Source organism: Stenotrophomonas sp., from assembly GCF_031995405.1.
In the GTDB taxonomy this organism is placed as follows: domain Bacteria; phylum Pseudomonadota; class Gammaproteobacteria; order Xanthomonadales; family Xanthomonadaceae; genus Stenotrophomonas.
The window spans coordinates 1-57,671 of record NZ_DAMAGC010000010.1; the positions used below are offsets into that span (position 1 = coordinate 1).

The 57,671-nt window shown below is 63.9% G+C and carries 39 protein-coding genes (1 of these 39 running past the window's edge); 14 read left to right on the forward strand and 25 right to left on the reverse strand.

Annotated features, from left to right (window positions below):
• The 4 genes from RTO53_RS03020 to RTO53_RS03035 all read right to left on the reverse strand — a co-directional run.
• Positions 1–354, reverse strand: a 354-nt coding sequence (locus tag RTO53_RS03020) for a type II 3-dehydroquinate dehydratase (protein WP_312236404.1), incomplete at its 3' end; no start/stop codon positions are given.
• A 443-nt stretch (positions 355–797) separates the two neighbouring features.
• On the reverse strand, positions 798–2,966 hold the full coding sequence (locus RTO53_RS03025) for a phage infection protein (RefSeq protein WP_312236405.1): 2,169 nt from the start codon (positions 2,964–2,966) through the stop codon (positions 798–800).
• 376 nt (positions 2,967–3,342) lie between these two features.
• Positions 3,343–3,804: a helix-turn-helix transcriptional regulator gene (locus tag RTO53_RS03030; protein ID WP_312236442.1), complete on the reverse strand. Its 462-nt coding sequence runs from the start codon at positions 3,802–3,804 to the stop codon at positions 3,343–3,345.
• 9 nt (positions 3,805–3,813) lie between these two features.
• Positions 3,814–4,731 (reverse strand): LysR substrate-binding domain-containing protein, encoded by a 918-nt coding sequence (locus RTO53_RS03035; protein ID WP_312236406.1) that lies wholly within the window; start codon positions 4,729–4,731, stop codon positions 3,814–3,816.
• 127 nt (positions 4,732–4,858) lie between these two features.
• Between RTO53_RS03035 and RTO53_RS03040 the strand changes: the two genes are divergently transcribed.
• The 5 genes from RTO53_RS03040 to RTO53_RS03060 all read left to right on the forward strand — a co-directional run bounded on the left by RTO53_RS03040 (position 4,859) and on the right by RTO53_RS03060 (position 10,720).
• On the forward strand, positions 4,859–5,419 hold the full coding sequence (locus RTO53_RS03040) for a hypothetical protein (protein WP_312236407.1): 561 nt from the start codon (positions 4,859–4,861) through the stop codon (positions 5,417–5,419).
• A complete protein-coding gene (locus tag RTO53_RS03045; RefSeq protein WP_312236408.1) occupies positions 5,412–5,738 on the forward strand; it encodes a hypothetical protein in 327 nt (108 codons plus the stop codon). The genes RTO53_RS03040 and RTO53_RS03045 overlap by 8 nt, the downstream gene beginning before the upstream one ends.
• Before the next feature lie 9 nt (positions 5,739–5,747).
• A complete protein-coding gene (locus RTO53_RS03050) occupies positions 5,748–6,599 on the forward strand; it encodes an MBL fold metallo-hydrolase (protein ID WP_312236409.1) in 852 nt (283 codons plus the stop codon).
• 340 nt (positions 6,600–6,939) lie between these two features.
• Positions 6,940–7,734 carry a Hachiman antiphage defense system protein HamA gene (locus RTO53_RS03055; RefSeq protein WP_312236410.1) on the forward strand — a complete coding sequence of 265 codons (795 nt, stop codon included), beginning with the start codon at positions 6,940–6,942 and terminating at the stop codon, positions 7,732–7,734.
• A 1-nt stretch (position 7,735) separates the two neighbouring features.
• Positions 7,736–10,720, forward strand: coding sequence for a DEAD/DEAH box helicase (locus RTO53_RS03060; RefSeq protein ID WP_312236411.1), 2,985 nt, complete (start codon positions 7,736–7,738; stop codon positions 10,718–10,720).
• Positions 10,721–11,003: 283 nt separating this feature from the next.
• Here RTO53_RS03060 and RTO53_RS03065 read toward each other — a convergent pair whose 3' ends face one another.
• Positions 11,004–16,919 carry an ATP-binding protein gene (locus RTO53_RS03065; protein WP_312236412.1) on the reverse strand — a complete coding sequence of 1,972 codons (5,916 nt, stop codon included), beginning with the start codon at positions 16,917–16,919 and terminating at the stop codon, positions 11,004–11,006.
• A 1,264-nt stretch (positions 16,920–18,183) separates the two neighbouring features.
• Between RTO53_RS03065 and RTO53_RS03070 the strand changes: the two genes are divergently transcribed.
• On the forward strand, positions 18,184–18,954 hold the full coding sequence (locus tag RTO53_RS03070) for a hypothetical protein (protein ID WP_312236413.1): 771 nt from the start codon (positions 18,184–18,186) through the stop codon (positions 18,952–18,954).
• 1,460 nt (positions 18,955–20,414) lie between these two features.
• Here RTO53_RS03070 and RTO53_RS03075 read toward each other — a convergent pair.
• The 6 genes from RTO53_RS03075 to RTO53_RS03100 all read right to left on the reverse strand — a co-directional run bounded on the left by RTO53_RS03075 (position 20,415) and on the right by RTO53_RS03100 (position 28,883).
• On the reverse strand, positions 20,415–21,455 hold the full coding sequence (locus RTO53_RS03075; protein WP_312236414.1) for an ATP-binding protein: 1,041 nt from the start codon (positions 21,453–21,455) through the stop codon (positions 20,415–20,417).
• The gene (locus RTO53_RS03080; RefSeq protein WP_312236415.1) at positions 21,455–23,842 is read right to left on the reverse strand and encodes a DDE-type integrase/transposase/recombinase; all 2,388 of its coding nucleotides are present in this window, start codon (positions 23,840–23,842) and stop codon (positions 21,455–21,457) included. The genes RTO53_RS03075 and RTO53_RS03080 overlap by 1 nt, the downstream gene beginning before the upstream one ends.
• A gap of 844 nt (positions 23,843–24,686) precedes the next feature.
• On the reverse strand, positions 24,687–26,012 hold the full coding sequence (locus RTO53_RS03085) for an XVIPCD domain-containing protein (protein ID WP_312236416.1): 1,326 nt from the start codon (positions 26,010–26,012) through the stop codon (positions 24,687–24,689).
• A 25-nt stretch (positions 26,013–26,037) separates the two neighbouring features.
• Positions 26,038–26,901, reverse strand: coding sequence for a hypothetical protein (locus tag RTO53_RS03090; RefSeq protein ID WP_312236443.1), 864 nt, complete (start codon positions 26,899–26,901; stop codon positions 26,038–26,040).
• A 127-nt stretch (positions 26,902–27,028) separates the two neighbouring features.
• Positions 27,029–27,892, reverse strand: a complete 864-nt coding sequence (locus RTO53_RS03095) for a hypothetical protein (RefSeq protein ID WP_312236417.1) — start codon at positions 27,890–27,892, stop codon at positions 27,029–27,031.
• 127 nt (positions 27,893–28,019) lie between these two features.
• Positions 28,020–28,883: a hypothetical protein gene (locus tag RTO53_RS03100; RefSeq protein ID WP_312236418.1), complete on the reverse strand. Its 864-nt coding sequence runs from the start codon at positions 28,881–28,883 to the stop codon at positions 28,020–28,022.
• Between the two features lie 165 nt (positions 28,884–29,048).
• Between RTO53_RS03100 and RTO53_RS03105 the strand changes: the two genes are divergently transcribed.
• A complete protein-coding gene (locus RTO53_RS03105) occupies positions 29,049–29,534 on the forward strand; it encodes a nuclear transport factor 2 family protein (protein WP_312236419.1) in 486 nt (161 codons plus the stop codon).
• A 24-nt stretch (positions 29,535–29,558) separates the two neighbouring features.
• Here the strand turns inward: RTO53_RS03105 and RTO53_RS03110 are convergent, their stop codons facing one another.
• Complete coding sequence (locus tag RTO53_RS03110; protein ID WP_312236420.1) at positions 29,559–30,434, reverse strand: aldo/keto reductase family oxidoreductase; 876 nt, start codon at positions 30,432–30,434, stop codon at positions 29,559–29,561.
• 117 nt (positions 30,435–30,551) lie between these two features.
• Between RTO53_RS03110 and RTO53_RS03115 the strand changes: the two genes are divergently transcribed.
• The 4 genes from RTO53_RS03115 to RTO53_RS03130 all read left to right on the forward strand — a co-directional run bounded on the left by RTO53_RS03115 (position 30,552) and on the right by RTO53_RS03130 (position 34,225).
• The gene (locus RTO53_RS03115; protein ID WP_312236444.1) at positions 30,552–31,433 is read left to right on the forward strand and encodes a LysR substrate-binding domain-containing protein; all 882 of its coding nucleotides are present in this window, start codon (positions 30,552–30,554) and stop codon (positions 31,431–31,433) included.
• 132 nt (positions 31,434–31,565) lie between these two features.
• A complete protein-coding gene (locus RTO53_RS03120; RefSeq protein ID WP_312236421.1) occupies positions 31,566–32,654 on the forward strand; it encodes a DUF5694 domain-containing protein in 1,089 nt (362 codons plus the stop codon).
• A 103-nt stretch (positions 32,655–32,757) separates the two neighbouring features.
• A complete protein-coding gene (locus tag RTO53_RS03125) occupies positions 32,758–33,276 on the forward strand; it encodes a nuclear transport factor 2 family protein (RefSeq protein WP_312236422.1) in 519 nt (172 codons plus the stop codon).
• 145 nt (positions 33,277–33,421) lie between these two features.
• Positions 33,422–34,225: a trypsin-like serine protease gene (locus RTO53_RS03130; protein ID WP_312236423.1), complete on the forward strand. Its 804-nt coding sequence runs from the start codon at positions 33,422–33,424 to the stop codon at positions 34,223–34,225.
• Positions 34,226–34,555: 330 nt separating this feature from the next.
• Here the strand turns inward: RTO53_RS03130 and RTO53_RS03135 are convergent, their stop codons facing one another.
• The 6 genes from RTO53_RS03135 to RTO53_RS03160 all read right to left on the reverse strand — a co-directional run bounded on the left by RTO53_RS03135 (position 34,556) and on the right by RTO53_RS03160 (position 40,841).
• Positions 34,556–36,976, reverse strand: a complete 2,421-nt coding sequence (locus RTO53_RS03135) for a PAS domain-containing protein (protein ID WP_312236424.1) — start codon at positions 36,974–36,976, stop codon at positions 34,556–34,558.
• A complete protein-coding gene (locus RTO53_RS03140) occupies positions 36,969–37,442 on the reverse strand; it encodes a response regulator (protein WP_312236425.1) in 474 nt (157 codons plus the stop codon). The genes RTO53_RS03135 and RTO53_RS03140 overlap by 8 nt, the downstream gene beginning before the upstream one ends.
• Complete coding sequence (locus tag RTO53_RS03145; RefSeq protein WP_312236426.1) at positions 37,439–39,673, reverse strand: ATP-binding protein; 2,235 nt, start codon at positions 39,671–39,673, stop codon at positions 37,439–37,441. Before RTO53_RS03145 ends, RTO53_RS03140 begins: the two co-directional genes overlap by 4 nt.
• A 189-nt stretch (positions 39,674–39,862) precedes the next feature.
• A complete protein-coding gene (locus RTO53_RS03150; RefSeq protein WP_312236427.1) occupies positions 39,863–40,453 on the reverse strand; it encodes a biliverdin-producing heme oxygenase in 591 nt (196 codons plus the stop codon).
• A 68-nt stretch (positions 40,454–40,521) separates the two neighbouring features.
• Positions 40,522–40,701, reverse strand: a complete 180-nt coding sequence (locus RTO53_RS03155; protein WP_312236428.1) for a hypothetical protein — start codon at positions 40,699–40,701, stop codon at positions 40,522–40,524.
• The gene (locus RTO53_RS03160) at positions 40,698–40,841 is read right to left on the reverse strand and encodes a hypothetical protein (RefSeq protein ID WP_312236429.1); all 144 of its coding nucleotides are present in this window, start codon (positions 40,839–40,841) and stop codon (positions 40,698–40,700) included. Before RTO53_RS03160 ends, RTO53_RS03155 begins: the two co-directional genes overlap by 4 nt.
• A gap of 280 nt (positions 40,842–41,121) precedes the next feature.
• Here RTO53_RS03160 and RTO53_RS03165 point away from each other — a divergent pair, with 280 nt between their 5' ends.
• Positions 41,122–41,745: a M23 family metallopeptidase gene (locus RTO53_RS03165; RefSeq protein WP_312236430.1), complete on the forward strand. Its 624-nt coding sequence runs from the start codon at positions 41,122–41,124 to the stop codon at positions 41,743–41,745.
• 34 nt (positions 41,746–41,779) lie between these two features.
• Here RTO53_RS03165 and RTO53_RS03170 read toward each other — a convergent pair whose 3' ends face one another.
• The 3 genes from RTO53_RS03170 to RTO53_RS03180 all read right to left on the reverse strand — a co-directional run bounded on the left by RTO53_RS03170 (position 41,780) and on the right by RTO53_RS03180 (position 44,697).
• Complete coding sequence (locus RTO53_RS03170; RefSeq protein ID WP_312236431.1) at positions 41,780–42,886, reverse strand: hypothetical protein; 1,107 nt, start codon at positions 42,884–42,886, stop codon at positions 41,780–41,782.
• On the reverse strand, positions 42,877–43,725 hold the full coding sequence (locus tag RTO53_RS03175; protein ID WP_312236432.1) for an AraC family transcriptional regulator: 849 nt from the start codon (positions 43,723–43,725) through the stop codon (positions 42,877–42,879). The genes RTO53_RS03170 and RTO53_RS03175 overlap by 10 nt, the downstream gene beginning before the upstream one ends.
• 150 nt (positions 43,726–43,875) lie before the next feature.
• Positions 43,876–44,697, reverse strand: a complete 822-nt coding sequence (locus tag RTO53_RS03180) for an arylamine N-acetyltransferase (RefSeq protein ID WP_312236433.1) — start codon at positions 44,695–44,697, stop codon at positions 43,876–43,878.
• Between the two features lie 213 nt (positions 44,698–44,910).
• On the opposite strand from RTO53_RS03180, the gene RTO53_RS03185 reads away from it, so the two are divergent.
• The gene (locus RTO53_RS03185) at positions 44,911–47,472 is read left to right on the forward strand and encodes a methyl-accepting chemotaxis protein (RefSeq protein ID WP_312236434.1); all 2,562 of its coding nucleotides are present in this window, start codon (positions 44,911–44,913) and stop codon (positions 47,470–47,472) included.
• Positions 47,473–47,533: 61 nt separating this feature from the next.
• Positions 47,534–50,167 (forward strand): excinuclease ABC subunit UvrA, encoded by a 2,634-nt coding sequence (locus RTO53_RS03190; RefSeq protein WP_312236435.1) that lies wholly within the window; start codon positions 47,534–47,536, stop codon positions 50,165–50,167.
• A 228-nt stretch (positions 50,168–50,395) separates the two neighbouring features.
• On the opposite strand, the gene RTO53_RS03195 is transcribed toward RTO53_RS03190, so the two are convergent.
• The 4 genes from RTO53_RS03195 to RTO53_RS03210 all read right to left on the reverse strand — a co-directional run.
• The gene (locus RTO53_RS03195) at positions 50,396–52,906 is read right to left on the reverse strand and encodes a sulfite reductase flavoprotein subunit alpha (RefSeq protein WP_312236436.1); all 2,511 of its coding nucleotides are present in this window, start codon (positions 52,904–52,906) and stop codon (positions 50,396–50,398) included.
• A 15-nt stretch (positions 52,907–52,921) separates the two neighbouring features.
• Complete coding sequence (locus tag RTO53_RS03200; protein ID WP_312236437.1) at positions 52,922–55,024, reverse strand: TonB-dependent receptor; 2,103 nt, start codon at positions 55,022–55,024, stop codon at positions 52,922–52,924.
• A 163-nt stretch (positions 55,025–55,187) separates the two neighbouring features.
• Positions 55,188–55,745 carry a TlpA disulfide reductase family protein gene (locus RTO53_RS03205; protein WP_312236438.1) on the reverse strand — a complete coding sequence of 186 codons (558 nt, stop codon included), beginning with the start codon at positions 55,743–55,745 and terminating at the stop codon, positions 55,188–55,190.
• A protein-coding gene (locus tag RTO53_RS03210) for a protein-disulfide reductase DsbD (RefSeq protein WP_312236439.1) crosses the window boundary here: on the reverse strand, positions 55,742–57,671 show its 3' portion. It continues 437 nt past the right edge of the window; only the last 1,930 of its 2,367 coding nucleotides appear in the window; its start codon lies off the right edge, out of view; its stop codon occupies positions 55,742–55,744. The genes RTO53_RS03205 and RTO53_RS03210 overlap by 4 nt, the downstream gene beginning before the upstream one ends.

Genomic DNA, 57,671 nt, shown 5'->3' on the forward strand with positions numbered 1-57,671 from the left:
GCTGAAATAGCTGTGCTGGCGGAACGGCTCGCGCGCATGCGGGTTGGACAGGTGGATCTCGATGAACGGCACGTCCACCGCAGCCAGCGCATCGCGCAGGGCCACGGAGGTGTGGGTGAACGCGGCCGGGTTGATCAGGATGAAGGCGGTGCCGTCTTCACGGGCGGCCTGCACCCGGTCCACCAGGATGTGCTCGGCGTTGGACTGCAGGCTCTCCACCGCGTGCCCGGCGGCCTGCGCCTGGGCCAGCAGGGCCTGGTCGATCTGCGCCAGCGTGGTGTGCCCATAGACCCCAGGCTCGCGGGTGCCGAGCAGGTTGAGGTTGGGGCCATGCAGGACCAGCAGTTTCGCCATGGGTGCCACGAAGCGGGAAAGGGCGAAGTCTGGCGGAACCGGCTGATCGTGTCCAGTTCGGCGAAGTTACGCGTGTTTCAATCGAACGTTTGAATTTTGCGCGGGAGGCTTGGGGCGGCGGCGTGTTGACCGGTGTGCGGCTCGGCATAGTTGGTGGGAATTCCCACCAACTATGACGCGCGCTCACCATAGTTAGTGGAGATAGGGCCGCTAGTAGCCGATAGCGGACATCCAGTGAGTATGGTGCCTGTTTACTTAAGCCTGGGCGATTCAGGCCGCCGAAGTGAGTGGAACAAAGAGAACAACTATCTAACTCTCCGCCCAGATGTGGGGATCGAGTCCTTACGTCGCTTTGCGAAGCCAGGGCCAACGTAGCGAACTGAAGCAATCCGGCCCCTGTCAGCTACAACGTAATCTATGCGTGTCGAAGCGGTTCTTCTCCGTTAGACCAATGCGGCGACTTCCGTGTAGACGCGGCGAAGGTGCTGATCGGACATGTCCAAGATCGGCTCATACATGAAAGAGTTCAGGTGAATGTTCTCCGGCGTCATGAGTAGGACGCGCTGAATGACGCCAATGTTGGAAAGTTCGGCAGGAAAGTCGTTCCGATAGCGCTTGAGTAGCTTAGGGGTCTGGTTGGTTGTGATCCCAGCTAGCCAAGCTGCGTCGTTGATCCTCGCCGCCATAAATCGCTCTGCTCGCAGGCGCGTAGCAATCGCCAGCACAACCTTATTCTCGAAGTTGATGCCATCCGGAGCCTGCAGACAAGTAGCAACTTCAACGTCTAAGATATCAACGAGTCGCTCTGCAGGGTTACCAGACTGTCCGTTGATGCCAAAGAGCCTGGAGTGGATGACATCAAGATCAGCCACGGTGATCTGATCTGTACCGGCCTTCCAGTGGAGCAGAGACGTGAGGAGCAGATAGTCCGGATCTTGGTCATCCTTCATGTACTCAATCAGGTTGCGCATGAAGGGAACGCAGCAGATTTTCTTGCGGTTATCAGTGAAGAATGCGGGTTTCCACACGTTGATGAAGACGTTACGCACGCCCTGAGCAGCCTCTAGAGTTATCCCAGCAGCCGTCTTTGACACCATGAAGCAGTTCTTCCGCTGAACGAGACGGCGGCTCTCGATGGTCCGGTAGAAATCAAAGTTGTGGGTCAGGATGAGCAGCTTGAAATTCTGGCCTTCAGCCAAGTCGGAAAGGTACTGGATGATGGCGTACTTGTTCTTGTAGTCAAAAGAGTCGGCGATGTCGTCAACAACAAGGAGTGTCTGCTTGCCGGCCGAGCTACGCACCTCAATGTCAAACAACATGGTCAATACGTGAAACGCTCTTCGTTCTCCGGTACTTAGCGTCTGTAGAAGCGCGTCTCGTTCAACTTGTGCTTGATCACCCCCATCCTTGAAGACAAAGCCTAGGCGCGGCGCCGTGTCCGTGCCCAAAACAACTTGAACCTTGTTGGCCACCTCGAGATGGAACGGGACGATGAAGCGGCTATTGAAGATGTCAATCACGCCCTGCCATTGCGTATGCTCCTGGCCGGCCTGCGCCTCGATCTCGGCTGATCGAACCGCAGCCTGCTCGATCTTGTTGATGAGGTCAGTGTATAGGTCTAGATTTACCTTCAGATAGGACAACCAGAGCTTCTTGTTCAGGGCCGCCGGATCGGCCAGCTCGGGCAGCAGCTCTTCATGCCCCTGCATGTACGCCTCAAACTCGCGAACCTGCGCGTTCTTCTGGATCTGCTTTTCAAGCTCCTCGTACTTCTTCCGAAGCGCAGCATCCTCCGAGATTCTTGCGCGCTCAGCATCAACAAGAGCTTGGAGCTCTGTCTCGGATTTGATCTCCTTCTCCTCGTCGCCGTTGAGTCGAACGGTATGATTAGCCTTGAAGAAGCCACTGGTCTTCAGCTCCTTGGCGACGTTGGTCGCCGCGTAATAGTTGAAGCCTCCCTTCTTGAAATACTTCGACGCGGCGAGCAACTCGTTGTACTTCTTCGTGTACTCGTTGATCGCGGTGCGGAAATCACCTTGACCCAAGAATGCCACGACTCTCTCATCGTTTAGGACGTCGTAGGGAACATCCTTTAAGTCTGGCTCCAAGTCCTTTGAAAATTCCTCCTTAAGCGCGGCCAACGCAGTGTTGAAATCCCCGTCTGCAGGTGCAAACGTTGACACAACCTCACGCTCCACTGAACGTCTGGTTTTCGAGGTGGTCTTGATAGCCGTGACAAGAGCTGCTCGCGCAGCGGTGATTCCAGTGTGCAGCGTTTCATACTCCTCACGAAGTGTGGCATTCACCAAGAGGGTTGCGGTGGCGCTTCCATTGCTGGCGAAATCCTCAAATGGCCTGAGCACGAGTACATCGCTAGCAACGAGGTCGGTATTGTTCTCATCGCTGACCACGCGGACGGTCGCGCGGTTCGGGAAAATCCTGTCGCGCGATGGCTTGTCATCGGCGATGTCCTGAAGGGTGGATGCCAAAGAGCTCTTCATCGAGCCGTTTGGTGCGTAGATGGCGATAGCTGCCGTGCCGGCGAAGTCCAGCACGACGTCCAGCTTGCGGATTCCGTAGCAGTTCTCCAGTTGGAGCTTGAGCCTTTCCATTCTCTCTCTCCCGATTTGTAGTTCGAGCTTCCTAGGTCATCATTTACGGTTCGAAGCCAGACCTCCTGGAGTCAGAGCGGCAAGATCCAAGACCTCCCCCGGGGCACATTGCGGAATACCAGTTTGGTCCACGAGATGCCAGCGTATCCTGTAATGAGGCGGAGCAGGCCGGCGTGGGGCTGGCCCCGCCTGTCGGGTTCGGCCAGATCGGTCAGAGCCAACCAGCTGTCACATTGCACAGGGTCTACGGATGGCTCAGAAGTCTGAGGCGGTCACTCAGGCGTGGACTTCCAGTAGGGTGCTTCTGACAAGTCGCCACCCTTCCCCGATGGAATCTCGCTGGCGTCCCTCAACCTACACTAGGCGTAGAGGTGCACTAGGCGGAGGAGCCCCCCTGACAGGTGCGGGAGAGACCTGTAACACCGTCGGTATCAGCCCTGCCTTGAGCTAAGCCCCGGTAGCAGGGGCACGCGTGTAACCCGGTACCGACCACCGCGCCCCCACGGGTGTTAGAGGGCTCAGGAAGCTGCCGTTGCTTTTGCCCCGAAGTACCTTCCACCGTGAAGGATGCCGACACCCGCTTGTAGGCCCGACTGAAAGCTGCCTGCGACGCGTAGCCGAGACGCTCTGCCACTGCTTCGATGGATAGGCTCTGGTGGATCAACCATTGACTTGCCAATTGCATTCGCAGCTCAGTCACGTACCGCAGGGGTGCGGTTCCGACGACGGTCTGGAACCGGTCTGCAAAGACAGAGCGCGAGATGTTGGATTCTGCGGCTAGCGCTTCAACGGTCCAGTCACGCCCGGGGTCTCTGTATAGGGCTTCCGTGCATGCCAGCGCGAGTCCTCACGGCGTGGTCATCAAGTCAGTCTCCATCCGAGCCGCGCGGGCCTCGTCCTGCAGCCAGTGTGCAAACGCTTGCACTGGACCGGCAGTCAAACCGATCGGTTCGGACAGCACCAGGCAGAACGTCTTGGACACCGCCTCGCCTTGCGGCCATGGCGCCACCAGCCGACCTTGCTCCAGCTCTGTCTCCACGTAGAGGCGTGGCACCAAGGCGATCCCGAGGCCTGCAAGCGCTGCTTCAATCAACATCGCATGAAGATCGTAGCGTGCCCCCACCGCTGGGTTGGTGAGGGGTATGCCTGAGTCCCTGGCGTAGCGCTGCCAAGCATCGGGGCTTTGTCGTCGGTGTAGCCGCGGCAGTTGGTCCAGCGAGACGCGAGCCTTTGCGCCCTTGATGAGCGCGGGGTGGCACACCGGCACCAGCACTTCCTGCAGCAGCGGGTAGGTGCGCATACCTGCCCATGCTGGGTGCTCGAAGTGCACGGCGGCGTCGAATCCACTGCCGACAAGCGCGAACGGGTCAGTGCGTTCGGAAAGGTGCACGGTGATGTTCGGATGCGCGCGGCTAAACGCGGGCAGGCGAGGGATGAGCCATCGCAACGCGAAGGTGGGCGTCACGGCAATGTCCAGGCTTGCAGCGTTCTTCGGTTGGCCCATCAGGTATTGGCTGTCCCGGTCCAAGCGGTCCAGCGACTCGCGAACCTGGGCGGCGTATCGCTCGCCATTGGGCAGCAGGCGGACGCGATTGCCGACCCGCTCAAATAGGGGGACCCCCAGGAAGGACTCCAGCCTGCCGATCTGGCGGCTGATGGCCCCCTCGGTGAGGGAAAGCTCTTCCGCTGCCCGCGCAAAGCTGCCGTGGCGGGCGGCGGCCTCGAAGGCGGTCAGGGCGGTGCTGCTGGGAATCTTCCTACGCATGGGGATTCAGCATGATCTTTTATCACTGAAGCATACCGAAACATCGATTTGATGCGAGCTAGTGCAGGCCTAGCATGATGGGACATCAACAAGGGGCGCGCGCGCAAGCCGGCGCAGGAGTGTTCCCATGATCTACACCGTCGAATGCAGTTATTCCGATTCCGCCAGCGAGGGGGAATGGAACGACTTCTACAGCCTGCACAAACTACCTGCGCTCATTTCCGTGCGGGGGTTCCACACCTCGCAGCGCTTCAGGGCATGTGGTGCCGGGTGCCCGACCTACCTTGCCCTTCACTCGATAGACGGCCTGGAGGTCCTGCAGGGGGACGAGTATGCCCGGAAGGGAGGGGGCAACTTTGCGCGCTGGCAGCAGCACATCACGGACTGGCATCGGAACCTATACGGTGGCTTGGATCGGGCCCCCGCCGTCGAACAGGGCGATTGCCTGCTGGTGAGTCGCGTCGGCCCTGAGCCGATCATTGTGATGGGGATTGCCCCCGAGCCCTTGCATGCGGTTGCGCTGGATCACGCGCCGGCAGCGCTCTGGCTTGCGCGCCTTCCGGCCGGGACGGTTCCAGCCATGGAGTCCTTTCCCAGTGGGGTGCATGCGTATGCGCCAATGACCGCACAACTCAAGAGCGTGTCCGATGCAGGCCGGTCAGGGGTGGAGACGCACCCAGATGCCTAGGCTCTCGATCTACTTCACCGAGGAGCGGATGCCAGCGAAGGACAATCTCGACGCGCTCACTGAGCGATGCGCGGTGCTGTGTACGGACGTGCTTGGTGCTGCGTTGGACAACGTCCACATCCTTTACGTGGCTGCGCGTCAGGGGCGGGGCCATCCGGCGTCTGCGGAGCTGGCCTACCGACTGGGTCTGGAGAGGACGCCCGAGCTCATGGACGAATTCATGCGGCAGCTCGATCTGGCCATCCAAGACCATGCGGGGCTGACGGCGCGAATCCGTTGCTTTGGCTACGCCAATGATTCCCTCCACGCACGAAACTGACAAGCGGCCATGAACGCATCCATCGTTGAACGGGCTCTGCCCACCCTCCAGATCGGTGGCTTCCTGATCCAAGCGATCAGTGATGGTCATCTGACCGCCAGTTTGGATCTGCTCTCCCACATTGATCCGGCCGAGGCCGCGCAGCTACAGCTGAAGGCAGGGGTCAGCGACCCGTCCTCGATCCACATCAACACCTACCTGGTGCGGGGGAAGGACCGCACGATCCTCATCGACGCCGGTGCCGGGGGGATCAAGGGCTGGGGAGGGGAGTTGAGGGGCAATCTATTGCGAGCCGGTGTGCAGCCCACGGATGTGGATACGATCTTGCTCACGCATGCGCATCCTGATCATGTTGGCGGTCTGCTCAATGCTCAAGGTCACCCCGTCTTCCCCAATGCGGAGCTGCTCATACACCCACGCGAGCTGTCCTTCTGGGAGGACGACGGCAACCTTGCCCGCAGCAATGATCGTGCCCGGGGCAACTTCCTGCTCGCACGGCAGGTATTCGCCGGATATCGCCGCAACTTGCGCTTGTTGGCCGAGGGCGATGTTTTGCCCGGTATCAGCATGTTGCCGCTGCCGGGCCATACGCCAGGTCACACCGGCTATCGAGTCGATTCGGAGGGCCAGACTGCCTTGATCTGGGGCGATATCGTCCATTTTCCGCATATCCAGATTGCTCGTCCCGACGTATCTATCGCATTCGACCAAGATCCGCAGCGGGCCGCGGCGGCCCGTTCAGCGCTTTTGGATATGGTCAGTGCAGATCAGTTGATGGCGGCCGGCATGCACGTGGGTCAGCTCGGGTTTGTTCGCATCCAGCGCATTGGAAGAGGTTATTCCTTCACATACGCCGGATGAAGAAGGACTGGTTGTTGTAAAGGCTGCGTCTGCTCTTGGCCGGAAGCAGACATCAGCACTGCCTCGGCGCTTGGTCCGGTGCTATTCTCCGCTTTCGACCCAAGGCGGACATATTATTTCTATAGAGCAGTGGATTTTTCAGCTAACATGAACTGCTGCCGAAGATGGAGTGATTGCGCGAACAGGACGGGATATTTGCTCCTGCCGTGCAAAGGTCGCTCAGAAGTCCTCCGTCTTGTTGCTGACTGTCGGCATTGCTACTTGGATCATTGCAGATCAAAGAAATAGGGCCGATTGCTTAGACTTTCCAAAGAGGTTCTATCAAGGATGACTATCGCTCATGGATGATCTTGATTTCGATTTCGGTAGCGCTGTGCCATGGTTCTCGCACGAGCAGGAGCAGCCGTATGTGCTGGTTAGGATGACAGCCCAGCAAGTGGCGCTTTTGGAGGCGGCAATGGCGGAGCCATTGCGTCGCTGCTACATAACCGATGGAGCGCTTCACGCCGCCGCGAACCGCCACGGGCTCGCGCTATCAGAGGTCCTTGCGAGCAAGCTTCCAGACCCCGGCTCGACTATGGCGGGAGATTTCGGCGAGGTGCTTGGTTACCTCTACCAGGCCGCAATGGAGCACCCTGGTGACGCTATCGGCCCGAAGAAGTGGCGGCTTAAGCAAGACAGGACAAAGCCGGCACCAAAGTCGGATGTCATTCACTTCATCATGCCCGAACGCCCCGCAGCCAGCGCTAATGACCAAGTGCTTTGCGCTGAGGTGAAGGTCAAGTCCACTACTGCATCCTCAGACCCTATTGGCTCTGCTATCAAAGACTGCGCAAAAGATCGCACCAGCAGGCTCGCCAGCACATTAGTTTGGCTCCGTGAGCGTGCCATGACTGAGGATCTCGGGGATGTCGACATTCCGCTTCTAAACCGCTTTATCAACGCGGTTGACTATCCGCCGGCTGCTCAGCGATACAGGGCCGTCGCCGTTATCTGCGAGAGCTTTGTCACCGCCGAACTCAGCAATGCACCCTCCACGGCCAGTGATGAGTTCACGCTCGTGGTGATCTCAGTACCCAATCTGCATGCCACCTACAACTCAGCTTTTGCTGCTGCGCGGGCTACGGTAAGTTGACATGCGAGCCTCCCTCCAGACCTGGATCAACGATGCAGACATGGCCCGGCACCTGGGTCAGCTCTCCGTAGTCGCACTGCCTATTGAGCTCGCTCAAATTGGGAATCGCCTTGCCGACTTTTACATCTCGCTTGTGGGCGAGTTGTTCGACAGTATTCACTCCACGAATACTCCAAGCGACGACTGGGCGCAGCTAGGGAATGCCTTCCTCCAATTTTCGAAAGAAATTCCGGCGGAGCACGTTGAAGCACTGGGGATTTCGAAGGATGAAGCGGCACTATTTGCCGCAGCATCGTTCTACTTTGGTAGCTATCCAGCATCGGCCTGCCTGGCGATGCGTCAGTCGACTCGACCCACTGATCCACAAAGCCCATGGGCTGCGTGTTATGACTTCCTCGCCCGCCCAGGCAGCTTGGGATCTCGGACTGCCATCGAGGCACGGGAGCACCTGCGCAGCGGTGACCTATCCGGTATAAACGACAATGTAAGAATGAGCGCCAATGAGGCACAACGCGCGTTGGCGGACGGGCCGGATACTTGGGTGGCAATGACCCTGCTCAGTCAACTGATGGCTCGTTTTGAGGTGTCGAATGTCCGGGCTGTGCTGCCAGACGGGGTGAATGAATTTTGGACGCCTCTCGTCAATTCTTTCATCGATCGCAAGCCATCAAGCTGGGAGTTCTTTCCTTCCCAGATACAGGCAATCGAGAAGGGGCTGCTCGGTAACGCCGAAAGCTACTCCTTGCAGATGCCGACGGGAGCAGGCAAGACCACGCTATGCGAGACGTTGCTGTATTGGCACCTGAAGCGCAATCCGACACACGTCGCGATCATGATCGTGCCATATCGATCGCTGGCTTCTGAGCTTCGCCATTCTCTGGTGCGTCAGCTAAACAGCCTAGGGATCGCGGCGCGTTGCGCGTATGGCGGGACAATTCCTTCCGGAGACGAGGTGCATGGCCTCGACCACATCAACGCGCTTGTCGCGACGCCTGAGTCCTTGGCTGGAATTCTAAGCGCTGATCCCGCATTCGCCCAACGGATATCGCTGGTCATTTGCGATGAGGGGCACTTGCTCGACAGCTCCGGCAGAGGTATTGGTTTGGAGCTCTTACTGGCGCGGATGAAGGCGCGCCAAATCAATCCGATCCGCTTCGTGTTCATGTCTGCCATTGTCCCAAACATCGAAGAAATCAACGCATGGCTTGGTGGGGGCGAGGACACCGTCATCAGAAGCAACTATCGACCCGCGATCGCTGAATTTTCCGTACTTCGATCGGTCGGTAGTGGAGTTGGAAAGTCTGTTCGTCTTGATATGCACCCGCATGCGGAGCAGCGGCAATATTCGATCCACGGCTTCTTGGACCGGAACACATTCCAGTACGTGAACTCCCAAACGGGGCGTACGAAGACCTATGGCTTCTCTTCAACCAAGACCCTCGCTGTTGCTGCTGCCCGGAAGGTTCTGTCGATGGGAACCACGGCGGTATTCGCTGCAAACAAGCGCGGCGATCAGGGTGCGATAGGGTTGGCTGAGGAGCTCATTAAGCAGCTGGATTGTCCATTGCCACTACCCAAGCCCATTGATCACGCGGATATTGACGCGCTGCGTAAGCGCGTCGACTACCTCGAAAGTGAATTTGGTGCAGACTGGATAGGTACGAAGTCGCTGAGCAATGGCGCTGTGCTGCACCACGGTGACATCCCCCAGGAGACGCGAGAGGTTTTGGAAGAGCTCCTGCGAGATCGGAGGGTCCAGCTGGTCATCTGTACCAGCACACTCGCGGAAGGGGTAAACCTACCTATCCGCTCGCTTGTTCTGTATTCGGTGCAGCGTCGCGTTGGAAGTGGGCGGCCTGAGAACATGCTCGCCCGTGACATCAAGAACTTGGTTGGTCGTGCCGGTCGTGCTGGTGCCAATACCAAAGGCTTGGTGATCTGCGCGAATCCGGATCAGTGGTGGCAAGTTCTTCCAGTCGCCACCGCAGGGCCTGGAGAGCCTGTCACGGGCTCGCTGCGCACCCTAATTGAGGATCTCGAAAACTACCTAAGAACCCAAAGCATCGTGCTCGACAATCAGTTCTTAGAGATCCAGCCTGCCAGTCACCCGCTCATTGATGGAGTGGATGCAACGCTCATAGAATTGATCTCGGAAGAGATCGGAGATGTCGAATTTCTAAGACTGGCTGCCGAACTGTCCAATCATACGTTTGCGGCCCATCAGCTACCTGCCAGTTCCACCGCTACATTGCGTACGGTGTTTGAGTTGAGAGCCCAACGCCTGATCGCGCTCAGGGCCGTTGGCAGGATCGCTTGGCTTCAAAGCACTGGTGCCAAGGTGCGCCATCTGGAGTTCGTCGAACAGGGATTACTACCGAGCAGGGAAGATTGGGCGGCTCCTGTCGATCCCGCCTCGGACGATCTCCTTTCTGCGATCCTAGAGTGGGCATGGCTGGACGCAGAGTTCAGGTCAGATACTCGTGTAGCATTTCGACTGGACAATGGTCAGATTCCTGAGTGGGTCAAGCTCAGGCTCTTCGAGATCATTCGACAGTGGGTTCGTGGCGCAACCTTTTTGGAGATTGCGCGGTCAACGCAGATGGATATTGACGACATTTTAGGGATCCACACTCGTGTGGTCGCGTACTCACTGCAGACCCTAGTTGAGCAGGGCATTTCACTTCTAGCCAGGATCTTGATGGAGCGCGGTATTGAGGTGAACGAGGGGGTGTCTGCATTTATAGAACATCTCAAGTTTGGCGCGCCTTCGCGCTCCGGGGTAGTGTTGGCAAGTGGTGGGGTACGACATAGGAAAGCGTATGTGGCGCTGGGAAATGCGATTCAGGCTGTGCCAAATCTTAGCCAACTTAGCGGCACTAAGGCAGTGGCGCGTCAGTCTCTTGAAAATTATTCAGATGGTTGGCGCTCCGCGCTGGGCGAGTTGATCTACTCGAACACTCTGAAGGATGTCGGTAGCGTGGAGTAGGTGGATTGAAGTGACCTATTTCGTATTCTTGCAGTCTGAGTACGATAATGAGTCGATCGCAGAAGACTTGAGAAACGGCGATGAGATGAGCTTGCGCATCTTGGGAGAGAATGATTGCTCAGCCACTCCAGCGCACATAGGAACGGATCAGTTTTGCTGGAAGTACTGTCCGCTTCTGGCCGGAAGCGGACACTTCGGAGTTGGCAGACCGGCCAGTGGCAGTAACACTCCGCTATCGACCCAAAGCGGACGACAACGGGCCTAGCCGGATCGAACGTGCGCCCTAGGATTCGCCGTCGCTCTGGTTCGGCGCAGGACGTGTGGCCCGCGCGTTTCGCGCGGAGGTACTCGCCCCTTGCCGCTTTCTCCGTAGCGCCAACACATCAGTGCGCGCGCCCCCGCGGACCGTGTTCCACTGCTCGCGGCCGGCCGCAGTCAGCACGATGGCGGCACCCTCGCCCTCCAAGTTCTCGCCGTGAAGCTCGCCATCCGGTCCGCCGTCCCGCCAGGAATACGCGGTCGCCACGAGTTCGCCATCGATGTCACTCCACGTGATCTGATCGGCCGTTCGCCAGTGCAGCTGCTCGGCAATATGCGGGTTTATGACCATTTCCCACTGGGGCATCGCGCCCAGCTCGGGCCGCGCCACCAGCTGGACCGGCGCACCGGTCGGCAGGTTGTACACCAGTTCGGCCGGATCTCCCGTTGGCTGTATGAGCACGCCCAGCAAGCGCAACTGGCTCCACTCGTACCGGGAATCGACGTAGCGGCCGCGGTAGCACGTGATCTCGCCCAAGACGAAGCCCGCGTCAGCGTGATCGACCACATCGTCGTCGACGCCCTGCAACCACGGTGTCCCATCGCTGCCTCTCTCGGGTAGGGTCGGACGCCTGACGAACGCCGGCCGCGCGTCGACGTCTGTACGAAGCCAAGCTGGCGCCAAATGCAACTCGTACAGCAGCTCGTCGACCTGGTTGCTCGGGATGCGGCCGGCGGCGGCCAACTCGCCGGCAGCGTGCCGCAAGGCGCGCAGCGCCACCATGACATGGGGGTAGAAGAACGCGTTATGCAAGCCAAACATCGACAGGCGCGCCCTCAATCGGTCGATGCCCGCCTGACCGAAGACTTCCACACCGCCCCAGCCGTCGATCAGCTGTTGAACGCGATGACGAACGTGGTCCTGGGACACGTCGGCGATCTCGGCGAGCAGCTCAATGGCGTCCGGAAACGGCGCGCTCCACGCTGCGGGATCGGACACGGACGGCGGTCCGAAAGGCAGCGTTCGCAACTGGTCGGCACGGTCAAAGGCGCCAATGGGCGGAAGTGCGAGGCTATAGAACGCCGGCATCGTCGTGGTCAGCGGATCAACTTCGCGGCCCCAGTGGGTGGCGAGCCGCCGGGCGAGTTCCCGAATGCCAAAGTCGGCATGTCCGATGAGGCCAATGACCTGCGCGACCAGCTCGGGGTCGGTCTCCGCGCAGGTCGCACTGTTCATCAGGCGCAAGCCATCCAGCACGACGTCATCCTCGTCACTGACCAAAAGGCTGAGCATCAGGTGCGCGAACGCCTGCGGATCGACGGACGCAAGCGCGAGCGCCACGCGTCCGGCGTGCCAGCGGACGTCGGTCACCGGCAACGAGAGCATGCGTTCGATCATTGAGGCCGCCAGGGCAGCGTCTGTCGGCACCCCACCAACGCGCACATCCTCGCCAAGTCGGTAGTCTCGCGTGCTCGGCAGTTGTTCCTCCACCGCAGCCCACATCGCCGCCCAATCGGGCGACGCGGTGAGTACCGGCCAGATATCGTCAACATCCCACAGCAGAGCGCTGACCTGCTCTTCCCCCGCCACCAGTGTGGCGATGAAGTTGACATAGGCCATCGAGAACACTGCGTCGCACTCCAGCTGCAGCCGCGCCGCGAAATAGCGGCGTAGCCCGCCACCCCAGATCCACGACCAGCGCGAGCTGCTGTCACCCGCCGGCGGATAGGCGGCGACCAAGCGCGTCGCGGCCGCACGATCGCCGGCGGCAAGCGCGCGGTCCACCAGGCCGAAGCGGCATTTGTAATCGGCCTGCAGCTTGGGATGGCGATCGAACAGGGCCAGCGCCCCCGGGAAGTCCGCGTCCGGCAGCACGCGTACGAACGCCATCGAGGCCTCGTGGCTGATTTCCCCAACCGCGCCGTCCATATCCAAGCGCGCGATCAGTTGCACCATATCCGGTACGTCGTCGTAGCGCGTGGGCGAGTTGCGCATCCGGCGATCCAGACGGGGAACGCCTTCCAGGCGTTGCAAGGCGGCATCGACCGGGGCGGCATCTTCGCCACGTGCGAGCAGCGCGGCGCGTAAGGCCGCCAGTGCGTCCAGCCGCACATCGATCAGTGCGTGTCGCTCGATGTTCTCAAGCAACCGATCGCGCACGCGGCCCAGGTGCTCGGGCACTGCAAGGCGGATGGCTTCGTGCAGGAATTCGCCTTCTTCCGATTCTCGGTAGTAGGCGGCGCGGTGGAAGGGTAGGCACAACGCCACCCAAAGCTCGACACATGGCAACACACGCGACGGGTCGCGGCGCACCGTGCCTTTCATCAACCCATCAACCATCGCCGGGAAGTCGATCAAATGGTTCGCAAGCAGGGCATCGGCGACGCTGGACGCTAATGCTGCGCTGCAAGTGGCGGCTTCGGCTACGAGAACATGGGCCAATCGGTGCGCTGCATCGCGCCCTTCGGTGGCGCTCATCCCGATCGCCTGGCGCGTCAGCACTCGAACGCGATGATCCCGGCCGAGCGGGTCTGCCCGATTGGCGGCTTGCAGCAAGTTCGCCCAGAAGGCGTACTGCGGATCCTTCTTTGCCCGTAGGGCGTAGCCCAGGGTCTCCTCGCGCTGCTGCGCGAGCAGCTGGCGCGCACGTTCGGGGCGTCCAATGCGCGCCAGCGCCTGCGCCAGCCGCGCCGTGCTGGCCAGGAACTGGCTGGGGGTGCCTTCCTCGCGCTGACCAAGCAATGCCTCCAGGCGCGCTTGCGCCCCGTCAACATCGTTGCTTGTCTCGGCCACAGCTTCTGCCACCAGGATTTGCAACGTCGTGTGGCGATCTCCCCGGCTCGAGTGTTCGGCGAGCACCTGATCGAAGGCCGACACCGTGCCGGCGAACTCTGGCGCGCCAACGCGTGCGGCCGACCGGAGCAAGGAACTCAGCACCCCGGGGGCCGCCTTGTCGAGCTGCAGGGTGCCCAAATGCTCGTCCACCCCACCCGTGCCTGCCCGGCACACGTAGCGCATGAAGCTGGCGCACAGCTGTGCCGCGGTGCCAGAGACGACGTTCTGCGGCTCGCGTCGGCTACGCGCGGCGAGCTGTCCGGTATCCAGGGCGAATTGCTGAAGCGGGCGCAAGACGGCCCTTCTAGGCGGGGATGTCGGCGGCATCGGTAGGTCTATCCACACGCCCAGTTCAGCGGCCTCCATGACAGCGCGGACGAGGTAACCGGCGTGGTCGAGGTGCGTAGTGTTGTCCAGTTCGTTCAGCGCCGGGGTCGATAAGCCGTCATACAGGGTGCGCGCCGGCGCGATGAGGCCGCGCCGCGCCGCGAGCAGTGCCGTGGTGCGACGAAGTTCCCGCGGTACCTGCGCGAGCGCCGCAACGTCGGCGACCGCTTCGGTGAGCGCTGCGGTCGCCTGCGCGAACTGGTCGGCACCGTCCGCCAGCAACTGCCGTGTCGCTTGGATCGCCAGTAGCGCCCGAGCCGTCGGCCCCAGGCGAAAGTCGGCGATCAACGCATCGCGGTCAGCCAACGGATTGCGCGCGAGCGCGGCCAGCGCCGCGAGCTCGCGCAGCTGCATGCCTACCTCTTCGGGCTCGTCGATCAGACCGGGCTCGCGTTGCAGCGCGTCGACGATGCGGTCTATCCCGGCGACCAACTCGGCGGGCGACCGAAACTCGCTCGCCCGTTCGGCCCACCGGTCAAATTCGTCCACGCGCGTGGACGGCCCGTTTCTCATGCGGTCGCTGCCTAAATCGTGCAGCGGTTCGATCTGCTCGAACAAGGTTCGCGCCCGATCCAGGTTGCCCTGCTTCAACCATGCATCTACGACCAGGAAGCCATCGCCCCCGACTTCGTCGAGAAAATCCTCGGCCTCCTCGAGCAGCCCCAGCGCCACTAGCGCCCGGACCGATTCGTCCGGTTCGTCGAAGGCATCGGCGCGTCGATACATCTCGTCCGCGGTCAGAATTAGCGTAAAGGCAGTAGTTGGATCAACCACCATCTGGAGGGAGCGAAACGCGAGGCGAACGTCCGCGCGGATTTCCGACGCCGCGCGCCCGGCCAAGTATTGCGCGCGGAACAGCGCCGGTGTGGTCAAGGCTAGCGCCTCGCTGTGCGCACCTGCGCGCATCAGGTATCGAGCCTCCAGAAAGCGTTGTGGCGAATTCTGGGGAGCCCGTGCGGCTAGGTCCGCCAGCTGGCGGTAAGTGCTCGCCGAGTAGTCTGCGTCCGGCATTCCGTAGCGCGTGCGCGTGAGCCGGGTCAGGAACAGCCGAAAGCTGTTGTGGAAGATGGACCAAGCGTGGCCTGAACGCTTGAGCAAGTGGCGAACCTGACGCCAGGTCCGCTCGATGGCAGCCGTTGGATAGAGGCTCTCCAGGTCTCGCGGATCCAACGGTGCCTCGGCTCGAGCCACCAGGCCCAAGATGTCAAGCACCTCGTTGTCTTCTCCTAGCTCGCGCAAGGCGGCCGCGTACAGGGCGTCGATGTCGCCCACGTAGCCAAACCCTTCGCGCAGAATCCGATCACGCAGGGCTTCATCTTCAGCTGCGACCAACGCCTGCAGCAGATAGTGCGTCGCCAGCGGATGACCCAGGGTCAGTTCACGCAAGCGCGGCCGGGACAGCGCCGTCGGCACGCCGAGCGCATCGGCCATGGCGGCGATGCCCGACAAGGACAGCCCCTGCATTTCGACTTGGCGCTCCGCCTCGCTCGCCTGGTCGCGTACGGCCGGGGGCATGTCGGGCAGGTCCACGCGCTGGGTACCCAGGATGATGAGCACACCGTCAGGCACCGCTGCAGGCAACGGCAAGTCGGCCAAGAACGATCGCATTGGTCGCTCTTCGCGTGACACGTGGTCCAGGCCGTCGACGATGATCAAGGTACGCAGACCGTCGGTGGTAAAGCGCTCGCCAGCCTGAGCCAGCAAGGCTTCAATCTCCTCACGGCGGTGACGCTCGTTCTCGCGAAGGAACCGTATCCCCGGCAAGCCGGTATTGCGCAGGCCGGCGGCCACATCGTCCAGGAAGTCGGCCGATTCCCCGCGACCGATGCCTTGGGCGCCGCCGGGGACATAGGCCAGATAACGCGCAACCACGAGTTGTGGCTCGGCTTCCAGCGCGATCTGCAGCAAGGTCGACTTGCCTGATCCCGGCGGGCCGACCAACGACACGTAGCCGCTTGGATGGTCTCGTACCAAGCGCTGCAGTTGCGCTTCGGTGCTGGGATTGCGCTGCACGGCTACGCCGACAGGGAACTGATGGCGATGTCGCGGCTCGTTCTCGGGCCAGCTCATCTCCTCGAGAAACTCGGCTCGCGTCCACCGATCACGTTCCGGCACGCGCGCGACCAAGTGCGGGAGCCGATCGGCGATGCGGTCGACTTGTGGCTGAGTTCGGCTCGTGATTCCGTAGAGCGCCGCAAAATCCGGCTGGTCACCGTGCACCAGTTCCAGGTGTTGGAAGAATTCCTCAAATGCGGGTTGGGTCAGCCCGGAGGCCGCCTGCAGATCGTCCAGGAACGGGCCCGACGGCGTGGCGCGCCACTCCGCCAGCGACCGGCCCGGATTGGCCTGCCACTCGGCGACGAACTGCCGTGTCGTGCCTCCGTTGCCGACGCGATCAGCGTCTGACGGCGTATCGTCCACGACGACCCGCAGGCGGATGCGCACGTCGGGGCAGCTGGCTTCCAGCTCCAGCCAGGCTTGCACCAGCCCGGGTAGCAAACCCGACCCACCGGTCAGGAGCGTAGCGATGCGAAACGGGTCCGGATCGCGACTGGACTTGAACTGGTGGCCGATCACTTCGTCGTCGAAGCCGAGTACGACGTCGTCAGCGATGCCCGCACTCCGATCCGCCACGCCCACCCAGCGCAACTGCCGGGTCTGTAGACCGTGGTAAATGGCGGCGGCCGCGGACGCATACTGACGCGTGTAGCCGAACATCGCATTTCGTTCGCCTGCGCCAGGCGCGCGCCGAGGCGGTGGAGTACCGCCAGCGGTGCCCTCGCCGCTGCTGTCTACTGGATCGGGGGTGCTCATACCGTCATCTTAGAGAATCTTCTTTGCTCAGCACAGATGCCTGCGAGTCGCTGCGTAGCCCATCAGAACGCAGATAAGTCGAGCTGTATCGAAAAGCTGTCGCCAGATCCAAAGTCCGCTTTTGGCTGAAAGCGGACATTTGGAAGTCCTGGCGGTTGGCCCAGTTGTGACGTCCTCTTTCGACCCAAAGCGGACGCTGTCAATCTCAGGGTATAGAAAGTGATCGGCTCCGCTAATTCGAAGTGCTGGCACAAAGCATTTGTTCCTGCCACCATCAAGCGATGGCGAGGATTGCCTGCTACCTCGAAGGAATGAAGATGTCTGATCCATACAACTCGTATGACAGCACTGTTAGGAAGGTTGATCGACCATCACCTAGGCAGTCTCCTCTAGGTTGGATGGTCAATAAGTTCGTTGCTTCAACTGGAAGATTGAGCTTTCAGAAACGTATCAACCAACTTGCAATTCGAGCTGCAAGGACTTGGCCTGGAATAATACTTATCGGCCTTTTTGCCTTGGGGATGGGGGCTGCTCTATTCTCCCGTGAACTTAATGCTGTCAACGCAGGTGTATTTTCCTGTAGCAGCCGTCGCTGTAACGGAACGTGGACAGCGGTGGGCGATCCGATCATGTTTTGGATAATTATCTCGATCCTAACGGCTGTTTCATTAATTTCCATATGTGGCCTGGCTATTTTAATCCATGGAAAGATTGTAGGCCGATTGGAGAGTATAGGAAGTGTGGGCTAGTGAGCTGAAGTGTCGTCCGCTTTTGGCCGCTGGCGGGCTCCGACCCGGAGCAGCCTCCGTGGATAGCCGCCGACCACTAAGGGCTTGAGTCGCCTTTCTCGTAAGTGTCTGCGAGAGCGGAGATGAGCCCTGCTTATTACTCAGTATCGGTGCCGCTCGCTCATATGGGCGCTGTCAGGGTTCGGTTGGGAAGGCGCTGTGCGTGCTGCAGTTCAGCGGGCATGCGCTGAGCTTCTGTTAGAGCTGGCGAATGATCTGGCTGGGACAGGCTGAGATGCTGAGCGGCCTTGGCGAAGCTGGCTTAGTCGACAACGGAAAAGGAGGGCCTTCGAAGTTTCTGGCCTCGAAGCGCTGGCTCAGCCTCGTGTTCTACGTCAAGCTATTGCCTGTTCGCTCCGAGAATGATGAAGGACCAATACATGAAGAACACACGTCGATTCGCCGAAGCTTTGGGAAGCTGGATGCACTTTGAGGCTTGTTGCTTCAGGGCAGGGCTGTTCTCTGAGAGTTCTTTCAAGGCTGCAATAGGGAGCGTTGCTAGCTCGCTACACGGAGATCACAAGGCAGCTCGTGTGCACGCGGACTACCCACTTCCTGCGATACAGCGGGTGCCAGTTGTCGGCGAGAAAAGTGGCGGCGGACGCAAAAAAAATGTGGACTTCGCGCTGATATATGACGATAAGCGGATGCCTGTATCTGAGCCGCAAGTCCTGATCGAAGCTAAGTGGGCTGGTTCCTCACATTGCACTGTGTCGAATTTGATGGCCGACTTCGTAAGGCTTTCCTTGATGAAAAGAGCGCATCCAGACGCCGTGTGCCTTTTCGTTTTGGCTGGTCACGTGACGAATATTAATGCTGTACTGTTACGACGTCCGTTCAAGGGTGAGCGTCGCGATACTCTCCCTGTTGATGGCTCTATCTCATCTAAGAAGTTCAAGTTCCTTCATAGGGACGCAGAGCATCAGAAGGCTTTTTCCGGACTCATCTCGGCTTTTCATTCATCAAACCTCAATGTGCCTATCGGATTTTCTGCAACAAGCAGCGGTATCTATCCTCCATCCCCAGCGAAGTTCAAGGCGATAGCTTGGGAAGTTCTAGGGGTAGAAGAGACTAATTTGAGTCGCGCAGAGTGGCCCGTTCCTAAAAAGGACAAGTCAAAAAAGGCTCCGGTAGAAGAGGATATTTTGTAACTGTTCGACGGCTGCGACAGACCGCTTTTGACCGAGAGCGGCCCTTGGCGCGAAGAAGTCAGTGAGTGGCTGATTGGCAGGGGAGCGGCTGCTATGCGATGGGGTGCCACACGTATGCTGTGTTGAGAAAAGCATCAGTCCCTGTTGTTCTGGCGATGAGCAAGCCAAACCGCTGCCGCCGTAAGCGACACAATTAAGAGGACGATCACCCCGGCAACGATGCTCATCTGTTGAAAGAGCGTCAGGTTGTTCATCATCTGGTCGCCTGAATGAGTAGTGGGAAAGATGGCGCGATATCGGAATCAAGCAGGCATTGACGCTGCTCTAAGGGATGTTGTTAGCGCGAGAACCACATATTTCCTTAGTTGAAAGTCTACCGTTGGACGTCTCAAAGACGCAACGTTGCGGCTGGTGTGGCTACACGTTGCGGGCTGCATGGCTGCATTGCCAGGGCGCTATCTGCCGCGTGAGTTCCGGCAAACTGCTGCGAGCACGCGAAGATGACTGCTCACAAAACCTTGGGTCACTCACCTGGGTTGAGCATGAGTCTAAATTAGGGAGAAGGAAAAGCATGCTCGGGGAGAAAGAAGTCTCTCGTGTAAGGACCCCATGGATGTAAGAGGCTATCGATCGGCAGTCCGAGGCGAGCTGACGTTCGTCTGACCATGGAGAGGGTCGGTGGGTGCTCTCGACGTAGGTATGTCATGAACTCATGACGTGGCAGCCCTTCGAACCGGTAGCGCTCTCTTTTCTCAAGCCAGACGTAGCAGACGAGTCGATGGATGAAGCTTTTGATCGCTCCCACTTGGTAATCGCCAGTCCGGAACATGGAGCTATCGACTAGTTCGACTAGATCCAGCGCATACTCCTCATGGGCAACTGCTACGCGCGTAGAAGGGTGAACCTGATCAAAGCGCGTCCCGCAGGCACGACACGAATCAGCATACGCGGGTCCCCCAAGCGGCCTTGCGCCGCACTCTAAGCAACGATTAGTGAGGCCCATCCGGTGTACGTGGCAGGCCTTGACGGCCGAGAAGGACCAAACAAGCTTATGGTGAACCGGGACGCCCTCTAAAGACTGATCCGCGACGCACCCAGGACACCATTTGCTGAACCGGGAATAGCAAGTCACGGTCCGACTTAGCGCTTTGGATAGGAACATGAAAGTTGAGTTCTTGAGGGCAATTTCGCGCTCGGACGCCATTGTTGTGAGAAGTGGAACGACCGAATGTTCGACCGGGCGCGGTCTATCCAACTGGGGGCCTACCGCTGCCGTTATCCTGTCTCCTGGCCGCGCCTCCGAGTGCCGGCCTGCCCTTCGTGCAATCACCTCGAAGAGATAGGCGGGGGTGACACTGTGTAGACGTGCAAGCCGGAGCACGTATGAGTGAAGTGCCTCGACATCGCCAGTGTTCTTCCCGATGATTCCCAACGGTAGTAGGCGTGGAGTGGTCTCGTCATCAGATTTCATTGCGGCGTGTTTTCCTCTTGAATGGAGCTGGTTTCTTGCTCGCTCGCGCTGCCAACGTCGGCGCTGCTTCGGGCATGGCGACGTCCCTTTTTGCTGAAAAGTGGAGTTCTCCACGTCGGATCTCAGCGTTAACCGCGGCAAGCGCTGAGCTAAGCTGCCTAGTCCGAGCCCAATCACCCTGTCCGGGTATCGAGCGGCCTTCAGATCGGCAGGAAGCTAAAGCATTCCGGATCCATCGTGAAAGCGCACCTATGCAGCCCCATGAGCCGTCATGAAGTGCCTCGATGTACTCGTCCATTGCATGCGCGTCCTCATGGATGAGGCTCGAGTAGTGGCGCACTATCCTTGACCATTCGACCATGTCCCTCTCTGACTCCCGGTAGCGGGGGAATTCGATGGTTTGAGATCGGCCGATCAGATGAGGAGCCAAGTTGACCGCGGTGAGAAGATCGTAAGAACCGACGAGAACAAGGCGAACTCCTGTCCTGGCGGCCAGCACCTTGAATGAATCCAAGATTGCACCGGCGGACCTCTCCCCACCTTTCGCGTTCATTACATGGTGGGCTTCGTCTATGACCAGGAACTGCGTACGCCTCGCCACGAGGCATCTCTCGAACGCCGAACGCATCGCACCCTCTGTGGTTCGGCTAAGAAAAGAGTCGCCGAGTCGACCCTCACGTGCAGCGACATCGGTGCTCAACAGCGGATGGCGGATCGAGTTCAGGCAAGCGCTTAGGAAAGCCTTCGTTGAGAAGGCCCCTGCTGTTGAGTCGTTTCCAGCCGGGACGTAAACAGAGTGCATATGATCCTGCTCATCAGGGGCCTGCTTGGAGTGTGCTCCAAAGACTTGTCGGCTAACACTAGACTTGCCAACCCTGGGCGGTCCGACAAGAATCACTACCTCCTCGGTCAACACTGCGGTCCGAGCTGCTTCCAGATAGCGTCGTGTCTCATCGTAGATTCTGTGTCCAAGACGCTTGGCGACGACGAGGTCAATCTGCTCCGCCAGGGATTTCTCTTGCTCAGCCACTACCAATCCTCGACGGACATTGGCTCAGTGCTAATCGCCTTGAAGCTTCCAAGGGACGGGGGGCAGCTGGTCGGATGTTCCGTAATCAGTTGAGCTTCGTTGGGCTCCCTCGCAGGGGGTGCTTTACGAGACATCTCGCGTCTTTCAATCTCGGAAATGAGCTGCCTATCGGAGTCAGCCTTCATCAACTCTCTCAGTGATGAACCATCTCTCGCCCACACCGCATACGCCATCGCTTCGGCAAGTGATTGCTGCCCTGCTTGGAGCGCAGCGTATGCTTTGCAAACAACCCACTGATCGTCGAGCAGTGCATAGAGGATTCGCGGATCCTGGCCGTCGATCCGCGTCGGGACGCGTCTCCCCGCGAAAGCTGCGAGGGCGTCGTGCCACATGTGAAAGTCGCCAGCATGGATTCCAGTGTTCCCCGAGACCTTCAAGGGCTTCTGATTCATTGCAGTTGTGACGAGGAAGCTGAGATCGGCCTGAGCTCGTATCCCGCTAAACGGAAACTGTCGTAGCCCGCTTAGCATCTTTGCATCAGGGCATTCGCTGCTGCCGCCTGATGGACGCCTCCCGATCCACTCACTGAATGCTTCCATCTCGTACCAAAGGTCTACCAAACTAAGCTCTGCCCTTGCCGATGGTTGTCGGTCTGAGGATATGGAGCGAGAGAAGCGAATCGTCTTGATGCTTCCTGGAAGACAGTCGAGCCAGAACGTTTTTGCTTTACCGAACAGCCGCTCAACCTCACACCCGAACCTTCCGTTTCCCGGTGGGCGAAACATGATGGAGATGTTCAGTTGCGCCGCCATTGTCGAGTAATGAACAGATGTGAAGTCTGATCCGTTGTCGCTGATGATTGTTTCGGGAAGCCGCTCGTGTCTGCGTGCACAGTCGCGCAGCACTTGTGAGCTGGTGCCTTTATTGGGAGCGCGTAGTGACATCCCGAATGCAAGGACACATTGGGTGTAGCAGTCGATGAGGACGGTGATCCACGGACGCGCGGTGTAGGTCTTGCCGTTGGCTTTCCCGACCACCACTTCGATGTCTGCTAGATAGTGGTCACATTGAGCGAGTTCGAAGGGGCGCATCGCCTTTAGCGCTCGCACTTCTACCGAGGACGGCGATGACTTTGAGTTCAGTAGGCGTTTGCCACCTCTGGATGCAGCCGTTTCCTGTTCAAGCTCGGCAATGATCTTCCGAGCCGTTGTCTTTCCGACGGGACGGTGACCCGGATGGTGAAGTTCCGCGTGAACCTGGTAGCGGCGGTACACCGAAAGTGGACCAGGGTTACTATTACCTTCAAGGCAACGCTTGAGTTCCTCGCGAGCATACTGCAGGACCGAAGCTGGCCGCTTGAGCGTCCTGTTTCCGCTTGATGCGTAACGGGGTGTCAACGCCGCGATTGCAGATTTTCCCTGTGATTCGCCATCTGCACGGCGGAGTCGGAGCCGTCTTGCGTGCTCCTTCTCACTTCTTGTGCGGATATCGCCTTGAAGGAAGTTGAGGTTTTCGAGTCCCCTCAACAGGTGCGAGCTGCTGGGTATGAGGTCTCTGCTCAACGTGCCTTCGCTAGAAGGAATTATGTGCCTTGAGCGCTCGATCTCCTCGACTAGATCAGTAGTCAGAAGCTCTGGTGACGCTGCGAGCAGACAAGTGGAGGGACTGCTTAGCGAGTGATTGGAAAGATCAGCAAAGATCCTTCCAGACGCAACAAGGTGTAATAGTGATGTGCAATCTTGAGTGTGGATCTTCTGCATCACCTCGGACATCGTCACGACTCTTCTCTGAAGAACATGCGACAGGGCAGCCCGCTCTACCGCCGGATCTGCGGCGGCCAACTCGACCCGACGGAGCGTGAGAAGGTTCTGGGTAACTTGCTTGCAAAGGCTGCTGGACGGGATGACTACATGGCGGATGCCGATTGACGCGAAGAGGTCTCGAGCTGCCAGGTCAACATAGTTGTTGTCACATTTCTTCCAGGAAAGGCGGGTCTCCACCAAATTTTTGAGCTCGGAGATGTCCTTGACCTGTGCGACGAATAGCCCTGTCTTCCCCAGCACAATGAAGTCAGGCGTGTAGGGATACGGGCGTTTTCCCTTCGGGGTATCACGCACGCACTCCACCGTTGGAGGCTGCTCGTAATAGGCCAGGACGTCTCGGTCGCGCTCTAGCTCTACGGCGTAACAGTGTTCATGCCGACTCTCCAGATTTATCGTGCAGCCCATCTTGAACGACGGGAACTCCACGAGCATAGATGGCCGATTCGGGGCGATACCGATGTTTCGGCTCACTCCGATGCTCGCCCTCTCGACATAGTCGGCTGCGGCAAATGTCAGCTGATGAGTAGCTGCATAAGCCTTCCGGTCTTCTTCAGTGAACTTCATAGCACCCCGGCCCACAGCAGCTAGCTGTAAGGGTTCTTGGGATCAGGCACGGTGCTCCAGGCCCGTGGGAGACGAGACTTGCGGCCTGATGCGTTGGGGGCTAAAGTTGGACCAGCTTCGCGAGAAGTGCTGTTCCCAGAAATGCCTCGGTTGCTGCCGGGGCATTTCCTTTTTTAGCCAATGATTTTTCAGTGGCTATGTCATTGCTTGGTCTCCTCGGTCGCTGTCTCCTCTGCTGCGGGATGACTGGCGCCAAGACTCTCCACCCATGACGCAACGTCAGCCGAGGTGGCGAAGAGACCCTTTCGACCCGGAATGCTGAAGAGCGCTATTGGTAGCGCATCCCTTCTGCGTGCCTTCATCAGCGCATCTTTGCTCTTAAACCTGAGCACGCGCGCGACTTCTTCTGAGGTAAGAAGAGCGCCGTAGCGTGTGAGAAGGTCTTGTCGTAGCGCCGAAATAGCGGCCATGGGAGGCGTAGGGCTTGGGTCAGGTAGGCCTACAGTAAGGCGCGCGCTTTGTGTTCGCAAGCGGCTGATATTAAAGAAAAAAAGGAATCAATTTTCTTGGCAAATTGGAAGGATTGCAGGTGGTTGGTTCTAATCCACGATCCGGTTTAATCGATTCGGTTGGGATGCTCACAGATGCTCTGACTTAGGCGCCCGGCGCCTTCGAGACCCTTGGAGTTGGTCCTAGGTAAAGACTGGCCACCATCTATGGTGGCCGGTCTCCCACCAACTATGCTGAGCCGCACAACCGGATCGCGTGGCTTGGCGGGGCAGCTGGCCTTGGCGGCCAACAGGGGGGATTGTGACGGCCGGCCACCGCCCCGCCCTGGACGCGGTCATCCCATGCGGACCGCCGGATTCTCGCGGGCCGGGGCCTCCCGCTGCTGATCCAGGTTTTGCACGGCCCCCTGCTGGCGCTCCGCGCTGGACATCTCCAACTGCTGCAGTGACTGCGCCACCGGCGTCTGCACGGCCACGTCGGTGGGCATGGATGCGCGGCGGTGCGCAGGGTCGTTCAGGTCGCCCTGGACCACGAACACCGTGCGCCCGGCGGCGTTGTCTGCGGTCTGCACGCTCAGCACGACGTGGTCGGCCCGCTCCAGATTGCTCTGGCGGGCCAGGGCCATCACGCTGGCGGTCAAGCGCTCGCTGCTCTCATCCGGCGCCCGGCCGGCCTGCGCGTCGAGAGCGGCCACGCCCTGGCGAACCTGCTGCAGCAACCCGTACTCGGGGTGGCCGGGGCCGATGTCGGCCAGCCGGGTCGGCGCTTGCCGCTCAGCCGGCATGCCGTCAATCGACGCGGTCAGCGGACTGCGGGTGATGTTGCGGTAGGGGTCTTCGGCGTGGAACTGGGTGGCCTTGTGCTGCCGCTCCAGGCGCACCTCGCGGGCATCATCGAGTTCGGCGATCCGTTCCGGGCGGGTCTCCTCCCGCATGGACAGGTGACCGCCGCCGCTGCTCACGTTGACCCACTTCTGGTCGCGTTCGAAGTACATCGCGTAGGCGCTGTTGCCGCCGATGACATTGGGGTCGACCGAGGCGCGGCCTTCGAGCAACTGCCCGGCTTCTGTCGCACCGAGTTTGAGCAGGTACTGCCCACCCTCCGACCAGCCCATCTGCGAAATGGCGTCATGGCTGGTTTTGCCTGCGCGAACCGCCCCCCGGTACGCGTTGTCGAGCATGTTCGACCAGATCTGTTCAACCTGCTGTGGACCGCTCTTCTCAAGCGCCGCCTGCAGCAGAACACGGGGTGTCCAGCAGTTCGGGTCCAGGTTGTGGCGCTCGAATGCCCGGTCGTGCGCCAGCATCACGTCCTTGCCGGGGAGGTTCAGTGCCATGTCCGGACGCTGTTGTTGCATCCAGAGGTTTCGGCGCTCAAGGTCCTGGATAAGCAGCGTCTGACCAAAGAGCTCCCATTGCCGTTCGCTCAGCTCGGCATTGGGATGTCGCGATCCGTTGTCATGCTGACTTCGGGCATAGTCCTGCGCGTAGCTGTTGGCCACCTGGCCTGGCAGGCTGTCATTGCGAACCACGCCCAAAGCCAGCGTGCCATAGCCGTCTGCGCCTGGCAGCTGCGAAAGATAGTTCCAGTACAGCTCGCGGTTACCGGCATCGGCGTAGCTGGTCAGGATATTGATGTCGTGCTGAGTCAATCCACTCATCTACAGCTCCTTGTACATGCGTCGATCACTGAGCCCTGGTACGTGCCAACAGGTCTCGTATCGCCTCTTCCATACGTTTCCAGTCCTTCAGGAAAGCGCGCTTGTAATTCAAGCTGATGGACAGCTTGTTCTCGACATCCGAAAAATAGTGGAAGCAGCCGGCCGCAACAGCGCCTTCCTCGTCAACGACCTGATCGCCCTGCAGGCGCACCCCGTCCCCGCGGAACGAGACGCTCTCGCACTTGATGAAGGTGGTCAGCGGACCGCTGGGATCGCGCGCAACGTACCAGTCATACTCACTGGCTGGATTGCGGGGGTACGGCTTTCCGTAGCGGGCTTCGTACGCCTTCGAGTAGACCGCCATCTTGGCTTCATCGATGGCGTAGGGCGTAAGTCCCAACCTCTCAGGCTGTGCCACCCGCAGATCAAGCCGATTCTTCGGATTTCCCCGTTCCACTGAGCCCGCTTCGGTGATGGCTTCATTGGAGGAAAGCCGTTCCAGTGAAGTCTCGATGGGAGCCCGGTCGATGTAATCGATCGACACGGCAATCTCCTTCCGGAAATCATTCGTCCGCGGATTCGCGCGCGCCCCCGGCGGCGTTGGCGTCATATCCGGCCATTCAATGACAAGGGTGACGCCTTCGCCAGGCCACGGTGCAATCTGGCTGTCCAGATAGTTGGCCGGAATGCGGAAGGTCGTCGGCCCCAGCTTCACATCCACCGGCGCATCGGAATAGGTGTGACCGTTGATGGTTCTACCGGTGTGTGCAGATTCCGACATGGCTGAACTCCCTTTCTGTTCGGTGGGCGGCGTCCTTGCGCATGCACACGCGCTGACAGCGACGGCGAGTGCCAGCGTCAGGCACGGCCCGGATCTCATCACGCGCATGGGGACATTCCATTGCTTGGTGTGGAGCCAACTATAGGCAAACTGACCGTCATGGGACAGCGGCGGATTCAGGGTCACGGACACATCACCCGTGCGCTGACGTGGTGGACCGCTGGAGCCAGCGTTGTCAATTGGCCCTGGTGCTTTCCAGCACGTTCCGTACTGCGCCCTCCATGCGCTTCCAGTCCTTCAGGAAAGCCCTCTTGTAATCGAGTGTGATTGAGAGCCTGTCTTCGATATCCGAAAAGTAGTGGACGCAGCCGGCGGCGACCTGAGCGTCGTCGTCAACGACCTGATCGCCGACCAACCGCACGCCATCGCCGCGGAAAGCGGTGCTGTCGCACTTTATGAACGTCGTCAGATTGCCGGCCGGATCCTGCGCGACGTACCAATCGCGCTCGTACGCCGGATTGCGGACAGGCGGCGTCCCGTAATGTTCCAGGTGTTCTTTCGTGTACGCCGCCATTTTCGATTCATCGATAGCGTAGGGCGTAAGTCCGAAGGTCTCTGGCTGCGGAAGGCGCATGTCGAGGCGGTCCCTTGGATCCCGCCGTTCCAGTGAAGTGTCGCGGGTGATGGCCTCATTCGAAGACAGCCGCTTCAATGACGTCTCGATCGGTACACGATCGATATGGACGATGCGAACCGAGATCTCCCTCCGGAAATCGTTCGTCCGCGGATTCGCCCGCGCACCCGGCGGCGTTGGTGTCATTTCCGGCCATTCGATGACAAGGGTGACGCCTTCGCCTGGCCACGGCGCAATCTGGCTGTCCAGGTAGTTGGCTGGAATGCGGAAGGTCGTCGGCCCCAGCTTCACATCCACAGGCGCATCGGAATAGGTATGGCCGTTGATGGTTCTATCGGTATGTGCAGATTCCGACATGGTTGAACTCACTTTCTGTTCGGTGTGCGGCGTCCTTGCGCACGCGCAGACGCTGACGGTGAAGGCGAGCGCCAGAGTCAGGCACGATCCGGATCCATTCACACGCATGGCGACATTTTATTGCCTGGTTTGCCGCCAACTATAGGCAAACATACCGCCTTGGAACAGCAATGGATTCAGGTTCATGGCCATATCAATCGCGCGCTGACGCACGCGATCGCTTTAGCCAGCGTTGTCAGCGGGCCCTGCTGCTCTCCAGCACGTTCCGTACTGCGCCTTCCATGCGCTTCCAGTCCTTCAGGAAAGCGCGCTTGTAATTCAAGCTGATGGACAGCTTGTTCTCGACATCCGAAAAATAGTGGAAGCAGCCGGCCGCAACGCTGCCTTCCTCGCTGATGACCTGGCTGCCTTCCAGGCGAACGCCGTCGCCCCGGAAAGTTCTGCTCTCACATTTGATGAAGGTGGCGAGCGCGCCCTCCGGGTCGCGTGCAACGTACCAGTCGTCCTCATAGGCGGGATTGCGAACAGGCGGATTCCCGTAGCGCGCTTCATAATCCTTCGCGTAAGCGCCCATCTTCGCCTCGTCAATGGCGTACGGCGTCAGTCCCAACGTCTCCGGACCGGCTACGCGAAGGTCGAGACGGTCCCTGGGGTCGTGACGCTCCACCGAGTCGGCTTCGGTAACGGCTTCGTTGGAGGAAAGCCGCGACAGCGATGTCTCGATGGGAATTCTGTCGATGTAGTTGATCGACACGGCAATCTCCTTCCGGAAATCATTCGTGCGCGGATTCGCGCGCGCCCCCGGCGGCGTTGGCGTCATATCCGGCCATTCAATGACAAGGGTAACGCCTTCGCCAGGCCACGGTGCAATCTGGCTGTCCAGGTAGTTGGCTGGAATGCGGAAGGTCGTCGGCCCCAGCTTCACATCCACTGGCGCGTCGGAATAGGTATGGCCGTTGATGGTGCGGCCAATCTGCGTTGCGCCGGGCACCGTTCCATGCGGCTCCTGGCCGGTGGACGGCGGACGCGTGCAGGCGGTGGCGGTCACCGCGACGGCGAGCGCAAGTGCCAGGCACCGCCCGGATGACATTACGCGCATTGAGCATTCCATTGCTTGGTGTGGAGCCAACTATAGGTAACCTGTGCGCCACGGACCAGCCATGCAGCCGGGTGGCGGCGCCGCCGGAGCAACGCTGGCGATGCGGCGCCCGACCGATAAATCGTTTCGATTCAAACCATCGACAGTGCCGGGAGATCATGACCAATGCGCAGTTCAACGCTTTTGTGGCTGTTTCTTGGTTTCGCCCTGCTGGGCGGGCCGACGCATGCGCAGGACGCCCCGGTGCCTGCCCGCCTTTCCGACGCCGCGCTGCCATCGCCGCTGGATCGACTGCTGCGCGACTATGAGCATGCGTGGCGCGCAGGCGATGCGACCGCGCTTGCAGCGCTGTTCGCCGAGGACGGTTTCGTGCTGCAGAACCATCGGCCGCCGATCCGCGGTCGGCAGGCCATCCGCGCAGCCTACGAGGCAGGGTTCAAGGGAGAAGGGGGCGGGCCCTTGCAGCTGCGTGCCCTGGCATTTTCCACCGATGCCACCACCGGCTACATCATCGGTGCATACCGCTACGGGACAGGCGGCGAGGTGGGGAAGTTCACGCTGACATTGCAGCGCATGCCCGGCCAGCCGTGGAAGATCTTCTCGGACATGGACAATCTGAACGCGGCGGAGAAACGCGCAGACGTGGAGTGACGTCTGCGGCGCTGCCGACGGCTGTCAGCCCTGCATCCGCGCGACGGCATCCAGCGCGGTGATGTCCCCGTCGTCGAGAACAAGATCTGCCGATGCCATGTTCTCGCGCAGGTGATCCAGCGAGGAGGTCCCCGGGATGAGCAGGATGTTGGGCGAACGGCGCAGCAGCCATGCCAGTGCTACCTGCATCGGGGTGGCGTGCAGCTTCGCTGCGATGGTCGAAAGCGCCGAGGACTGCAACGGGCTGAAGCCGCCCAGCGGGAAGAACGGCACGTAGGCGATGCCATCCCGTGCCAGCGCATCCACCAGGGCATCGTCGTTGCGATGCGCCAGGTTGTACTGGTTCTGCACGCAGGCGATGTTGCAGAGCGTGCGCCCCTCCGCGGCCTGGGTGGCGGTGACGTTGCTCAGACCGATGTGGCGGATGAGGCCGCGCTGCTGCAATTCGGCCAGCACCGTGAGAGAGGGCGCGATCGACCCCTCGGCCGGGGCCATTACGTTGAACATGCAGCGCAGGTTGACCACGTCCAGCACCTCCAGGCCCAGGTTGCGCAGGTTGTCATGCACAGCGCGGGTCAGTTCGGCGGCGGACATCGCCGGCAGCCACTCGCCCTCGGCACCGCGCATGGCGCCTACTTTGGTTGCGATGGTCAGCTCCGCGCGATAGGGATGAAGGGCCTCGCGGATGATCTGGTTGGTGATGTGCGGCCCGTAGAAATCGCTGGTATCCAGATGGTTGACGCCCAGCTCGACCGCCTCGCGCAGCACGCGCACGGCGGCATCGCGATCGTTCGGCGGGCCGAAGACGTGGGGGCCTGCCAACTGCATGGCCCCGTATCCAAGGCGGGCAACGGCACGATCGCCAAGGGTGAAGGTGGGCAGAGCGGGCTGGTCGGTCATGGCGGGAACTCGTGGCGGGGATGGAAAGAATCTAGGGCCGGGACCGCTGTGCGACAATCCGATATAAAGCGAACGGGCTGTCCGGAAGGGCGAACAATGAGTACGCGGCTGGGCGATATGCAGGCCTTCGTCCTGGTGGCGCGGGCGGGGGGCTTCCGGGAAGCGGCCAGAGCGGCCGACATCAGCGCATCCAACCTCAGTGAGGCGGTCAAGCGCATCGAAGCCCAGCTAGGGGTGAGACTGCTCAATCGCACCACCCGCAGCGTGCGACTCACCGACGCCGGCAAGGTATTGCTGGCACGCGTCGAGCCGGCCCTGCGGGAGCTGGATACCGCGACCGACGCGATCAGTGCCTTCCGCAGCACGCCGACAGGAACGCTGCGGCTCAATGTGCCGGTCAGTGCCGCACGCCTCGTATTGCCGCGGATTCTGCCGCCTTTCATGGCCGCGTATCCGGATATCAGCGTGGAGGTCCTCACCCAGGAGAGCTTTGTCGATGTCATTGCGGCCGGGTGCGATGCAGGCATCCGCTATGGCGAGCGCCTGCAGCAGGACATGATCGCCATGCCGATCGGTCCGCGCGTGCAACGCAGCGCGACGGCAGCAGCACCGTCCTACCTGGACCGTCGCGGGCGGCCTGCGCATCCGCGCGATCTCTTCGATCACGACTGCATACGCGGGCGGTTTCCCAGTGGCGCGGTATCCGAATGGGAATTCGAGCAGGGCGGGGACGTGGTGACCATCATCCCGCGCGGGCAGCTGCTGGTGGAGATTGGAGGGGGCGTCGATCTTGCGGTAGAGGTTGCTGCGGCCGGCGGCGGCATCATCCATTTGTTCGAGGATTGGCTGCAGCCGTATCTCGGCGCCGGTGTACTGGAGCCGGTGCTGCAGCCGTGGTGGCAGTCATTCCCCGGTCCCTTCCTTTACTACCCCAACCGAACCCTCGTGCCCCCGCCGCTGAGGGCCTTCATCGATTTCATCAAGGCGCAAGCCGGGTGAGCATGTTGCGGTGCGCACGCCGCGATGCGGTAAGCGCGGAAAGGGTTGCCATGACCTACGGGGCTTCCCATCGCGGGGTGGCGCGAGCAGCATCGCCGACAGGCAAGGCACCGGCCATTGCACGGAGGCAGCATGATCAAACGCATCGGTAGCATCGTCTTCCTTGGTTTGTGCAGCGCCAGCGCGCTCGCCGCCGGCCCGGGCTATCAGCCGGGCTTCCACCCGGAACAATTGAAGGGGCCGCCCGCGGGCCGCCCCAACGAGGTACTGGTGCTGGGCTCGCCGCACCTGTCGGCATTGCCGGATACCTTTGCACCGGCGCAGCTGGAACCGCTGCTGGCGCGCCTGGTTGCATGGAAGCCGCAGGCGATCGCCGTCGAGGCGGTGTCCGGGCTGCAGTGTGACTTCATGCGCCGGTCTCCCGCGCGCTATGCCGACAGCGTCAGCAGCTATTGCGCCGATACCGGCCCGGCCAAGCGTGCAACAGGCCTGGACGTACCGGCCGCAAACGCCGAAGCCGAGCGGCTGCTGGCAACCTGGCCGGCCACGCCGAGCGCGGCGCAGCGGCGACGGCTGGCCGCCGTGTGGCTGGCTGCCGGTGAGCGCAATTCGGCGGTCGTGCAATGGTTGCGCCTGCCCCCGCAACAGCGCATCGCCGCCGATACCCTGACCGACGAACTGGTGGCCTACCTGGACAAACGCCTGCAGCGCCACGACGAGTCCGTGCTGGTGGCCGCCACGCTTGCCGCGCGGCTCGGGCTGGAGCGGGTATGGGCCGTGGATGACCATACCGCCGATGCAAGCTCGCCCAAGGAGGTGGAAGCGGCGGCCGGTGAAGCCATCCAGAAGGCGTGGGACAACCCGTACACGAAGGCGCGCGCCGATGCGGACCTTTCGCTGTACGCCCATCTGCACACGCCCGACGGCATGCTGGCGATCTACCGCGCGTACAACGCCCCGGAGGCCGCGATGCAGACCTACCGCAGCGACTTCGGCGCGGCCCTGGTCGAGCCATCGCCGCAGGGGTTCGGGCGCAATTACGTGGGCTACTGGGAAACCCGCAACCTGCGCATGGTCGCCAACATCCGCGACGTGCTGGGGCAGACGCCCGGCACCCGCCTGCTGGCCATCGTGGGCGCATCGCACAAGCCGTATTACGAGGCGTACCTCAACCTGATGCACGACGTGCAGCTGGTGGATGCCGAGGAGGTGCTGCGTTGACGGAGGAGGAACCTCGCTGGAGCGTTTGCCGTCGAGCGCTCGCGGTCCGATCGCCTTATGATCTGAAACATTCAGGAATCAGGAAGGCCGTATGTCCAGGAGAATGAGTTGGCTGGCTGTGTTCGTCCTCACGCTCAGTGTCTGCGCACCGGCAAGTGCGGCGCGCAATGTCGCCTCCGACGTCCGGGCCATCGAGCAGGTGGTGGAATCGTTTCGGACATCGCTGATCCACAAGGACAAGGCGGCCTACATGGCGCTGTTCTTCTCCGACCGGCCAGAGGACATTGGCTGGCAATTCGTCTCGGAGGATGCGCGCCTGAAGGAGATCCGCACGTCCAAGCCTGACGCGATCAAGGCGCGCCGCATTCCGTCCAACAACTTTGTCGCCCTGATCGATGAGGTGGTTGGCACTGCGGAGCCGAGGGAGGAGACGTTCTCCAACGTGAAGATCGACACCGATGGCGACGTGGCGTCGGTGTCGTTCGACTATGCGTTCCTGGCCAATGGCGCGAAGACCAACTGGGGGGCGGAAATGTGGCAACTGGTCCGCACCGAGCAGGGCTGGAAGATCTTCTCGGTGGTTTACTCCATGAGAGACAAGCGAAGCGATCCTGCGGGCTGAGCCCATTGAATCCGAGGGTCGGCGGTCTGCTGCGCGCCATGGCATCCTCCACACCTCGCCTCGCGGGTTCGATCTTCAGGGCCCGGCGATCACGCTCTCAAGCACCTCTACCGCCGTGCATATGAACAGACTACTGTCGCTCCTGGTGTTCCTGCTGTTCTCCTCGACGGCCAATGCCATCGTCATTCGAGACGATGTCGATGACGCGCAGTACCGGGTGCCGACGTCTGAGTTTCCCGCGTTGGTCGACATGCCCGGTGAGGGCCACGGCGTACTGATCGCGCCCCAGTGGGTGATCACCGCAGCCCATACGATTCCGCAGCACTCCGACCTCAAGCGAGTAGCAATCAACGGGGTCGACCGGGACGTAGCGCGCGTCGTCGTGCACGCCGGCTACAAGCCGCTGCCACAGGCCTTGATCGATCAGGCAACGGCGACCGGCGAGGCCATGCTAATCGTGGTGTTTCTCGCATCCGGCGACGACATCGCGTTGGTCAAGCTGGCACGTCCCGTAACCGATGTCGCGCCTGTCGCGCTCTACAAAGGCACTGAAGAATACAGCCAGATCGTCAAGTTACTGGGCAAGGGCGCTACGGGCACCGGTGCCACCGGGCACGATCCCAAGGCCAGCCATCGCGGCGAGCTTCGGCGCGCGTTCAACCAGGTCTCCAGCGCCTACGACCGCTGGTTCTGCTATGTGTTCGACAAGCCGCCCACGGGGCTGCCCCTGGAAGGCGTGCTGGGCAACGGGGACAGTGGCGGTCCCGTGCTTGTGCAGGACGGCGGCCAATGGGTGCTGGCGGGGCTGGCCTCATGGAAATTCGTGGAGGGCAATGTGCTGACGGCCTGGCCCGGGCGTTATGGGCAGATCAGCTGCAACGTGCGTTTGAGCTATTACCGCGGGTGGATCGAGGGTGTACTTTCTGGCGAATCCGGGGTGGTGCACTGACCGCGTTACGCGATGCCGGCAGTGAAGCGCACTGGCGGTCACTCTCTGGTACAGACCAAAGACGTTCGGTGGGTGCAACCACTACGCTGCAGTTGACTTGCCATCACCCTGCGAAAGCAAGAATGCCTTCCATGTCGACAGCGCAACACTCACGCCGGATCAATGCAGCCGCCAAGGCCGTTCTCGGCCCGCTCGGCTGCGTGCGGAAGGGCCGCTCCCGCATCTGGCTTGGTGATGCAAACGGCCGCGCGCACCAGAGCGCTGCTGAAGCTTCCGCCACGCGCGTAACCGCCACCGGGCGCGATGAGCGGTACCCCGCGGCCCGCCTCGTCAGGGTGCGCCAGCGAGCGACCCGGCCGCTCCCTCCTGCAAGGCGGCCCGGATCGATCCAGCCAGGTCGCTGCGGGTGAACGGCTTGGCCAGGATCGCGATGTTCCTGCCAAGCGCGCCGCTGGCGTCGAGGTCGCGCGGGTAGCCGGAGGTGAACAGCACATGCAGGTCGAGGTTCCGCGCCAGTGCGCGTTTGGCCAGTTCCCATCCCGACATGCCGGGCATCACGATGTCCGAGAACAGCAGGTCCACGGCGACATCGGTACGCTCCAGAAGTCGCATGGCAGAGGGGCCGTCATGCGCTTCCAGCACGCGGTAACCGAGCTGGCGCAGGGTTTCCACGGTGTAGGCGCGGACATCGTCGTTGTCCTCGGCGACCAGGATCGTGGTGTCCTCCAGGACCTCGTAGAGTCCCTGTCGCGGTTCGCCGAGCGGCCGGTCATGCGGCAGCGGCGCGGACGAACGCGGGAACAACATGGTGATGGTGGTGCCGACACCAGGCGCGGAATCGAGCAGCACGTGGCCACCGGACTGCTTGACGAACCCGTACACCATCGACAACCCCAGGCCGGTGCCGCGGCCCACTTCCTTGGTGGTGAAGAACGGTTCGAACACGCGCGCCATGGTCTCGGCGGACATGCCGTGGCCACTGTCGCGCACGCGCACCATCGCGTAGTGGCCCGGCGGCACATCGGGGTTCTGGTTGCTGAAATCGTCATCCAGATGGGCGTTGTCCACCTCGATGGTGAGCCGTCCTCCCTCGGGCATCGCGTCGCGCGCGTTGACGGCCAGGTTGAGCACCGAGGCCTCCAGCTGGCTCGGGTCGATCTCCACGCACCAGATGTCCGGGCTGTGCAACATCTCCAGTTGCACCAGTTCGCCGAGCGAACGCTTGAGCATGTCCTGCATGTCGCTGACCTGCGCGTTGAGGTCCACCGGCAGATTGCGCAGCGGCTGCCGACGCGAGAAGGCGAGCAATCGCTGGGTGACGTTGGCCGCACGCATCACGCCCTTGAGTGCGTTGTCCAGCGAGTGCGCGGCATTGCCGGCGCTGTCGCCGAGCCGGTCGATCAGCAGCTGGGCATACTCCACGTTGCCGGCGATCACGGTCAGGATATTGTTGAAATCGTGGGCGATGCCGCCGGTGAGCTGGCCGACGGCCTCGATCTTCTGGCTCTGGCGAAGCGCTTCCTCGGCCTGGCGGCGCGCGGTGGTCTCCACCGCTTCGGATACCACGGCGGTGACCTTGCCCTGGTGGTCCAGCAGCGGCCGGAAGGAAAATTCGAAGGTCCGCATGCCGGTAGGCAGGCGCAGCTCCAGCTCGTGCCGGGAGGCCATCCCTGCGGCGGCCTCAAGCACCGCCTGGCAGACGATCGCCGGTACGCCCTCGGTATCGGCAAACCACGCCGATTCGCAGTACACCGCGCCGCGCACATCCTGCTTGGTGGCCAGGATGGCGGCCAGCGACGCGGAGTTGGTGTCGATGATGCGGCCATCCAGGGTCAGCAGATTCTGGTGCTGGAAGCTGGACTCGAACAGCGCCTGCAGCCGGCTTTCGCTGCGGTGCAGGGCCGAGGTGCGCTCGTCGACCTGGCGCTCGAGCGATTCGTTGCTGGCTTTCAGCAACGACTGCGCCTGCTTCAACTCGCTGATGTCGCGGGCCATGGCGTAGTACCCCATGACCGTGCCGTCGGCGGTGAGCTCGGGCACGCAATCGACCTGGGCGTAGCGCGGCGTGGCGCCGTTGCGCTGGGACAGCGTTTCGAAGCTGACTTTCTGGCCCGACAGCACCTTGTCCAGGTGCTGCTGCATCTGCGCGAACGCTTCATCGCCGACGATTTCGCGCGCGTGCATGCCGACCAGGCTTTCCGGGTCGCGCCCGTGCCATTCGAAGTAGGCCTGGTTGGCGAAACGATAACGGTGGTCCTGGCCGAAATAGGCGATCAGCGCCGGCAGCGAATCGGTGATCAACCGCAGCCGCTGGTGGCTGTCGTGCAGCTCGGCCTCCACGCGGGCCAGCCGGCGTCGCTCCTGGGCCTCGCCGATGGCACGGACGATGGCGTCAGGCAGCCGCTGCAGCCGCGACTTGACCACGTAGTCGCGCGCACCGCGCCTGAGCGCCTGGACCGCGAGCTCTTCGGTCAGGGTGCCGGACACGAAGATGAAGGGGATTTCCGGGGCGACGTCGCAGGCCAGTGCCAGCGCGGCGTCGCCGTCGAAGCCGGGCAGCACATGGTCGGCCAGGATGACGTCGAACGCAGCGCCGCGCAGGGCATCGAGCATTCCCTGGTGGGACCAGGTCCGTTCGAAGGTAAAGGGCAGCGCGGCGCGGCGCAGCTGCAGTGCGATGAGTTCGGCATCCAGCGCATTGTCCTCGACCATCAGGATGCGGATCGGTGTGCCCGGTGCAGCGTCAGCCATCTTTTCTGCTCTTGGCGCCGAACAGGGTCCCGTGCGGCGGCGGTTGATTGGTGATGCCCCAGAACATGCCCAGGCCCTGGATGGCCTCCAGGAACTCCTTGAAGTCCACCGGCTTGACCACGAAGGCATTCACGCCCAGCTCGTAGCTGCGGATCAGGTCCTGTTCTTCGCGCGAGGAGGTCAGCATCACCACCGGCGTGCTGCTCAGCGCGGCATCAGTACGTATTTCGCGGAGTACGTCGAGCCCATTGAGCTTGGGCAGTTTCAGGTCCAGCAGTACCACCACCGGGCCGCCATGCATGGCGCCCTCGTAGCGGCCCTGGCAACGCAGGTACTCAAGCGCTTCCACGCCGTCACGCACATGGGTGACATCGTTCAGCAGCTGGCAGCGGGCGAGGGCGGCCATGGTCAGTTCAGCGTCTTTCGGGTTGTCTTCCACGAGCAGGATCGGTCGCAGATCTCTCATACTTTGTCTCCAGTAGCGAAGGGGATGGTGAAGAAGAATGTCGCCCCGACGCCTACCTCGCCTTCGGCCCAGGTGCGGCCGCCGTGACGGGTGATGATGCGGTGCACGTTGGCCAGGCCGATGCCGGTGCCTTCGTATTCGTCTGAATGGTGCAGGCGCTGGAACACGCCGAAGAGTTTGTCCACGTAGCGCATGTCGAACCCGCAGCCGTTGTCGCGGACGAAGAACACCTCTTCGGTGTCGGTGCGCTGATGCCCCACCTCGATGACCGGCTGGGGCGTGTCGCGGGTGAATTTGATCGCGTTGGCCAGCAGGTTCTGCCAGACCAGCCGCAGCATCCCGGGGTCGGCCTGGACACGCGGCAGCGGCGGCACCGCCCACTGGATGGAGCGTCCGGCATATTCCATGTCCAGCTTGTGCCGGACATCTTCGACCAGGGCGGTCATGTCCATGGAAATCTGACCCATCGTGGACCGGCCCATCTGCGAGAAGCTGAGCAGGTCATCCACCAGTGTTCCCGCTGATTGTGCAGACTCGACGATGGTGTCGAGAAATCTCTTTTCTGAATCGTTCAATCTGTCGCTGGCCGAGGCCCAGAGCAGTTCCGAATAGCCCACGATATGGCGGAACGGTGCGCGCAGGTCATGGCTGACCGAGTAGGAGAAGGCTTCCAGCTCCTTGTTGCTGCGCAGGAGCTGTTCGTTGAGCGCGGCCATTTCCTCGGCCTTGCGCAGCACGATGTCCACGATGGCCGCACGCAGTTCCAGCGCGGCATCGCGATCGACCGCGTTCCAGGGCGATGACTGCCGGCGCACCGTTTCCTTCCAGCCTTCAAACGAGGTGCGCGGGGTAAGCGCGCCGGTCGCTTCCTTGCGCGGGTCGCCGCCCCAGCGCACGGTGCGGACGACCTCGGGACGGAACCACAGCACGTAGCTGTCATGCACCTGCGAAATGGAAATGGCCAGCACGCCACTGGCCACGTCGGCGAAGGCCTCGGCGTCCTTCCACAGGGAGGGCAGGCGTTCGGTGCAGAACAGATCGCCCTCGCGCTGTTGGGCCGCCAGCCACTGCACCAGGTGCATCACCTGCGCCTGGCTGGGGCAGTCGCCATGCAGGATGCACTCACCCCGGTGCACGATCGCCGCGCCGGATGACTCGGTCAACGCCAGCAGGCTGCGCTGGTCGCGACCGAGTGCGGCCATGAAATCCTGGTCGCCGGCCATGCGTGCAAGCAGCCGTACCTGGATGGCACGGCGCGCGATGCGTTGTTCCACGCCCAACGCGCGTTCTTTCAGCGCGATCTGCAGGGAGAGGATCTGGCCGATGAATTCACAGGCGGTGCGTACGTGATAGGGCACCCGCCGCGGGGTCTGGTTATGGCAGGAGATCAGCCCCCACAACTGGCCTTCGCGCAGCAGTGATACCGACATCGACGCGCCGGTGCCCATGTTGCGCATGTACTGCAGGTGCACGGGGGACACGCTGCGCAGCGAAACCGGACTGAGGTCGGTAGGCGGGGCATCGGCCAAGGCGGCGTTGCGGACCAGCGGTACGGGCTGGTAATTGCTGTCGGCGATCAGCCGGACCCGGTTCTGCCGGTACAGCTCGCGTGCCTGGGCGGGGATATCCGACTCGGGAAAACGCAGGTCCAGGTAACTGGGCAGTACGTCGTTCCTGTCTTCGGCAATGACCGCGCCATTCCACTCTTCGTCAAAGCGATAGACCAGCACGCGGTCCAGGCCGGTCAGTTCGCGGACCTGCGCGGCGGCGAGATCGCACAACGCTGCCAACGTGGCTGCGCGCTCGATCGCGCCCATGAAATGGCGGATCGAGGGATACAGATCCTCCAGCGAGCCCGGCTCACCGGGCACCGGCGCCTCGAGCTCGACGATGAGGGTGTCGCCCACGCGGTGGGCCTGCACATGATGGGCGCCATGCCCGCCGATCGCGTGGGCGCCGAGGAACTGCGAGGTGTCCTGCGCCATGGCTTCCAGGGCCGGCCTGCACCGCGCCAGTGCGCCGCCCAGGACAGCATCGATGGGCTGGCCGAGCGGGTCGCCGAACGCCTCCAGCAGCTCTGCGCGCGCGACCGCGCGCGCAGTGACCAGCAACGATGCCGGCTCCAGCACGAGGATCAGGCCGTAGGGCTGTATGGCGCCGGGCGTGCGTATCGGCTCGCTGGCGCAACCGCTGAGATCCAGGGGATGTTCGCCGGAATTCCAGGATGACATGCTGTTGAACTCCCACCAATTGCCGTGACAAGACCGCTCGAAGGACACCGCCGATCGATTGCCCGGCGAGCACCGGCCACCCCACCTTGGTGTGACACGGCGCACATAGCTTCGCATATCAGGTCTGCCCAACCGGTGACGATGCAGCGTGTTGGAGGCGCGCGCAGGGCAAGCGCAAACGCTGCGGCCTCAGTCGAACGCGTCGGCGACATAGCTGGCGACACGTCCGAATGCGGCATCCGCTCCCTGCAACAGCAGTGCTTCCTGCCGCTCATCGAGCACTATCGCATCGAGCTCGGCGGTGAACGTGCGCCAGGCAGCAGCCACGCCTTCCTGGGCAGGCGCCAGGTGCCGGGCACCGAAGTGCGGGTGCAGCCCGAGCCCGGCGGCCATCTTCAGGATCACCGCGCCACCAAGCGCCGAGCCCTCCACGACGTAGAGCCAGCCCAGCCGGTACGCGAGCGGTCCGGCCACCGGATCTGCCGGGTGATCCATGGGCACGCCTGCGGCGAGATCGGCCAGGTCGCGTTCGATCAGCGCAACGCGTTGCCGTCCCCGCACACTGGGCAGTTGCTGCAGGATGTCCGGGCAGGCGTACAGACCCTGCACGTCGGCATGCAGACGATGCTGGACGCGGACGAAGCGGGCAAATGCCGCGCGGCTGGCGAAAATGCCCATCCCCAGGATCCGCGCATCGACGCGGCGGTGGGCCTGGTCGGTGGCGGCCTTCAGACGTTGCGCACGTGACGCGCCGGGTGCGGGAGGGACGGTGGGCAGCACTGACGGCACAGGGGGAGCAGAAGAATGGATGGCGGACAGCTATCGTATCAAGGCCACCTGTAAACCTCTTACGGGTCGATCCGGGTGGAGTCGATCCGCTTGCGCCCTTCCTGGGTGAGGTCGATGTCGCCATCTTCGGCCTGCGCCGCGTAGCCGGCCTTCACCGCCCAGTTGGCGTCCTCATCGGAAACCGGCCGGGTGGCGTTGATGTCATCCAGGATGCGGCGTTGCTCGGCGGTCAGGCTCACGTGGCGGACCTGTCGGCGCCCAGGGCGGCCACATCCTGTCTGGCGCGCAGGGCGCGGCGGTGGTTCACCCACCACACCAGGCCCGGCAATCCGTACAGCACGGCGCCGACCAGCAGAAAGATCTTGAATGCGGTGTTCATGATGTGTCGATGTTCACGGGCGACAGCTGCAGTTCAGCAGATTCCCCGTGAAGCCGTCGTCCATCCGGCGCATGGACCGGGTGGTGCCGACGGTTGGCCGGCTCGGGGCACTGTGCCCCGGAATGTGTAGCCGGCCAGCGGCCGGCACTACTACAGCCGGCCAGCGGCCGGCACTACTACAGCCGGCCAGCGGCCGGCACTACTTCATGTTGGGCCCACATTGGCTTTGTAGGGTTGTTTTGATTCGCTGCGAGCCCGCAGCGCCCGCACTGGAGCGACGATGCCCCGCGACGACCACCCTGAAACGACCCCCCGCACGACCCCATCCTCCGCGCGGCGCCTGCGCCGCTGGCTGATCCGCCTGCTGGTACTGGCCGCCTGCGCGCTGGCGATTGGCATGCTGTGGAACAGTCACTGGGCACAGGTGCCGCGCGCGCTGTGGACACTGTCGCGGCTGCCGCCGCCACGTGCGCTGCCGGTGCCGGTGGAGGGAGTGACGGCCCGGCGCATCGCCGATACCTTCGGCGCACCGCGCGGGCGCGACCGCACCCATGCCGGCGTGGATATCTTCGCCAGGCGCGGCACCGCCGTTCGCAGCGTCGGCGACGGGGTCGTGGTGGATATCCGCGAAGGCGGCCTGGGCGGGCGCCAGGTATGGGTGCTGGGTCCGGCGCGCGAGCGCTACTACTACGCCCATCTGGAGGGCTGGCGCGAGGGCCTGGTGCGCGGGGAGGTGGTCACTGCAGGGACCGTGCTGGGTTACGTCGGCGACAGCGGCAACGCCAGGGGCACGCCGCCGCACCTGCACTGGGGCATCTATGGCGCCGATGGCGCGTACGATCCGCTGCCACTGCTGCGCGCATGGAAACCGGCACCGGTCGGCGCCCCACCGCGCAGCGACTGAGTGCGCAGCCCGACGGCGTGCCGCGGGCACTGCGCTAACGGCTGGATCGCGCGCCTGCCGGTACCAGGGCTTCATCAAACAGGTGGGTCGCCTGCACGATCGCGGCCGCGTGGGTTTCCTCGCGCGGTATCGTGCCGCTGCACAGCGCAGGCATGGCCTGCCGCCCGGCATCGGTGCAGGTAGCCAGGAAATCGTAATGGCCGACGTCGGGCGCGATACGCATCCCGGCAGACGGGCTCAGCGCGGCAACCACCTCGGCGTTGGTGACCGGCGGGGCTACCTCATCCGCATCCCCGGCCAGGATCGACATCGGTTGCTGCAGCTTCCGTAGTTGGTCCGGCGGAAACGCCTGCACGATCGCCGGGGCCATCAGGAACACCGCGCCGATACCGGGGATGCCGTGGTCGTCCGCGGCACGCGCCATGTAAGGCGCCAGCGCAGGCGATGCGGCGGCGGCAATGCGCGCTTCCAGCGTTGTGTCGCGCGATTCCAGCTGCGGCCGGCACACGCCATCATCGGGCTGTGCGCGGCAGAACGCGATCAGTCGTGCCAAGTCCACGCGCGCCCCGGCAGCGACCAGCGCGGTGAAGCCGCCGGCCGAGAACCCGGCCACGCCCACCCGGCGGTCGTCCACGTGCGGCCCCAGCTGCGGGTCCGCCCGCACGGCGGCCAGCGCAGCCTTGAGATCTTCGGCGCGCTCCCAGATCAGGATGCTGCCGGCCAGCGTCATCGGGTCGATGCCGTTGTTGCCGGGGTGGTCCACCGCGATCACCAGATAGCCCGCGCGCGCCAGTGCGATGCCGAACCAGCCCATCATCCGCGCGCTGCCGCCGTTGCCGTGCGACAGCAGCAGGGTGGGCAGGCGGCCGGAGGCGATTTTGGCATCGGCGGCTGCGCTGCCCACGGTGAACAGCGGTGTATCCGGCGGCCCGATGACGATCGGCTGTTCGCGTGCCTCCGGCGTGGCCGGATACCACACGGTGTAGCGCAGAGCATCACGCCCGGCGGCATCGCGCACCGCCGCGCTGGGCAGGTGGGCCACGCCATGCCGCTCGCCGACAGGCACCGTCGGCGGCGCGGCAACCGCGGGGACGCTGGCGGCACCGAGCAGCAGCAACAGAAGTGGCAGGGTCAGGCGCATGCGGTGTCTCCGGTGTGTGCGGTGTCGGCCAGCGGCAGCCAGATCTGCATGCCGCCGTGGCCGGTGGTGTCATCGAAGCGCGCGTCGTAGCGCTCCAGTTCGGGGGCGTCGGCCAGGCTGAGCCCGGCCGACGGCAGGTAGTGGTTCAACAGCCAGTACCAGGTCGAGCGGATGGCCGAGATGTGCCCGGCATGCCAGGCCACCACGTAGCGACGCGCGGGGATGCGGATTGCCTGCCAGCCCGGCGGCAGGCTGGCGAAACCCGGCACCTCGATACCGGCGATGTAGTCGAAGCTGCCCTCGTCGTCGCTGTTGCAGCACACGCCGTAGCTGACGACGGGTGCCCGTGGGCACTGCGTCGCCAGCTGCTGCCATTGCGAGGGAATCGACGCCACCGACGCACCGCGATGGCGCGCACCGATACCGGCGACCAGCAGCGCACCGGCGTCGACGAGGGTTGGTGGCCGGGTGCAGGGCTGGGCCACGTCATCGAGCTTGATCGCCTCGACCAGCGTGATATCGCCCAGGCCCTGCGCCCGCACCTGCTCGGGCGTGCGCCCGAACTGCTCGCCGAAGGCGCGGGTAAAGGTGGTATGCGATGCATAGCCGGCACCGAGTGCGACCTCCAGGATGTCGCTTGCGCCGCTGGCCAACCGTCGCGCCGCCTCGCTCAGGCGTCGGCCACGCAGGTAGCGCACCAGCGAAGTGCCGGTGCTGGCCTGGAACAGCCGCGACAGGTGGAACGGCGACAGGCCGACCACCGCGGCGATATCGGCCAGCGCGATCGGCGCGGCGTGGTGGCTTTCGATGTACCACAGGGCCCTGCGTGCCGCACTCATGCGGTTCCCTCCCGCTGCACAGGCACGCAGCGTAGCCCAGCGCGGGGGCGGGCGCTTGGCCGTTCTTGCTGCGCATCGGTGCGTGTCAGCCTCGGCCTCCAGCGCAGGAGCCCGCGCCCGGCGGTGTCGTGCGATGGCCTCGGCAGGCGGTCACGCCGCCCCGCGCAACCACGCTGCGATCGCTTCGCGCAGGCGTGGATGCGCTGGCACGGTAATGCCGAACGCATCGCGCAGCACCGCCAGAACGTCGTCCACATCGGTCAGCAGCCGGCGCTCACTCGGCTGGCCGCTGCGGTGCACGGTATACGCGCCCCCGCCAAGCGTCCGCCGCCAGCCGGGGCCGGCCAGCGCTGCCCGCAGCTGCCCGGGAAAAGAGGAGTGCGGATGGGTGCACACATACCAGTTGCCCACCACATGGTCGATCGCCGCCTGCGGCTGCAGGTCGAAGCGGTACAGCGGCCGCCACTCGCCATCGATGTCCACCTGCAGCAGGTAGTCCGCGTCGTGCAGGTCCAGCCGATAGCGCGCGTGCGGTGTTGCCTGCGCGAAACGGTTGTCCAGCCGCAGCGGACCGGTGGGGGTGTTGCCGCCGAAGCCGACATCGACGCTGTAGTCCACCGCCCCGATCCGCACCAGCACCAGCATGTGGGTGCGCGGCGTCGGGGCATCATCGGTCTGTCCCATCACCACCCGCGCGGCGATCGCACGCGCGTCGAAACCCAGCTGCTGCAGTAGCGCCAGGAAGAGTCCGTTGAGTTCATAGCAGTACCCGCCACGGCCTTGGTGCAGCAGCTTGTGCTGCACGCTGGGCAGATCGATGGCGACGGCGTCGCGCAGCAGTGTGGTCAGGGTCTCGAACGGGAACGTGGCGTTGTGCCGGGCCTGCAGCAGGGCGAGCGTGGCCAGGGTGGGCGGCGGCGGGGCGGCCAGGCCCAGCCGGGCCAGGTAGGCGTTGCGGGTGTGCAGGTCCATCGGTCGGCCATCGGGGTAGGGGTGCCGCCACTGTGGCGGCTCAACCGCGGTTGAGGTCAAGCCGGGCCGATTGTCCGCCTGCCGTCATCTTGCCGTCGTCTGTGCCGGGTACAACGGGCGCACCGGGCGATGTGGCCGGGCGGCGGGAGAAAAAGGGCTAAAGTCCGCGCGAACGCGGCCGATACCGATGCGTCCTTCTGCCTGGAGTGCGTGATGTCGGTCGTCCCCCACCGCCTGTCTGCGTCGCTTGCCCGCCTGGGCCAGCGGCCTCCATTCCATCACCTTGCGCGCGGGAGTGCGTTCCTGCGCAGGCTCAGTGTGGCACGCAAACTCAAGGCCGCGCTGGTGATCTGCGGCAGCGGCCTGCTGGTGGTGGCACTGGTCTATGCGTGGACCGGCCACAACAGCGAGCGCGCCGCGGCAACCTTTGCCGCACACCAGCAGGATGCGGCGCTGGCGGCTGCGCTGGCTACGGAAGTGGCCGAGGCCCGCCGGCTGCAGACCCGGTATGCCAGCACCTTCAACGATGCCGACCGCCACGCCTTGCAGCAGGCCCAGCAGCAGCTGCAGCAGTCGTTGGCGAAACTGCAGCGCGATCCCCACGATGCGGGCACCGCCACGGCGCTGCGCACGCTCGCCGAGCGCGCTCGTGCGTTCGCCGACGGCATCACTGCATTGAACGCGCGGGCCGACGAGATGGGCCGTGGCGAGGCTGGCCTGCGTGCGCAGCTGGATGCCAGTGCCGATGCCGTGGGCACACTGCTCGGCGATAGCGCGCCGGCGTCGCTGACCTCGCACTGGCAGGTGATGCGCCGCGAGGAGGCGCTGCTGTTGCTCACCGGCGATTCGGCGCATGCTGACCGCGCCAGCGAAACCAAGCTGCCGTTCGAACTGGCGTTGTCCGCGTCGAACCTGCCCGCTGCCACGCAGGACGCCCTGCGCAGCGGCATGGACGCCTATCAGGGCGCCTTGCTCGCCTACACGGCCGCGCGCGTCGGCCTGGATGTCGAGGCGGCCGCGTCGAGCGATACCGCCGCGCAGATCGCGCCGGCGCTGCAACAGCTGGAACGCGCGCAGCGTGCGGCACTGGACGCCGCACGTGGCCGCCAGCAATCGCAGGCCCGGGCGATGACGCTGCTGTTCGGCATTACCCTGGCCCTGGTCGCGGTCGTGCTGATCGGCAGCCTGCTGCTGGTGCTGCGCGCGGTACGCCGCCCGATCGCCGACACCCTGCGCTTTGCCGAAGCCATCGCCGAAGACCGCCTGGACACGGTGCTGACCGTCCACAACCCGCATGATGAGATTGGCCAGCTGGCCCAGCGGCTGGTGCACATGCAGCAGCGGCTGCGCGAACGCATCGAGGCTGAGCGTGCCACCGCACGCGACAACGCGCGGGCGCGACAGGCGCTGGACAGCGCGCAGACCGGGGTGATGGTGCTCGATCCGGACGGCCGGATCAGCCTGCTCAATCATGCGCTGCTGGTGGAACTGGCCGTGCAGGAAGGGCAGTGGCGCGGGCAACCGGCGCAGGCGCTGCACCCGGTGTTCACCCGCATCCACGCCGAACTGCACGGCACCGCCTCGGCCCGGCACGAGATCGAACATGCGCGCACCCGCTACCAGCTGGTGGTCACCCCGATCATCGATGGGGGCCAGCTGTTGGGCGCGGCGGTGGAATGGCGCAGCCGCGCGCTGGAAACCACGGTGGAAACCGAAGTGGCCGCGCTGGTCGATGCGGCCGCGCAGGGCCAGCTGCACGGCCGCATCCAGACCGAGGGCAAGCAGGGCTTCGTGCTGACCCTGGCGATCAGCATCAACCGCCTGCTGGATACCTTCCAGGGCAACCTGTCGGCACTGCAGGTCCTGCTCTCTGCGCTGGCCCAGGGCGACCTGCGGGCGCGCATGCAGGGGGAGTTCCAGGGGGTGTTCGCGCACATGCGCGACGATGCCAACGCCACCGTGCAGCAGCTCACCGATATCGTCGCGCGCATCCAGCAGGCCTCGCAGGCCATCAACGGCGCCGCGGGAGAGATCGTGGCCGGCAACCGGGAACTGGCCGGACGTACCGAGCGCCAGGCCGCGCACCTGGAAGAGACCGCCTCGTCGATGGAGGAACTCACCGCCACCGTGCGACAGAACGCCGATGCCGCCCAGCAGGCCAACCAGCTGGCACTGCAGGCCACCGGCATCGCCCGGCAGGGTGGGGCATCGGTAGCGCAAGTGGTGGCGAGCATGCGCGAGATCGCCCAGGCCTCGCACCGCATCGCCGACATCACCGGTGTCATCGATGGCATCGCCTTCCAGACCAACATCCTTGCCCTCAATGCCGCCGTGGAAGCGGCGCGTGCCGGCGAGCAGGGCCGCAGCTTCGCGGTGGTGGCTGGCGAAGTACGCCTGTTGGCCCAGCGCAGTGCCGATGCGGCGCGGCAGATCAAGGGCCTGATCGAGGCCTCGGTGGACACCGTCGCCGCCGGTACCCGCCAGGTCGACCAGGCGGGCGCAACCATGGGTCAGATCGTCGGCAGCGTGCAGCAGGTCAGCGCCATCATGGCCAGCATCTCGGCCGCCTCGCAGCAGCAGAGTGCCGGCATCGAACAGGTCGGGCAGACGCTGCTGCAGATGGACGGCAGCACCCAGCAGAACGCCGCGCTGGTGGAAGAGGCGTCGGCCTCGGCACATGCGATGGAGCGCCAGGCGGCGCTGTTGTCCGAGGCAGTGGACGCCTTCGTGGTGGCGCGCCCGGACGCGCGCCGGGTGGCCAGGGCGGCGGCGTAGCATACGCCGCACTCACGTCCCTTCACTGGCCGCTTGCGCGTGCGCTCACTATCCTGCGTGCATGAGCACCCGTCGCAAACCCCGCACCTCCGCCGCCACGGACGCCTTCGTACGCGTCCGTGGCGCCCGCGAACACAATCTCAAGGATGTCGATGTCGACATCCCGCGCGATGCGCTGGTGGTGTTCTCCGGCATCTCCGGGTCGGGCAAGTCGTCGCTGGCCTTCGGCACGCTCTACGCCGAAGCGCAGCGCCGCTACCTGGAGTCGTTGTCGCCCTACGCACGCCGGTTGATCGACCAGGTCGGCGTGCCGGACGTCGATGCGATCGAAGGCCTGCCGCCGGCGGTGGCGCTGCAGCAGCAGCGCGGTACCGCCAGCGTGCGCTCCAGCGTGGGCAGCGTGACCACCTTGTCCAGCCTGCTGCGCATGCTGTATTCGCGGGCGGGCACGTATCCGGCCAGGCAGCCGATGCTGTACGCCGAAGACTTCTCGCCCAACACCCCGCAGGGGGCCTGCCCGAACTGCCACGGCCTGGGCCATGTGTACGAGGTGACCGAGCAGTCGATGGTGCCCGACCCGTCGCTGAGCATCCGCGAACGTGCCATCGCCGCGTGGCCGCCTGCCTGGCACGGACAGAACCAGCGCGACATCCTGGTCACCCTTGGCTACAACGTGGACATCCCGTGGCGCGACCTGCCCAAAAAGCAGCGCGACTGGATCCTGTTCACCGAAGAACAACCGGTGGTGCCGGTATACGCCGGTTTCACCCCGGCCGAAACCCGCGCCGCGCTGCGCCGCAAGGAAGAGCCCAGCTACATGGGAACCTTCAGCGGTGCGCGCCGCTACGTGCTGCACACCTTTGCGACCACGCAGAGCGCGATGATGAAAAAGCGCGTGGCCCGTTACATGGTCGGCACCGCGTGCCCGGTCTGCGACGGCAAGCGGCTCAAGCGCGAAGCGCTGTCGGTCACCTTTGCCGGTCTGGATATCGGCGCGTTGTCGCAGCTCTCACTCAGTGCCATGGCCGATGCGCTGCGCCCGGCCGCCGAAGGCCACTTCGATGCGCCCACCACGGCGGCCACGCGCAGCCGCGCGGCGGGCCGCAAGGCGCTGCAGGCGCGCGCGGCTGCCGGTGGCCCTTCGCACGTGGGCGGCAGCGATGTGCGCCGCACCCCGGACCTGTCCGAAGAGAAGCGCATCGCCGCTCAGCGGATCGCCCACGACCTGGTCGAGCGCATCGGCACCCTGCAGGACCTGGGCCTGGGCTATCTGTCGATGGACCGCGCCACCCCGACGCTTTCGCCCGGCGAACTGCAACGCCTGCGTCTGGCCACGCAGATCCGCTCCAGCCTGTTCGGGGTGGTGTACGTGCTGGATGAGCCCACCGCTGGCCTGCATCCGGCCGATGGCGAGGCGCTGTACCGCGCGCTGGACCAGCTCAAGGCCGGCGGCAATACGCTGTTCGTGGTCGAGCACGATCTGGAGATGCTGCGTCGTGCGGACTGGCTGGTCGATGTGGGCCCCGGCGCCGGCCAGCACGGCGGGCAGGTGCTCTACAGCGGACCGCCCGACGGCCTGCGCACGGTCACGGCGTCGGTCACCGCGCCGTATCTTTTCGATAGCGGTCGCGGTGAACGGCGCACGCCACGCACGCCCTCGGGCTGGCTGGAACTGCGCGGCATCCACCGCAACAACCTGCATGGCCTGGACGCACGCTTCCCGCTCGGGGCGTTCACTGCGGTGACCGGCGTGTCCGGGTCGGGCAAATCCAGCCTGGTCAGCCAGGCACTGGTGGAACTGGTCGGCGAACACCTCGGCCACGAGCCGGTGGTGGAAGAAGTGGACAGCGAGCTGCCGGTACCCGCCAGCATCGAGCGCACCCGTGGCCGCCTGCATGCCGGTGGCAAGGCGATCAAGCGGCTGGTCAACGTCGACCAGAAGCCAATCGGGCGCACCCCGCGCTCCAACCTGGCCACCTACACCGGCCTGTTCGACCACGTGCGCCGGCTGTTCGCCGCCACCCGGATGGCCAAGGCGCGCCGCTACAGTGCCGGGCGGTTCTCGTTCAATGTCGCCCAGGGCCGCTGTGATACCTGCGAGGGCGAGGGCTTCGTGCATGTCGAACTGCTGTTCATGCCCAGCGTCTACGCGCCGTGCCCGACCTGCCACGGGCAGCGTTACAACGCCAAGACCCTGGAAGTGGAATGGAACGGCCGCAACATCGCGCAGGTGTTGGCGATGACGGTGGAGGACGCCCTGCTGTTCTTCGCCGAGGAAGCGCCGGTACAGCGCCCGCTGCAGTTGCTGCGCGATATCGGCCTGGGCTACCTACGGCTGGGCCAGCCGGCCACCGAGCTGTCCGGTGGCGAAGCGCAGCGGATCAAGCTGGCCACCGAACTGCAGCGCAGCCAGCACGGCAGCAGCCTGTACGTGCTGGACGAGCCGACCACCGGCCTGCATCCGGCCGACGTGGACAAACTGATGGCGCAGTTGCACGGGTTGGTCGATGCCGGCAACACGGTGGTGGTGGTCGAACACGATCTGCGCGTGGTCGCCGATGCGGACTGGGTGATCGACGTCGGCCCGGGCGCGGGCGAGCAGGGCGGCACGATCGTCGCCGAAGGCACGCCCGCGCAGGTCAGCCGCGCCACCGCCGGCGCGACTGCGCGTTACCTGCGCCGCTGGTTCAAATAAGGTTTCTCTCCCGTCGGGCTGTGTCTTCGGTCGGGTCTGTCGCGCGCGACGGGGCTTGGCTTGCGACAGACGAGCGGGCAAACCTGGCTTCTGACGTTGGTCGGCGGGTCGGGCGCTGGGTGCCCATGCCCTTGGAGGCGAAATAAAGGAGGAGGTGGCGGCCGCAGGCCGACGCCGGAGGACATTCGCCGGAAAGGGCATGGGCACCCAGTGCCCGACCTGCCCGGCTCAATACACGTCGCGGCGGTAACGACCTTCACCCAGCAGCACGTCCACCTGGTCCTCGCCCAGCACCTCGCGCAGCACCGCGTCCACGCCGTCGGCCATGCCGTGCAGCGAGCCGCACACGTAGATGCTGCCGCCCATCGCCACCCATGCCTGCAGCGCCTGCGGTGCCGCGCGCAGCCGATGCTGCACGTAACCGCCGCCGTCGGCATCACGCGAGAACACGAGGTCGACATGGGCCAGGTGGCCGTCGCGTTGCCAGGTTGCGATCTCGTCGCGATACAGCTGATCGAAGGCGCGGGTGCGTTCGCCAAACACCAGCCAATGGCCGCGGTCACCCTGCAAGGCGGCCTCGCGCAGCAGGCTGCGCAACCCGGCGATGCCGGTGCCGTTGCCGATCAACAGCATCGGTGCATGTTCGGGGAAGCGATGGAACCCGGCATTGCGGCGCACGCGTGCCTGGATCGTCTCGCCCGGAGCGGCATGCACGCAGAGCCAGCCCGAGCCCAATCCGGCGCGGCCATCGGGCAGTGTGGTCTGGCGAATCACCAGTTGCAGTCGGTCGTCCTGCGGTACCGAGGCGATCGAGTACTCGCGGTGCGGCAGCACCGGCAGCCCGGCCAGCCAAGTCGCGGCCTCGTGCGTCGATGCGGGCCACGCCTCATCCGGCATCATCCGCCCGGCAGCGAAGTGGGCGAGCGTGCCAACCTCACCGTCGATCTCCACCACCGCGTCCGCATCCAGCCCATGCCTGGCCAGCACGGCGCGCACGCAGGCATCGGCATGCCGCGGCGCCACCTCGAGGATGTCGCCGGCCTGCCAGCTGGCGTGCGCGGGCGGGCTCAGGTCCACCTGCCAGATCGCACCGGCCGCACTGCCCACATTGAGCTGCTGACGACCCTGCAGCACCCATGCCTGCAGGGCGGCCGGTGCCGGTAGTGGCGCGGCGTCTTCGATGCCGCTGATCGCGCTCAGGTGATGTTGCCAGCGCGCCAGTGCATCAGAGTCGTCACGGTCCACCTCGACGGTCGGGAACAGGCGCTGCGCACCCTGCGTGTGCAGCCACGCATCGACCGCGCGCGAGAAACCGCAGAAGCGCACGTACGCGCCATCGCCCAATCCCAGCAGCGCATATTCTAGCCCGGCCAGCGATACCGATCGGGTAAGCAGGCGGCGCTCGAACACGCGTGCGGCGTCCGGGGCTTCGCCGTCGCCGAACGTGCTGATCACGAACAACGCCTTGCCGGCCTGCTGCAGGCTGGCCGCATCCAACTGGCCGAGCGGACGCACCTGCACCGCCAAGCCCGCGGCCTGCAGCTGCGCAGCCGCGCGCCATGCCAGCTGTTCGGCGAACCCGCTCTGGCTGGCGAAGGCGATCAGCCACGGTGACGGGCCGACGCCACCGGGCATCGCCATCGGCAGGCGCGATGCACGCACCTCGCGCTTCTTCCGGCGCCGGTCCAGGTACAACATCCACCCGGTGATGAAGAACACCAGCATGGCCAGGCTGGACAGCATCACCACGATGCGACCGGGCAGGCCGAAGAAGCTGCCGGAGTGCAGCGCGAACACGCTGACCATGGCCTTGCCGCCCGCATTCTTGCCCGCATAGGGCTCGTAGCCGAGCAGCGCGCCACTGGCCGGGTCGATCTGCAGGATGTCCTGCGCGCGATCGTGCGCGGTGTTGGCGCCCTGTACGCGCGCGGTCAGCGGCTTGCCCGGTCTGGCTGGCAGGCGCAGGTCCACGTAACCCTGGCGCACGCCTTCCAGGCGGTAGAGCGTGGCCTGCACCTTGCCCAGGTCCAGCGCGCCGCGCCCGGCCTTGGCGGTGCCCTGTTCGCTGGTGGTGCCGCCGAGCAGGCGGGTCATGCCGCTGCGGTACCAGTCGAAGGACCACCACAACCCCGTCAGCGCGATCATCAGGTACACCAGCAGCACCCAGGTGCCAACGACCGAGTGCAGGCTCCACAGGAAACTGCGCCCGCTGCGCGACCATTCCACCGCCAGCCAGGTACGCCAGTGCCACCAGCGCCTGGGCCAGCGCAGGTAAAGGCCGGACAGGCAGAAGAACACCAGCGCGATCGCACAGCTGCCGGTCACCAGGCTGCCGCGCTCGCCGCTGACCAGGTGCCGGTGCAGGTCTTCGACGAAGGCGAAGAAATCCAGCCCGCGCAGGTCGGTGAAGATGCGGCCGGTGTAGGGATCGAAGTAGCGCCAATGCGCCTGGCCGCCGTCGAAGCGTGCCACCGACAGGCGCTGGCCGGTGGCGTCCATGCGCAGCCGCTGCAGGGCACGCGGCTGGCCCTGCTGCAGCATCGGCACCAGCGTGGTCAGTGCCAGCGGTTGCGCACCGGCGTCATGCTGCCGGGCCACCTGCGCGAATGCCGGATTGGCCGCGCGCATGATCTCGTCTTCAAACGCCAGCGTGGCCCCGCTCAGGCCCATCACGGCCAGCACGGTGCCGGCGGTGATACCGAGCAGCCAGTGCAGCTGGAACAGGACGGACTTGAACATGCGCGCGGGTCCGGATCAGAAGTCGAGCTGGTAGCCGAGGGTCACGGTACGCCCACGCCCGGCGAAATAGCGATCCGGTTCGATCAGCGCGCTCTGCGAGTAGTAGGTGATGTACTGGCGATCCAACAGGTTGGCCACGCCCAGCTGCACGCTGCCCTTGGTGAGCTTGTACTCGGCGGCCAGGTCGAACAGCGCATAGCCCTGGAACTGCTTGGCCGCTTCATCGAAATTGCGGTTGAACGCGTACTGGCCCTGCACGAAGGTGGACAGCGTCGGCGTCCATTGCGCCGACCAGGTGCCGATCACCCGGTTGGGCGCGATGTTCAGGCCATCCAGGCGCGCGTCCAGGCGACCGTCGGCATCGCTGTCGTAAAGGCCACGCGTCCATGCGTAGGACAGCCCTATCTTCTGCGCGTCGTTGATGCGGTAGCGGACGCTGGCATCAAGGCCTTCGATGCGGGTCTTCTCGCGAGCCATCTGGAACGCGCCGTCCACCGCGATGATCCGCGTGCCCAGGTCCGAGCGCGACTGGAACAGCGCCACGTCCGCCTCCCACGCACCGGCGCGCAGGCGCCCGCCGAGTTCGACGTTGCGGGTCAGCACCGGCTCCAGCGTGTTGAGGTCGGCCACCGAGGTACCCGGGGTGTTGATCGAGCGGAGCACGCGGCCCACGTCGGGCATGCCGAAGCCTTCGGAGTAACTGCCGAACACGTTGAAGGTATCGGTGGGCGCGAACACCAGGCCGACGTTGTACAGCGTCTCGCCGAAGCGCAGCTTGCCGCCTTCCACGTTGACCCGGTTGTAGCGGTACAGGGTCTGGTAGCTGTCGATGCGCAGGTCGGCTTCTTCGCGGCGCACGCCGCCTTGCGCGGTCAGCGTCGGCAGCAGCTTGTATTCGCCCTGCACGAAGCCGGCGACATTGCGGAATTCGGAGTTGGGCACGTAAGTGCGGCCGGTGCCGTACAGGTCCTGCTTGCCACTGTCGCGCAGCAGATCGATGCCACCGGTGAGCTTGAGCGCACCGCCGAGCAGATCATCGCGGCCAAGACTGGTCTTGGCGCCCCACTTGGAGGCCACCGAGCGCGACTGGTCGTACAGCGTGCCGATCGGGGCGATCCGCGGGTCCTGGAACGTCGAGGACCGATCGCCACCGAACAGGCCTTCGAACGCTTGGTTGAAGAGCATCGCGCGCAGTTCCATCCCGGCCAGGTCGTGGTGGGTGTAGGACAGCCCGCTGGTCCACACATCGTTCCACGGCGGCGTGCCCGGCGGCGTGCCGCGCACCGAGGTGGTGGGAATGCCGGCGCCACGGTTGCCGGCCACGGTGAGGTAGTCGGCCTTGGACTTGATGCGGTAGCGGTTGGAACTGAACTGCAGTTCCTGGTTGTCGTCGATCCAGTAGCCCAGCTTGGCGTGCACGTCGTAGGCACGGGTCGCCATCAGGTCGCCCTGGGTGGTGTCGGTGCCGATCGCGGTGCCGTCGCCGTCCAGCCACAGGCCCTGGTCTTCGTAGCCAGCGCCCAGCAGGTAGTCCCAGCGCCCCTTGCTGCCGCTGATGCGGTAGTCGGTGCGATAGCTGGTGGTGTCATCGTCCAGGCCGCGGGTGGGCACGGTGGTCTGCACGCCGAGATGCTGGTTGATCTCGCCGGGCTCGGGGCGGCGGGTGATCAGGTTGATGGTGCCGCCGGTGGCGCCCAGCCCGTTCATCGCGTTGGCGCCCTGGATCACCTCGATCCGCTCGACCATCGCATAGTCGATGGTGTGCGCTTCGCGGCCGGTCGGGCGCAGCGGGTTGGACTGCGGAATGCCATCCACCAGAATCAGCGGCGTGCGGCCGCGCAGGGTCTCGCCACTGCCGTTCATCTTGCCGCGGCTGGGCGTGTAGGAGGGCAGCAGGCTGGACAGCAGATCCGAGGAGTTGCCACTGATGCGCAGCTGCTGCTCGATGGCCTGGCGGTCGATGATCACCACCGTCTGCGGCGCGGTATCGGCGGCCTGGCCGGTGCGCGAGGCACTGACGGTCACCGTATCCAGCGTGCGGGCCGGGTCCTGCCCGTCGGCCAAGGCAGGCGCGGACAGCGCCGCGGTGAGGGCGAGAAACAGCGGGGAAAAGCGCACGGGCACGTCCTTGGAGCTTGGACGTGGCGGAACCAGCCCAGAAGCTAATGAGAATTGATCTCGTCATTGTTGGGCGTGCCGCCGCAAGGGTCAATACCCGACCAGGCGGTAGAGCGACGCCATGCGTCGCTGCGTCAGGTCCTGCAACGCGCCGCGTTGCCCTTCAGTGCCTTGCCCAGGCCTCGATCTCACCGGCCTGGAACGGCCCCAGCTTCTGCTTGACGATGCGCCCGTCGGCCCCGACCAGCACCGAGTACGGCAACAACCCCTGCGCGTTGCCCAGACGCACGCTTGCATCGGCCGGCCCGGGTGTGTCCAGCACGATCGGATAGCCCACCGGCACACGGGCCAGGAAGTCGCGCACGCCGTCGGCCGTATCCAGCGCCAGCCCGACCACCTGCACGCCGTCAGCCGGCTGCGCGTCCGCGAAGGCGGCCAGTGCCGGCATTTCTTCCACGCACGGGCCGCACCAGCTGGCCCAGACATTGATCAGCAGCGGCCGACCGCGGAAGCTGGCCAGGTCGATCGTTCGGCCATCGATATCCGACAGCGCGATGGGCGGGAGGGCATCGCCGATGCCGGCCGCCGCCACCACGGCGCGCGGGGGCAGCGCCGCCGGCGCGGGCAACGTGCGGTTGAAGAACCACGCCCCGGTGCCGATCCCGACCAGCGCGGCGAACGCGGCCACAACCACCGTCTGGCGTGGCGGCCGCAGGCTCATCGGGCGGTGCGCAGCAGGGCTTCTTCGACGATCGCCTGGGTCAGCACGGTCGGCAGCACGGTCGGCGGCGCGCCGGGGCCGTACACCACGTACAGGGGCACGCCCACTGCCTTGTGCTCATCCAGGAACGCGGTGATTTCCGGATCGACGTTGGTGTAATCGCCGCGCATGTACACCGCATTGGTCCGCCGCAGGGTGTCGTGGAAGGCATCGGTGCCCAGCACCGTGCGCTCGTTGGCCTTGCAGGTCACGCACCAGTCGGCGGTCATGTTGACGAACACCACGCGGTTGTCCTGGCGCAGCCGGTCGAGCATCTGCGGCGAATAGGCCACTACGTTGTCGCTGGCGGCGGCCGCGGCCTTGGCCGGCGGTACCAGGCGGGTCACGCCCCACACCGGCACCAGCGCGGCCAGCAGCAGCAACAGCGCCAGCAGACCGCTGACGCGCTGGCTGCGCCAGCGGCTGCGTTCGAACCACCACAGCGCCAGCGCCAGCACCACCAGCCCGCCCAGTACCAGGGTCATCGCGTCCACGCCGCGCTGCTTGCCCAGCACCCACAGCAGCCAGAGGGCGGTGCCGTACATCGGGAAGGCCAGCACGTGCTTGAGCGTTTCCATCCACGCGCCGGGGCGCGGCAGGCGCTTGGCCAGCGAGGGGACGAAGCCGATCAGCAGGAATGGCAGCGCCAGGCCCAGGCCCAGCGCCATGAACACCAGGATCGCCGGGAGCGTGCTGGCGGTGAATGCGTAGGCCAGCGGCAGGCCCATGAACGGGGCCACGCACGGACTGGCCACCACGCAGGCCAGCACGCCAGTGAAGAAATCGCCGACCGGACCGCTGCGCGAGGCCAGCGACTGGCCGATGCCGCCCAGGCTGCCGCCCAGGGTGAACACCCCGGACAGGCTCAGGCCGACGGTGAACATCAGGTACACCAGCGCAGCGATGAACCACGGGTGCTGCAACTGGAAGCCCCAGCCAGCGGCCTGGCCGGCCGCCCGCAGGGCCAGCACCAGCGCGCCGATCGCGGCGAAGGCCACCAGCACGCCGGCGGTGTACCAGAGCGCATGGCTGCGCGCACGCTGGCGGCTCTCTCCGCTCTGCGCCACGCCCAGCACCTTCAACGACAGGATCGGCAGCACGCACGGCATCAGGTTGAGGATCAGCCCCGCCACCAGGGCCAGCAGCAGCGCGCCGATCAGCGTGGTGGGCGCGGCATCGTCGCCGGGCGGTCGGGTACGCTGCGCGTTGTCGGCGCTGGCATCGGGCATGCCGACGGCAGCGGTCGCATCGGTGGCCGGCGCGTTCGGGCGGATCAGCATCGGCTGGGTTGCCAGGCCGGCGCTGTCGCGTTCACGCGCCTGCGCGCGCTTGTCCTTGCCCGGCAGCGGTGCGATCACTTCATTGGTGTGCGCCGCCTCGCCCGCACTGGCGTTGATCTTGCCGGCCGGCAGCGACAGCTTCACCCGTCGGGTCATCGGCGGGTAGCAGATGCCATCGGTCTGGCAGCCCTGGAAGGTGATCACCAGGGTGGTGTCCTGCGCGTCGGCACGGCTGCGGCGCAGCGGCAGCTTGACGTCGACCTGGTCGAAATACACCGCCACATCGCCGAAGTGTTCGTCGCGGTGCGACTTGGCCGCCGGCCACAGCGGTTTGTCGGGGCGGACGCCGTTGGCGCCCTCCAGCTTCAGCGAGGTGCGGTCGCGATACAGGTAATAGCCCGGTGCCGGGCTGAAACGCAGCAGCACGGTATTGCCGTCATCGACGATCGCATCGAAGCCGAACGCGCGCTCGGACGGCAGCGGCAGCGTTTGGCTGCTGCCGGTGCCGGGCAGGCGCAGGCCACCACCGGAGTTGCCGGCCAGCGGGTTGTTGAACGGCGAGGGCGCGGTCGCCGCGGGCGCGGCCGATGCCGAGGCAGGTCCGGCG

Coding starts and splice junctions, on each gene's coding strand:
- RTO53_RS03025 (WP_312236405.1), bottom strand. CDS start 2,966: ATGGAAAGGCTCAAGCTCCAACTGGAGAACTGCTACGGAATCCGCAAG.
- RTO53_RS03035 (WP_312236406.1), bottom strand. CDS start 4,731: ATGCGTAGGAAGATTCCCAGCAGCACCGCCCTGACCGCCTTCGAGGCC.
- RTO53_RS03040 (WP_312236407.1), top strand. CDS start 4,859: ATGATCTACACCGTCGAATGCAGTTATTCCGATTCCGCCAGCGAGGGG.
- RTO53_RS03045 (WP_312236408.1), top strand. CDS start 5,412: ATGCCTAGGCTCTCGATCTACTTCACCGAGGAGCGGATGCCAGCGAAG.
- RTO53_RS03050 (WP_312236409.1), top strand. CDS start 5,748: ATGAACGCATCCATCGTTGAACGGGCTCTGCCCACCCTCCAGATCGGT.
- RTO53_RS03055 (WP_312236410.1), top strand. CDS start 6,940: ATGGATGATCTTGATTTCGATTTCGGTAGCGCTGTGCCATGGTTCTCG.
- RTO53_RS03060 (WP_312236411.1), top strand. CDS start 7,736: ATGCGAGCCTCCCTCCAGACCTGGATCAACGATGCAGACATGGCCCGG.
- RTO53_RS03065 (WP_312236412.1), bottom strand. CDS start 16,919: ATGTTCGGCTACACGCGTCAGTATGCGTCCGCGGCCGCCGCCATTTAC.
- RTO53_RS03070 (WP_312236413.1), top strand. CDS start 18,184: ATGAAGAACACACGTCGATTCGCCGAAGCTTTGGGAAGCTGGATGCAC.
- RTO53_RS03080 (WP_312236415.1), bottom strand. CDS start 23,842: ATGAAGTTCACTGAAGAAGACCGGAAGGCTTATGCAGCTACTCATCAG.
- RTO53_RS03085 (WP_312236416.1), bottom strand. CDS start 26,012: ATGAGTGGATTGACTCAGCACGACATCAATATCCTGACCAGCTACGCC.
- RTO53_RS03090 (WP_312236443.1), bottom strand. CDS start 26,901: ATGCGCGTGATGAGATCCGGGCCGTGCCTGACGCTGGCACTCGCCGTC.
- RTO53_RS03095 (WP_312236417.1), bottom strand. CDS start 27,892: ATGCGTGTGAATGGATCCGGATCGTGCCTGACTCTGGCGCTCGCCTTC.
- RTO53_RS03100 (WP_312236418.1), bottom strand. CDS start 28,883: ATGCGCGTAATGTCATCCGGGCGGTGCCTGGCACTTGCGCTCGCCGTC.
- RTO53_RS03105 (WP_312236419.1), top strand. CDS start 29,049: ATGCGCAGTTCAACGCTTTTGTGGCTGTTTCTTGGTTTCGCCCTGCTG.
- RTO53_RS03110 (WP_312236420.1), bottom strand. CDS start 30,434: ATGACCGACCAGCCCGCTCTGCCCACCTTCACCCTTGGCGATCGTGCC.
- RTO53_RS03115 (WP_312236444.1), top strand. CDS start 30,552: ATGCAGGCCTTCGTCCTGGTGGCGCGGGCGGGGGGCTTCCGGGAAGCG.
- RTO53_RS03120 (WP_312236421.1), top strand. CDS start 31,566: ATGATCAAACGCATCGGTAGCATCGTCTTCCTTGGTTTGTGCAGCGCC.
- RTO53_RS03125 (WP_312236422.1), top strand. CDS start 32,758: ATGAGTTGGCTGGCTGTGTTCGTCCTCACGCTCAGTGTCTGCGCACCG.
- RTO53_RS03135 (WP_312236424.1), bottom strand. CDS start 36,976: ATGGCTGACGCTGCACCGGGCACACCGATCCGCATCCTGATGGTCGAG.
- RTO53_RS03140 (WP_312236425.1), bottom strand. CDS start 37,442: ATGAGAGATCTGCGACCGATCCTGCTCGTGGAAGACAACCCGAAAGAC.
- RTO53_RS03145 (WP_312236426.1), bottom strand. CDS start 39,673: ATGTCATCCTGGAATTCCGGCGAACATCCCCTGGATCTCAGCGGTTGC.
- RTO53_RS03160 (WP_312236429.1), bottom strand. CDS start 40,841: ATGAACACCGCATTCAAGATCTTTCTGCTGGTCGGCGCCGTGCTGTAC.
- RTO53_RS03165 (WP_312236430.1), top strand. CDS start 41,122: ATGCCCCGCGACGACCACCCTGAAACGACCCCCCGCACGACCCCATCC.
- RTO53_RS03170 (WP_312236431.1), bottom strand. CDS start 42,886: ATGCGCCTGACCCTGCCACTTCTGTTGCTGCTGCTCGGTGCCGCCAGC.
- RTO53_RS03175 (WP_312236432.1), bottom strand. CDS start 43,725: ATGAGTGCGGCACGCAGGGCCCTGTGGTACATCGAAAGCCACCACGCC.
- RTO53_RS03180 (WP_312236433.1), bottom strand. CDS start 44,697: ATGGACCTGCACACCCGCAACGCCTACCTGGCCCGGCTGGGCCTGGCC.
- RTO53_RS03185 (WP_312236434.1), top strand. CDS start 44,911: ATGTCGGTCGTCCCCCACCGCCTGTCTGCGTCGCTTGCCCGCCTGGGC.
- RTO53_RS03190 (WP_312236435.1), top strand. CDS start 47,534: ATGAGCACCCGTCGCAAACCCCGCACCTCCGCCGCCACGGACGCCTTC.
- RTO53_RS03195 (WP_312236436.1), bottom strand. CDS start 52,906: ATGTTCAAGTCCGTCCTGTTCCAGCTGCACTGGCTGCTCGGTATCACC.
- RTO53_RS03205 (WP_312236438.1), bottom strand. CDS start 55,745: ATGAGCCTGCGGCCGCCACGCCAGACGGTGGTTGTGGCCGCGTTCGCC.